Annotated in this window: 54 protein-coding genes and 1 tRNA gene (1 of these 55 running past the window's edge); 19 read left to right on the forward strand and 36 right to left on the reverse strand. The window is 68.9% G+C overall.

What is annotated here, in order from left to right; translation table 11 throughout:
* The 4 genes in view from purF to ACLBWX_RS07625 are tightly spaced (at most 37 nt apart) and all read left to right on the forward strand, a layout consistent with a single transcriptional unit that may run on beyond the window.
* A protein-coding gene (gene purF / locus ACLBWX_RS07610; RefSeq protein WP_447676465.1) for an amidophosphoribosyltransferase crosses the window boundary here: on the forward strand, positions 1-70 show its final stretch. Its footprint begins 1,421 nt before the window's first position; 70 of the gene's 1,491 nt are visible here — the last part of the coding sequence; the start codon falls outside the window, past its left edge; it ends in the stop codon at positions 68-70.
* Between the two features lie 7 nt (positions 71-77).
* Entirely contained in the window at positions 78-827 is a 750-nt protein-coding gene (locus tag ACLBWX_RS07615; protein ID WP_447676466.1) for an SDR family NAD(P)-dependent oxidoreductase, read from the forward strand.
* Between the two features lie 33 nt (positions 828-860).
* On the forward strand, positions 861-1,280 hold the full coding sequence (locus tag ACLBWX_RS07620; protein ID WP_447676467.1) for a dihydrofolate reductase: 420 nt from the start codon (positions 861-863) through the stop codon (positions 1,278-1,280).
* 37 nt (positions 1,281-1,317) lie between these two features.
* Positions 1,318-2,445 (forward strand): carboxylate-amine ligase, encoded by a 1,128-nt coding sequence (locus ACLBWX_RS07625; RefSeq protein WP_447676468.1) that lies wholly within the window; start codon positions 1,318-1,320, stop codon positions 2,443-2,445.
* Positions 2,446-2,455: 10 nt separating this feature from the next.
* Here the strand turns inward: ACLBWX_RS07625 and der are convergent, their stop codons facing one another.
* The 3 genes from der to ACLBWX_RS07640 all read right to left on the reverse strand — a co-directional run bounded on the left by der (position 2,456) and on the right by ACLBWX_RS07640 (position 5,338).
* The gene (der, locus tag ACLBWX_RS07630; RefSeq protein WP_447676469.1) at positions 2,456-3,811 is read right to left on the reverse strand and encodes a ribosome biogenesis GTPase Der; all 1,356 of its coding nucleotides are present in this window, start codon (positions 3,809-3,811) and stop codon (positions 2,456-2,458) included.
* Positions 3,812-3,857: 46 nt separating this feature from the next.
* Positions 3,858-4,571 carry a tetratricopeptide repeat protein gene (locus ACLBWX_RS07635; protein ID WP_447676470.1) on the reverse strand — a complete coding sequence of 238 codons (714 nt, stop codon included), beginning with the start codon at positions 4,569-4,571 and terminating at the stop codon, positions 3,858-3,860.
* Positions 4,572-4,729: 158 nt separating this feature from the next.
* Positions 4,730-5,338, reverse strand: coding sequence for an NnrU family protein (locus tag ACLBWX_RS07640; protein ID WP_447676471.1), 609 nt, complete (start codon positions 5,336-5,338; stop codon positions 4,730-4,732).
* A 128-nt stretch (positions 5,339-5,466) separates the two neighbouring features.
* Here ACLBWX_RS07640 and ACLBWX_RS07645 point away from each other — a divergent pair, with 128 nt between their 5' ends.
* Positions 5,467-6,651 carry a hypothetical protein gene (locus tag ACLBWX_RS07645; RefSeq protein ID WP_447676472.1) on the forward strand — a complete coding sequence of 395 codons (1,185 nt, stop codon included), beginning with the start codon at positions 5,467-5,469 and terminating at the stop codon, positions 6,649-6,651.
* On the opposite strand, the gene ACLBWX_RS07650 is transcribed toward ACLBWX_RS07645, so the two are convergent.
* A complete protein-coding gene (locus tag ACLBWX_RS07650; protein ID WP_447676473.1) occupies positions 6,635-7,546 on the reverse strand; it encodes a LysR family transcriptional regulator in 912 nt (303 codons plus the stop codon). The genes ACLBWX_RS07645 and ACLBWX_RS07650 overlap by 17 nt on opposite strands.
* A gap of 99 nt (positions 7,547-7,645) precedes the next feature.
* Between ACLBWX_RS07650 and ACLBWX_RS07655 the strand changes: the two genes are divergently transcribed.
* Positions 7,646-8,644, forward strand: a complete 999-nt coding sequence (locus ACLBWX_RS07655; protein ID WP_447676474.1) for an aldo/keto reductase — start codon at positions 7,646-7,648, stop codon at positions 8,642-8,644.
* 9 nt (positions 8,645-8,653) lie between these two features.
* On the opposite strand, the gene ACLBWX_RS07660 is transcribed toward ACLBWX_RS07655, so the two are convergent.
* Positions 8,654-11,230 (reverse strand): ABC transporter permease, encoded by a 2,577-nt coding sequence (locus ACLBWX_RS07660; RefSeq protein ID WP_447676475.1) that lies wholly within the window; start codon positions 11,228-11,230, stop codon positions 8,654-8,656.
* A 4-nt stretch (positions 11,231-11,234) separates the two neighbouring features.
* The gene (locus tag ACLBWX_RS07665) at positions 11,235-11,948 is read right to left on the reverse strand and encodes an ABC transporter ATP-binding protein (RefSeq protein WP_447676476.1); all 714 of its coding nucleotides are present in this window, start codon (positions 11,946-11,948) and stop codon (positions 11,235-11,237) included.
* Between the two features lie 161 nt (positions 11,949-12,109).
* On the opposite strand from ACLBWX_RS07665, the gene ACLBWX_RS07670 reads away from it, so the two are divergent.
* Positions 12,110-12,739 carry an arylesterase gene (locus ACLBWX_RS07670; RefSeq protein ID WP_447676477.1) on the forward strand — a complete coding sequence of 210 codons (630 nt, stop codon included), beginning with the start codon at positions 12,110-12,112 and terminating at the stop codon, positions 12,737-12,739.
* A gap of 4 nt (positions 12,740-12,743) precedes the next feature.
* Complete coding sequence (gene thpR / locus ACLBWX_RS07675) at positions 12,744-13,283, forward strand: RNA 2',3'-cyclic phosphodiesterase (RefSeq protein WP_447676478.1); 540 nt, start codon at positions 12,744-12,746, stop codon at positions 13,281-13,283.
* A gap of 21 nt (positions 13,284-13,304) precedes the next feature.
* On the opposite strand, the gene coaA is transcribed toward thpR, so the two are convergent.
* From coaA to petA, 11 genes are all read right to left on the reverse strand, one after another.
* The gene (coaA, locus tag ACLBWX_RS07680) at positions 13,305-14,282 is read right to left on the reverse strand and encodes a type I pantothenate kinase (RefSeq protein ID WP_447676541.1); all 978 of its coding nucleotides are present in this window, start codon (positions 14,280-14,282) and stop codon (positions 13,305-13,307) included.
* A gap of 71 nt (positions 14,283-14,353) precedes the next feature.
* The gene (locus ACLBWX_RS07685) at positions 14,354-14,677 is read right to left on the reverse strand and encodes a phosphoribosyl-ATP diphosphatase (RefSeq protein WP_447676479.1); all 324 of its coding nucleotides are present in this window, start codon (positions 14,675-14,677) and stop codon (positions 14,354-14,356) included.
* A 92-nt stretch (positions 14,678-14,769) separates the two neighbouring features.
* Entirely contained in the window at positions 14,770-15,546 is a 777-nt protein-coding gene (gene hisF, locus ACLBWX_RS07690) for an imidazole glycerol phosphate synthase subunit HisF (RefSeq protein ID WP_447676480.1), read from the reverse strand.
* Between the two features lie 17 nt (positions 15,547-15,563).
* Positions 15,564-16,322, reverse strand: a complete 759-nt coding sequence (hisA, locus tag ACLBWX_RS07695; protein WP_447676481.1) for a 1-(5-phosphoribosyl)-5-[(5-phosphoribosylamino)methylideneamino]imidazole-4-carboxamide isomerase — start codon at positions 16,320-16,322, stop codon at positions 15,564-15,566.
* A gap of 48 nt (positions 16,323-16,370) precedes the next feature.
* Positions 16,371-17,033, reverse strand: a complete 663-nt coding sequence (gene hisH / locus ACLBWX_RS07700) for an imidazole glycerol phosphate synthase subunit HisH (RefSeq protein WP_447676482.1) — start codon at positions 17,031-17,033, stop codon at positions 16,371-16,373.
* Positions 17,030-17,515 carry a DUF2628 domain-containing protein gene (locus tag ACLBWX_RS07705; protein WP_447676542.1) on the reverse strand — a complete coding sequence of 162 codons (486 nt, stop codon included), beginning with the start codon at positions 17,513-17,515 and terminating at the stop codon, positions 17,030-17,032. Before ACLBWX_RS07705 ends, hisH begins: the two co-directional genes overlap by 4 nt.
* Positions 17,516-17,552: 37 nt before the next feature.
* On the reverse strand, positions 17,553-18,155 hold the full coding sequence (hisB, locus tag ACLBWX_RS07710) for an imidazoleglycerol-phosphate dehydratase HisB (protein WP_447676483.1): 603 nt from the start codon (positions 18,153-18,155) through the stop codon (positions 17,553-17,555).
* Positions 18,156-18,252: 97 nt separating this feature from the next.
* Positions 18,253-19,128 carry an S-methyl-5'-thioadenosine phosphorylase gene (locus ACLBWX_RS07715; protein ID WP_447676484.1) on the reverse strand — a complete coding sequence of 292 codons (876 nt, stop codon included), beginning with the start codon at positions 19,126-19,128 and terminating at the stop codon, positions 18,253-18,255.
* 101 nt (positions 19,129-19,229) lie between these two features.
* Positions 19,230-20,120 carry a cytochrome c1 gene (locus ACLBWX_RS07720; protein ID WP_447676485.1) on the reverse strand — a complete coding sequence of 297 codons (891 nt, stop codon included), beginning with the start codon at positions 20,118-20,120 and terminating at the stop codon, positions 19,230-19,232.
* Positions 20,121-20,142: 22 nt separating this feature from the next.
* Positions 20,143-21,429 (reverse strand): cytochrome b, encoded by a 1,287-nt coding sequence (locus tag ACLBWX_RS07725; protein WP_447676486.1) that lies wholly within the window; start codon positions 21,427-21,429, stop codon positions 20,143-20,145.
* 33 nt (positions 21,430-21,462) lie between these two features.
* On the reverse strand, positions 21,463-22,038 hold the full coding sequence (gene petA / locus ACLBWX_RS07730) for a ubiquinol-cytochrome c reductase iron-sulfur subunit (protein ID WP_447676487.1): 576 nt from the start codon (positions 22,036-22,038) through the stop codon (positions 21,463-21,465).
* Positions 22,039-22,589: 551 nt separating this feature from the next.
* On the opposite strand from petA, the gene ACLBWX_RS07735 reads away from it, so the two are divergent.
* Together ACLBWX_RS07735 and ACLBWX_RS07740 are read left to right on the forward strand one after the other, a co-directional pair.
* Positions 22,590-23,279 carry a TerC family protein gene (locus tag ACLBWX_RS07735; protein ID WP_447676488.1) on the forward strand — a complete coding sequence of 230 codons (690 nt, stop codon included), beginning with the start codon at positions 22,590-22,592 and terminating at the stop codon, positions 23,277-23,279.
* Positions 23,276-26,131, forward strand: a complete 2,856-nt coding sequence (locus ACLBWX_RS07740; protein ID WP_447676489.1) for an ATP-binding protein — start codon at positions 23,276-23,278, stop codon at positions 26,129-26,131. The genes ACLBWX_RS07735 and ACLBWX_RS07740 overlap by 4 nt, the downstream gene beginning before the upstream one ends.
* Before the next feature lie 42 nt (positions 26,132-26,173).
* Here ACLBWX_RS07740 and ACLBWX_RS07745 read toward each other — a convergent pair whose 3' ends face one another.
* From ACLBWX_RS07745 to ACLBWX_RS07775, 7 genes are all read right to left on the reverse strand, one after another.
* Positions 26,174-27,103, reverse strand: coding sequence for an amino acid ABC transporter substrate-binding protein (locus ACLBWX_RS07745; protein ID WP_056467427.1), 930 nt, complete (start codon positions 27,101-27,103; stop codon positions 26,174-26,176).
* A 309-nt stretch (positions 27,104-27,412) separates the two neighbouring features.
* A complete protein-coding gene (locus ACLBWX_RS07750) occupies positions 27,413-29,056 on the reverse strand; it encodes a porin (protein ID WP_447676490.1) in 1,644 nt (547 codons plus the stop codon).
* Positions 29,057-29,652: 596 nt separating this feature from the next.
* A complete protein-coding gene (locus tag ACLBWX_RS07755; protein WP_447676491.1) occupies positions 29,653-30,555 on the reverse strand; it encodes an amino acid ABC transporter substrate-binding protein in 903 nt (300 codons plus the stop codon).
* Between the two features lie 65 nt (positions 30,556-30,620).
* Entirely contained in the window at positions 30,621-31,898 is a 1,278-nt protein-coding gene (locus tag ACLBWX_RS07760; protein WP_447676492.1) for a dicarboxylate/amino acid:cation symporter, read from the reverse strand.
* 225 nt (positions 31,899-32,123) lie between these two features.
* Positions 32,124-32,741: a bifunctional 4-hydroxy-2-oxoglutarate aldolase/2-dehydro-3-deoxy-phosphogluconate aldolase gene (gene eda / locus ACLBWX_RS07765; RefSeq protein ID WP_447676493.1), complete on the reverse strand. Its 618-nt coding sequence runs from the start codon at positions 32,739-32,741 to the stop codon at positions 32,124-32,126.
* Between the two features lie 32 nt (positions 32,742-32,773).
* Positions 32,774-34,597: a phosphogluconate dehydratase gene (gene edd / locus ACLBWX_RS07770; RefSeq protein ID WP_447676494.1), complete on the reverse strand. Its 1,824-nt coding sequence runs from the start codon at positions 34,595-34,597 to the stop codon at positions 32,774-32,776.
* A gap of 201 nt (positions 34,598-34,798) precedes the next feature.
* A complete protein-coding gene (locus ACLBWX_RS07775; protein ID WP_447676495.1) occupies positions 34,799-36,277 on the reverse strand; it encodes a SulP family inorganic anion transporter in 1,479 nt (492 codons plus the stop codon).
* A gap of 332 nt (positions 36,278-36,609) precedes the next feature.
* Here ACLBWX_RS07775 and ACLBWX_RS07780 point away from each other — a divergent pair, with 332 nt between their 5' ends.
* Positions 36,610-37,860 (forward strand): GGDEF domain-containing protein, encoded by a 1,251-nt coding sequence (locus ACLBWX_RS07780; RefSeq protein WP_447676496.1) that lies wholly within the window; start codon positions 36,610-36,612, stop codon positions 37,858-37,860.
* A 45-nt stretch (positions 37,861-37,905) separates the two neighbouring features.
* On the opposite strand, the gene ACLBWX_RS07785 is transcribed toward ACLBWX_RS07780, so the two are convergent.
* On the reverse strand, positions 37,906-38,538 hold the full coding sequence (locus tag ACLBWX_RS07785; RefSeq protein WP_447676497.1) for a L,D-transpeptidase: 633 nt from the start codon (positions 38,536-38,538) through the stop codon (positions 37,906-37,908).
* 97 nt (positions 38,539-38,635) lie between these two features.
* Entirely contained in the window at positions 38,636-39,073 is a 438-nt protein-coding gene (locus ACLBWX_RS07790) for a globin family protein (protein WP_447676498.1), read from the reverse strand.
* Between the two features lie 291 nt (positions 39,074-39,364).
* Between ACLBWX_RS07790 and ACLBWX_RS07795 the strand changes: the two genes are divergently transcribed.
* Complete coding sequence (locus tag ACLBWX_RS07795) at positions 39,365-39,775, forward strand: hypothetical protein (RefSeq protein WP_447676499.1); 411 nt, start codon at positions 39,365-39,367, stop codon at positions 39,773-39,775.
* A gap of 188 nt (positions 39,776-39,963) precedes the next feature.
* Positions 39,964-40,833 (forward strand): DUF4336 domain-containing protein, encoded by an 870-nt coding sequence (locus ACLBWX_RS07800; protein ID WP_447676500.1) that lies wholly within the window; start codon positions 39,964-39,966, stop codon positions 40,831-40,833.
* Positions 40,834-40,865: 32 nt separating this feature from the next.
* On the opposite strand, the gene ACLBWX_RS07805 is transcribed toward ACLBWX_RS07800, so the two are convergent.
* From ACLBWX_RS07805 to ACLBWX_RS07815, 3 genes are all read right to left on the reverse strand, one after another.
* Positions 40,866-40,952 (reverse strand) — tRNA-Leu (locus ACLBWX_RS07805).
* A gap of 37 nt (positions 40,953-40,989) precedes the next feature.
* Positions 40,990-42,174, reverse strand: a complete 1,185-nt coding sequence (locus ACLBWX_RS07810) for an FAD-dependent oxidoreductase (RefSeq protein ID WP_447676501.1) — start codon at positions 42,172-42,174, stop codon at positions 40,990-40,992.
* Positions 42,175-42,191: 17 nt separating this feature from the next.
* Complete coding sequence (locus tag ACLBWX_RS07815) at positions 42,192-42,446, reverse strand: zinc-finger domain-containing protein (RefSeq protein WP_447676502.1); 255 nt, start codon at positions 42,444-42,446, stop codon at positions 42,192-42,194.
* A gap of 196 nt (positions 42,447-42,642) precedes the next feature.
* Between ACLBWX_RS07815 and map the strand changes: the two genes are divergently transcribed.
* From map to ACLBWX_RS07845, 6 genes are all read left to right on the forward strand, one after another.
* The gene (gene map / locus ACLBWX_RS07820) at positions 42,643-43,473 is read left to right on the forward strand and encodes a type I methionyl aminopeptidase (protein WP_447676503.1); all 831 of its coding nucleotides are present in this window, start codon (positions 42,643-42,645) and stop codon (positions 43,471-43,473) included.
* Positions 43,474-43,483: 10 nt separating this feature from the next.
* The gene (gene radC / locus ACLBWX_RS07825; RefSeq protein ID WP_447676504.1) at positions 43,484-44,212 is read left to right on the forward strand and encodes a RadC family protein; all 729 of its coding nucleotides are present in this window, start codon (positions 43,484-43,486) and stop codon (positions 44,210-44,212) included.
* A gap of 102 nt (positions 44,213-44,314) precedes the next feature.
* Complete coding sequence (locus ACLBWX_RS07830; protein WP_447676505.1) at positions 44,315-45,754, forward strand: circularly permuted type 2 ATP-grasp protein; 1,440 nt, start codon at positions 44,315-44,317, stop codon at positions 45,752-45,754.
* A gap of 128 nt (positions 45,755-45,882) precedes the next feature.
* Positions 45,883-46,827: an alpha-E domain-containing protein gene (locus ACLBWX_RS07835; protein WP_056467374.1), complete on the forward strand. Its 945-nt coding sequence runs from the start codon at positions 45,883-45,885 to the stop codon at positions 46,825-46,827.
* 37 nt (positions 46,828-46,864) lie between these two features.
* Positions 46,865-47,692, forward strand: a complete 828-nt coding sequence (locus tag ACLBWX_RS07840) for a transglutaminase family protein (RefSeq protein WP_447676506.1) — start codon at positions 46,865-46,867, stop codon at positions 47,690-47,692.
* 31 nt (positions 47,693-47,723) lie between these two features.
* Positions 47,724-48,476 (forward strand): peptidase, encoded by a 753-nt coding sequence (locus ACLBWX_RS07845; protein ID WP_447676507.1) that lies wholly within the window; start codon positions 47,724-47,726, stop codon positions 48,474-48,476.
* Here ACLBWX_RS07845 and ACLBWX_RS07850 read toward each other — a convergent pair whose 3' ends face one another.
* The 7 genes from ACLBWX_RS07850 to rpoD all read right to left on the reverse strand — a co-directional run bounded on the left by ACLBWX_RS07850 (position 48,477) and on the right by rpoD (position 56,323).
* The gene (locus tag ACLBWX_RS07850) at positions 48,477-49,550 is read right to left on the reverse strand and encodes an NAD(P)H-dependent flavin oxidoreductase (protein WP_447676508.1); all 1,074 of its coding nucleotides are present in this window, start codon (positions 49,548-49,550) and stop codon (positions 48,477-48,479) included. It abuts the gene before it with no gap.
* A gap of 18 nt (positions 49,551-49,568) precedes the next feature.
* Complete coding sequence (locus tag ACLBWX_RS07855; RefSeq protein WP_447676509.1) at positions 49,569-50,225, reverse strand: thiamine phosphate synthase; 657 nt, start codon at positions 50,223-50,225, stop codon at positions 49,569-49,571.
* Between the two features lie 25 nt (positions 50,226-50,250).
* Positions 50,251-51,036, reverse strand: a complete 786-nt coding sequence (gene thiG / locus ACLBWX_RS07860; protein ID WP_447676510.1) for a thiazole synthase — start codon at positions 51,034-51,036, stop codon at positions 50,251-50,253.
* A gap of 52 nt (positions 51,037-51,088) precedes the next feature.
* A complete protein-coding gene (gene thiS, locus ACLBWX_RS07865; protein WP_447676511.1) occupies positions 51,089-51,301 on the reverse strand; it encodes a sulfur carrier protein ThiS in 213 nt (70 codons plus the stop codon).
* Complete coding sequence (thiO, locus tag ACLBWX_RS07870; RefSeq protein ID WP_447676512.1) at positions 51,298-52,503, reverse strand: glycine oxidase ThiO; 1,206 nt, start codon at positions 52,501-52,503, stop codon at positions 51,298-51,300. Before thiO ends, thiS begins: the two co-directional genes overlap by 4 nt.
* Positions 52,504-52,769: 266 nt before the next feature.
* Positions 52,770-54,017 carry an adenylate/guanylate cyclase domain-containing protein gene (locus ACLBWX_RS07875; protein WP_447676513.1) on the reverse strand — a complete coding sequence of 416 codons (1,248 nt, stop codon included), beginning with the start codon at positions 54,015-54,017 and terminating at the stop codon, positions 52,770-52,772.
* Between the two features lie 311 nt (positions 54,018-54,328).
* Entirely contained in the window at positions 54,329-56,323 is a 1,995-nt protein-coding gene (rpoD, locus tag ACLBWX_RS07880) for an RNA polymerase sigma factor RpoD (protein ID WP_447676514.1), read from the reverse strand.
* Between the last annotated feature and the right edge of the window lie 61 nt (positions 56,324-56,384).

A 56,384-nucleotide genomic window follows, 5' to 3' on the forward strand; every position in this document is an offset into this window, starting at 1 on the left:
TCCGACCGGCCTGACCGACCTCGCCATCGCCGGTCCGCGCCGCCTCGCCATGCTCGCCGAAGCCGATTGAGCGCAGGATGAGCAGCCCCACCCAGCCCCTCGCCGGCCGCCTCGCCGTCGTCACCGGCGCCTCGCGCGGCATCGGGCGCGCCGCCGCCCTCGCCCTGGCGGAGGCCGGCGCCCACATCGTCGCCGTCGCCCGGACGCAAGGGGGACTGGAGGAGCTCGACGACGCCATCCGGCGCGTCGGCGGGAGCGCCACCCTCGTGCCCCTCGACCTGACGGACTACGACGCCATCGACCGCCTCGGGGCCGGCATCCACGAGCGCTGGCAGCGCCTCGACATCCTGGTCGGCAATGCCGGCATCCTCGGCAACCTCACGCCGATCGGGCACGTGACCCCGAAGACCTGGGCGCAGGTGATGGACATCAACGTGACGGCGAATTACCGCCTGATCCGCTCGCTCGATCCGCTGCTGCGGAAGTCCGATGCGGGCCGGGCCATCTTCGTCACCTCGGGCGCGGCGCAGAAATGCCGGGCCTATTGGGGACCCTATTCCGTCTCGAAGGCCGCCCTCGACGCGCTGGTCCGCACCTATGCGGCGGAGACGGCCACGACCCCCGTGCGGGCCATACTGCTCAATCCCGGCCCCCTGCGGACCGCGATGCGCAAGGCGGCGATGCCGGGCGAGGACGAGACGACCCTGAAGACCCCGGACGACCTCGCGCCGCACTTCGTGCGCCTCGCCAGCCCGGGCTTCGACGAATCCGGCAAGATCTACGACTTTCCGAGCGACTGCATCCTGACGCCGCAGATGGCGTGCTGACGCCGTCCCTCCTCCCCGTTCCCCGAGACGCCCATGATCGACGTTCGCTGCATCTGCGCCATCGGCCTCCGCGGACAGCTCGGCCTCGACGGGCACCTGCCCTGGGAGGGCAACACCGACCCGCTCTTCGTCGAGGACGTGACGCGGTTCTTCGCCGTCACCATGGGCCACGTCCTGATCGCCGGGCCGAAGACGATCGCCTCGGTGCCGGACTTCGCGTTCAAGGACCGCACCATCGACGTCATCCGCAGCCACGAGGACCCGGAGGCCGTGCTCGCGCGCTATCCCGGACGGCGCATCTTCGTCGGCGGCGGCATCGCGGTCTGGGACGTCTACGCGCCGTACATCCAGCACTGGGACATCACCCGGCTGCCCTATGACGGCGAGGCCGACCGCTGGTTCGACCCGGCCTGGCTCGTCGGCGGCCCCGCGCGGGCACAAACGGGCGCCTGACGGGTTGAGGGGAGCGACCCATTCCACAAGGCTCCCGATGACCTCCGCACCCTACCGTTTCGGCATCGAGGAAGAGTACTTCCTGGCGGATGCCGAGACGCGCGGCACCCCGCGCCGCTCGGTGAAGCCGTTCCACGTCCAGGCCGGCGAGGAGCTCCCCGAGATCGGGCGCGAATTGCTGCAGTGTCAGGTCGAGGTCTGCACGCCGCCCTCCACGGAGTTCGCGCAGGCCCGCGACGTCCTCGCCCGCCAGCGCTCGGCCCTGGCCAAGCTCGGGCGCGAGCACGGCCTCCTGGTGTTCGCCGCCGGCACCCATCCGGTGGCGGATTGGGCGCGCCAGCTGCCCACCAAGGGCGACCGCTACCGCGGCATCCTGCGCGATGTCGGCCTCGCCGGGCGCCGCAGCCTGATCTGCGGCATGCATGTCCACGTGGAGGTGCCCGACCCCGACGCCCGCGTCGACCTGATGAACCGGCTCCTGCCCTACCAGCCGCTGCTGCTCGCCCTCTCGGCCTCGTCGCCGTTCTGGCAGGGCAAGCCGACGGGGCTCAACGCCTATCGCCTCAGCGCCTTCGGCGAGTTGCCCCGCACCGGCCTGCCCGACCTCTTCGCCGACGCCGCCGCCTACGAGCGCTACGTCCGCATCATGACCCGGGCGGGCTCGATCCAGGATGCGAGCTTCCTGTGGTGGTCCCTGCGCCCCTCGATCAAGTTCCCGACCCTGGAGCTCCGCATCGCCGATTCCTGCACCCGGCTGGAGGACGCCCTCACCATCGCAGCCCTCTACCGCTGCCTCGTCCGCCTCGTGGTGCGCCGGCCGGACCTCGACGCCGGGCTCGACGGCGTCTCGCGGGCGCTCGCACAGGAGAACCTGTGGCGCGCCCAGCGCAGCGGGATCGAGGCGGAGCTGATCGACGAGGCGAGCGAGGAAGCCCTGCCCTTCGCGCAGGCCCTCGAAAACCTCCTGGCGCTCATCGCCGAGGACGCCGCGGCCCTCGGCTGCGAACCGGAAGTCGCGCAGGCCCGTCGCATCGTGGAGCGCGGCACCAGTGCCGCGTGCCAGATCGCGACCTTCGAGGCGACGCGCAACGGCGACACCTCGAACCGTCAGGCCCTCGACGCGGTGGTGGACTGGCTGGCGGAGACGACGGGCGGAGCCGCCTGACCCCCGGGCCTCAGCCCCTGTTCTCCCGGTCGAACGGGTTCTTCGAGGTCCGCAGCGAGAGCCGGATCGGCGTCCCCGGCAGCGTGAACGACTCGCGCAGGCCGTTGACGAGATAGCGGGTGTAGGATTTCGGCAGGCCGTCGAGCTGGTTGCCGAACAGGGCGAAGTGCGGCGGGCGGCTCTTCACCTGGGTGGCGTAGCGGATCTTGATGCGCCGGCCCGAGACCGCCGGCGGCGGATTGCGCTGCAGCGCCTCGCTGAGCCAGTCGTTGATGCGCGAGGTCGAGACGCGGGTGCTCCAGGTCTCCTCGGCGCTGGTGACCGCCTGCATCAGCTTGTCGATGCCCTCGCCGGCGAGGCCGGAGAGCGGCACCACCGCGACGCCGCGGACCTGGGGCAGCAGGCGGGTGCAATCCTCGCGCAGCTTCTTCAGGAGGCCGTTCTGGTCGGCCACGAGGTCCCACTTGTTCAGGCCGATGACGAGGGCGCGGCCCTCGCTCTCGATCAGGTCGACGATGGTCAGGTCCTGCTTCTCGAACGGGATCGTGGCGTCGAGGAGCACCACCACCACCTCGGCGAAGCGCACGGCGCGCAGGCCGTCCGAGACGGCGAGTTTCTCGAGCTTGTCGTCGATCCGGGCCTTGCGGCGCATGCCCGCCGTGTCGTGGAGCTTGATGCGCCGGCCCCGCCACTCCCAGTCGAGGGAGATCGAATCGCGGGTGATGCCGGCTTCGGGACCGACGAGGAGGCGGTCCTCGCCGAGCATCCGGTTGATCAGGGTCGACTTGCCGGCATTGGGCCGTCCGACGATGGCGACCTTCAGGGAGCGGTTCTCCGGATCGTCGTCGTACTCTTCGTCCTCGTCGTGCTTGGGCAGGTTCTCGATCAGCGCGTCATGGAGTTCGCCGATGCCCTCGCCGTGCTCGGCCGAGAACGGGATCGGGTCGCCGAGGCCCAGGGAGAACGCCTCGTAGGCGCCCGACAGGCCGGCGCCCCCTTCCGCCTTGTTGGCGATGAGGATCACCGGGCAGCCGGCGCGACGCACCATCTCGGCGAAGGGCTGGTCGGCCGGGAGCACGCCGGCGCGGGCGTCGATCACGAACAGCACCACGTCGGCCTCGAGGATCGCGGCCTCGGTCTGCGCGCGCATGCGGCCCAGCAGGGAGCCGGGATCGGCTTCCTCGAGGCCGGCGGTGTCGATGATGCGGAAGACGAGACCACCGAAATTGACGTCGCCCTCGCGCCGGTCGCGGGTCACGCCCGGACGGTCGTCCACCAGGGCAAGCTTCTTGCCCACGAGGCGGTTGAACAGGGTCGACTTGCCGACGTTCGGCCGTCCGACGATCGCGACGGTCGGCATATCCATGGTGTGCTCGTTTCAGTCAGACGTCCGGGAGAAGCGGGTCGAGGGCTCAGCGCGTGACGGGTGGGGGAGCGGCCGGCGCGGCGGGCGCCGCGGCGGTCACGGCGACGGGTCCGCCGGCCACCAGGGCCGCGTAGACCTCGATGCGCTGGCGCAGGTTCTGCGGCGTCTGCAGGTCGGCGTTGATCTGGTCGAACCAGCGGCCGGCGCCGTCGTAGTCGCCCCGCTTCAGGGCGACGAGGCCGAGCATCTCGCGGGCCGTGTGGCGGAAGGGGCCGTTCGGGGCGGCGAGACCCTGCAGCGTCGCCAGGGCGGCGTCGGGCTCCGTGCCGTCGAGGCGCAGCAGCGCCGAGCGCAGGCGGGCGAGGTCGCGCAGGCCGGTGCTCACCTTGGTGTCGTTGGCGAGCGCGTCGTACTCGGCGGCGCCCGCCTTCGGATCCCGCTTGGCGGTCTCGGTGGCGGAGCGGAAGCGTGCCAGCAGGGCGTAGCCCGACGGCGCATCGCTCTCGATCGCCTCGAAGGCCTTGTCGGCGTCCGCCGACTTGCCCTCGCGGGCGAGGCGGTTGGCGATCTCGAAGCGCTCGGAGGCGGCCTCGGCGCGCACCCGCTGGTCGTGCTGCCAGTAGCGCCAGCCACCCACGGCGGCCACCACGAGGATCGCGAGCGCGATGATCACGCCGCTGTAGCGGCGCCAGATCTCGGCGACCTGATCGCGGCGATAGTCCTCGTTGACCTCGCGGATGAACTCGTTGTTTTCGGCCATGTCGTCTCACGCCGATCGGGAACCGAGCGGCCGTTGCGTGAAGGTGAAGGCCTGCGCCTATCACAGGCGCGGGCCGTTGGCGACCGGCTTCGACGCGGCGCGACCCGCTTCGACGCGGCGCGATCGGTTTAGACGCGGCGCGACCGGTTCGGACCGCCTCAGGCCTGGCCCGGCCAGGCGGCGACGCCGATCAGCAGCGGATGCAGGTAGCGCGCGAACGCGAACCAGACCGCGAGGCCGATCACCACGGCCAGGGCGTCGTTGCGCCAGCCGGCGAGGGCCGCCGCGGGACCGGCATGCTGCGCCGCCACGGCGCCGGGGGCCAGCGCGCGCCGCTTCGCGCTGATCCGCGCGATGACGGCCCAGGCGAGGAAGCTCCCGAACAGCAGGATCGAGCCGAGATCGCCGTTGGCCAGCAGGTGCGCCGTCGCCCAGATCTTCACGGCCAGCAGCATCGGGTGCTTGGCGCGCGCCCGGATGTGCCCGGGCAGATAGGCGGAGGCCAGGGCGACGAAGGCCAGGGCGGTCAGGAGCAGGGCCAGGTGGCGGGTCCAGACCGGCGGGTCCCACACGGCGATGTAGCCGGACTGGCGATAGAGGTGGAAGCCGTAGCCGATGAGGACGAGGCCGAGGAGCGAGGTCAGGGTGTAGGCGAGCTTGTAGCGGCCCTCGCCGACCTCGCCGATCACCCGCGCCCGCCGCGCCCGCGCCATGGAGAAGGCGTGCGTGCCGAGGAAGAGCACGAGCCCGAGGATGAGGATCAGCATGGAAGGCCTTAGCGGGGAGGTCGACGGGTTTTCGGGCGGATGTGGATAAGGCCGGGAGCGGACGCGCGCGCACAATCCAACTGTAACGGTTCAAAACGCAATCTGCGGCCGATGTCCAGGCACCCCCGATGACGCGCCCCCTCCCCCTCGCGGCCCGGCTCCTGCTCGGTCTCGTCTGCCTCGCCGGCCCGGCGCGGGCCGCTGCGGATTCGCCGCTCTCCGCCCTGACCCTGGTCGGCCCCCCGGTGGTGATGTTCAAGGCCGGGCGCGACGCCTGCGACGGCGTCGACGTGCCCGACGCCTCGGCCCGCGCCTTCCGCGAGGCCTCCGGCGCGGTTGCCCTCTTCGGCATGCATTACCGCAACCGCGCCTTTCGCGGCCCCCGCCTCGACGCCCTGAAACTGGATTGTGCCGTGGTGCTCGAATCCGGCGGCAAGGCCGACCCGGCCGCCTACGACGACGCCTCCTGGATCACCGCCACCTGGACCGAGGACGGCCGTGCCGTCGCGGCCCTCGTCCATCACGAGTACCGCGCCAACGAGCACCCGGGCCGCTGCCGGGCGAAGGACTACATGGCGTGCTGGTACAACACCGTGGTGGCGGCCGCCTCGACCGATGGCGGACGCAGCTTCACCCGCGCGGCGCCGCCGGTGGTCGTCGCCGGCGCGCCCTTCCGCCAGGAGGTCGGACAGGACAGTCACCGCGGGTTCTTCAACCCGTCGAACATCGTTTCGGACGGGACCTGGCGCTACTTCCTCGCCTCCACCACGGGCTGGGACCGTCCGGGCAGCGACCAGTCCGGCGGCGTCTGCCTGTTTCGCGCGCGCGATCCGGCCGATCCGGCGAGCTGGCGGGCCTGGTCCGGCACCGGCTACACGGCGGCGTTTCCCGATCCCTACGCCAAGCCGATTCCGGGCGCGGCGACCTGCGCGCCCGTGGCGCCGTTTCCGACCCCGGTGGGCGCCGTGGTGCGTCACCGGGGCAGCGGCGCCTGGATCGCGGTCTTCATGGCCAAGGCCGGGACCGGCTTTCCGCAATCCGGGTTCTACTGGACGACGTCCCGCGACCTCCTGGCCTGGGACACGCCGCGTCTGCTCCTGGCCGGCGCCACCCTGTACGACGATCCCTGCCAGGCGCCCGGCGGACTCATCGCCTATCCGTCGCTGCTCGATCCCGAGGCCCAGGGGCGCAACTTCGACGATACCGGCGACTCGGCCTTCCTCACCTACGTGACGCTGCGCACCGAGGGCTGCACCATCACCTCCGACCGCGATCTCCTGCGCCGGAATCTGGCGATCAAGGTGTGGCCATAGGCTCGGTCCGGGGCCGCCGCAGAAGGTCGATGAAGGCCTGCAGCGGCGGCGGGATCTGGCGCCGGCCGGCATAGTACAGGAACAGGCCGGGGAAGGTCGGGCACCAATCCGCCATCAGCCGCACCAGCCGCCCGGACGCGAGGTGACCGCCGACGCCGTCCTCGAACACCAGACCGAGGCCGAGGCCCGCGAGCGCCGCCTCCACGATCATCTCCTGATCGTTGACGATGAGCGGACCGTCGACGGAAACCGTTACGTCCCGCCCGTCCTTGCCGAGTTCCCAGCGATAGATCGCGCCGCCCGGAAAACGTTGCCGGATGCAGAGGTGACCGGCGAGATCGGCCGGACTTTCGGGCGCCGGCCGGCCGGCCAGGTAGGCGGGGGCGCCCACCAGCGCGAAGCGCTGCGGCCCTCCGAGCGGCACCGCGATCATGTCGCCGGCCAGATGCTCGCCGAAGCGGATTCCGGCATCGAATCCCCCGGCGACCACGTCGGTCAGGGCATCGTCCGCCACGACCTCGACGCGGACCCCCGGATGCCGGGCGAGGTAGCGCGCCACCAGCGGCATCAGGACGAACCGGCAGGCGGTGCGCGGCGCGTTGATCCGCAGGGCGCCGCCCAGCGTCTCGCGGAAGGCGCCCGCCGCGCCGACCGCCTCGGCGATCTCGGCCAGGGCCGGCCCGATTCGGGCGAGCAGGGCCGCCCCCGCCTCGGTCGGAGCGACGCTCCGGGTGGTGCGATGGAGCAGCCGCACCCCCATCCGGGTCTCCAGGCCCCGCAGGGCGTGGCTCAGCGCGGAGGTGGAGACGCCGAGATCAAGGGCGGCCCGCCGGAAGCTTCCGTGCCGGGCGATGGCCGCGAACACGGCGAGGTCGGCCAGATCGGCACGCTGCATTGATGAGTCTCGCTCAACGGTTCGTCCAGGATCATTGAGCTTATCGCCGTTCGGCCGGCATGGCACATGGCTGAAGCGAACCGCGATCCAGGAGCCCCCATGCAGCGACGCCCTCTCGGCCAGACCGGCCTCACCGTGTCCGTCCCAGGCCTCGGCTGCATGGGGATGTCGGAATTCTACGGCCCCTCCGACGAGACCGAATCCCTCGACGCCCTCGCCGCGGCCCTCGACCTCGGCTACGATTTCCTCGACACCGCCGATACCTACGGCCTCGGCCACAACGAGGCCCTGCTCGGCCGCTTCCTGAAGGGCCGCCGCGACCGGGTCGTGCTGGCCACGAAATTCGGCATCGTCCGCCCATCGGGGAGCCCGGACGACAGCGCGAAGCGGCGGATCGACAACACGCCGGCCTATCTCACCGCGGCCTGCGAGGCGTCGCTGACCCGGCTCGGCGTCGAGACCATCGATCTCTACTACTGCCACCGCCGCAATCCGGAGACCCCGCTGGCCGAGACGATCGGCGCGATGGCGCGCCTGATCGAGCAGGGCAAGGTGCGGGGAATCGGCCTGTCCGAAGTCTCGCCCGAAACCCTGCGGGCCGCGCACGCGATCCATCCGATCGCGGCGGTCCAGAGCGAGTACTCCCTGTGGAGCCGGGCGCCAGAGGCCGGAATGCTGCAGACCTGCCGCGACCTCGACGTCACCTTCGTGGCATACGCGCCGCTCGGGCGCGGCTTCCTCACCGGAGGGCTCGATCCGGCGCAGCTCGCCGCGGACGATTTTCGCCGGGGCAATCCGCGCTTTCAGGCCGATGCCCTGGCCCGGAACCAGAGCCTGCTCGACGGGCTCGCGGCCATCGCGGCCCGGCGGGGCGCCAGTCCGGCCCAGATCGCCCTGGCCTGGCTCGTCGACAAGGCGCCGGAGGTGGTGCCGATCCCGGGTACGCGGCGGGTCGCCCGCCTCGCGGAGAACGCGGCGGCCATGGACCTCGCCCTGGCGGCGGCCGAGATCGCGGAACTGGATGGGCTGTTCGGCCCCGGCGCCGTCGCCGGCGCGCGCTACGCCGATGCGGGAAGGGCCGGCATTGAGGTGCTGTGACCATCAGTTTCAGAACTGGCGCAGATACGGTGCCGGTTTCTGGCCGAGGATGCGCCAGGTTCCGGCGAGACCGAGGATGATCGCGAAGGCGACCGCGAGGGCCGCCGCCAGAATGGCGCCCGACAGGTCGAGGGTGAATTCGAGCTTCATCACCTGGGTGACGATGACCCAGCCCGCCAGGGTGCCTGCAGCGAGGCCGAAGATCGCGGTGGCGAGGCCGAGGGTCCCGTATTCGAGGGTGTAGGCCGCGAGCAGCCGACCCCGCGTCGCCCCCAACGTCTTGAGCACCACCGCATCGTAGAGCCTGGCGCGGTGGCCGGCGGCCAGGGCGCCGGCCAGCACGAACAGGCTCGCCACCACGGCGATGCCGCTGGCGCCGCGGATGGCCAGGACCAGCTTGGCGACGATATCGCTCACCGCTTCGAGCGCTTCCTTGACCCGCACGCTGGTGACCGATGGGTAGGTCCGCGCCACGTCGCGCAGGATCGCGGCCTCGGCCTTGGCGTCGGGGCCGTTCGGCAGGGTGAGGGTCGCGAGATCGGAATGCGGTGCGCCCCGGAACGTGCCGGGCGAGAACACCATGACGAAGTTGATCCCCAGCGAGCGCCACTCGACCTTGCGCAGGTTGGCGATCCGGGCCTTCAGCGTCCGTCCCAGAACATTGACCGTGACCGTGCTGCCGACCGAGAGGTTGAGCTTGCCGGCGAACTCCGCGTCGAAGGAGACGAGCGGCGTGCGAGCCTCTTCGGCATTCCACCACGATCCCGAGACCAACGACGAGCCTTCCGGCAGATCGTCGGCGTAGGTGATGCCCCGGTCCCCGTCGAGCACCCAGGCAGCATCGTCGGGCGCCTTGATCTCGCCGGCCGGAACATCGTCGAGGGCAGTGATCCGCCCGCGCATCATCGGAACGCGCTCGATCTTCGCCCCGGGCGACAAGCCCCCGAGGAAGGCGTGGAAGGCATCCGCGTCACTCGACGGGATGTCGAGGAAGAACAGATTGGGCGCCTTGGCGGGCAGGGAATTCGTCAGCGTTCGCCGGACATTGGCGTCGATGAGGCTCAGGGTGACCAGGAGGGTCACGCCAAGCCCGAGGGAAAGCACGATGGCGGGGGTGAGCGCCCCCGGGCGGTGCAGGTTCGCCAGGGCCATGCGGGGGGCCGCCAGGCGCGGGCGCGGCAGGCGCCGTGCCACCCCCATCAATCCGATGGCGACGAGGCGCAGGAGTCCGAAGGCGAGACCGGCGGCGATGATGAAGATGAGTGCCAGACGTCGGTCGAAGGCGGTGGTCAGCGCCAGTCCGACGAGTCCCGCCAGGGCCGCAGCCAGGATCAGCCGATAGCGCAGGCGGGTACGAGCGGAACCCGGATCGACCACGTCCCGGAAGAGGCCCGAGACGGGAATGTCGTGGGCGCGACCCAGGGGCAGGATGGCGAAGGCGAGCGCCGTCAGGAAGCCGTAGGCCGCCGCGAGGCTGAGTTCGCCGGGCGCGATCGTCGGGTTGAGCGGTAGCGGCAGGGCGTCGTGGAACAGCGCGTCGAGGCCGAAGGGGAGCAGCGCCCCCACCACGAGACCGATCACGATGCCGAGGCCCGCGATCAGGAGAACCTGGGTGAGGTAGAGGACGACGACCTGTCCCCCCGGCGCACCGACGCTCTTCAAGGTGGCGATGGAGCCCCGCTTGCGCTCGACGAAGGCCGCGACGGCATTGGCGACCCCAACCCCGCCGACGATCAGCGCCGTCAGACCGACCAGGGTGAGGAACTGCGTGAAACGCTCGATGCTCTTGGCAAAGCGCGGATCGGCATTGGTGCGGGCCCGCATTTCCCAGCCAGCGTCCGGCACGGCCTTGGCGATGGCGGCCGCGCGCGTCTCGAGGGCGGCGTCCGCGGTGCCCGGGAGTTGGAGCCGGTAGCTCCAGCGGTTCAGGCTGCCCGGACGGATCAGGCCCGAGGCGGCCAGGGCCTCGTGCGTGATCAGCACCCGTGGGCCGAAGCCGATGCCGTTGGCGATGCGGTCCGGCTCCGACACGAGGGTGGCGCGCAGGACGAAGGGCCGCCCCGCGATCGTGATGCGGTCACCGACCTTCAGGTCGAGCCGGGTCAGTAGAGCTGGGTCGGCGATCGCACCCGCAGCACCGTCGCGCTCGACCAGGAGATCGGCGAGCGGCAGGGCGGGGTCGGTGACGAGTTCGCCGGCGGTGGGATAATCGACGCCCACCGCCTTCAGCTCGACGAGGGCCGCCCCGGTCTCGCCGGCTACGGCCATGGCCCGCAGGGTCGTCACCACTGAGACGCGGCCCTGCGCGTCGAGCGCGGCGCGCTCCTCGGGCGTCGCTTCCCGGTTGATCAGGCTGTAGGTGAGATCGCCGCCGAGGATGCGCGAACCCTCCCGGCCGAGGCCTTCGGTGAGCGAGCGCGAGATCGAGGCGACGCCGGCGATCGCCGCGACGCCGAGGGCGATGCAGGCGAGAAATACGGTGAAGCCCGCCAGCCCGCCGCGCAACTCGCGGAAGGCGAGGCGCAGGGTCAGCGGGATCCGGCTGCGCGGGGAACGGGCGCTCGGCTTGGGCAGGGTCCCATGCATCGGATCAGGCCTCGACCGGCACCGGCGCTTCGACCCGGCCGGAGCGGAGGCGAACGGTGCGATCGCAGAGGCGCGCAAGGCCGGGATCGTGGGTCACGAGGACGAGAGTCGCGCCGCGGTCGCGCTTCAGTGCGAAGAGCAGATCGACGATCTGCCGCCCGGTCGCCTCGTCGAGATTGCCGGTCGGCTCGTCAGCCACGAGAATCGCTGGGTCGGGCGCGATGGCGCGGGCAATGGCGACGCGCTGCTGCTCGCCCCCCGAAAGCTGCGCCGGATAATGGTGCAGCCGGTGGCCGAGTCCGACCGCCTCCAGCTCCGCCTGTGCCCGCCGATGGGCATCGGGCTGGTCGGCGAGCTCGAGAGGTAGCGCCACGTTCTCCAGGGCCGTCATCGTCGGCACGAGGTGAAAGGCCTGGAACACGATGCCGATGCGGCGTCCGCGAAAGCGTGCCAGGGCATCCTCGTCGAGGCTTCCGAGATCGGTCCCTTCCACGACGATGCGACCCGAGTGGGGCCGCTCCAGGCCGGCCATGACCATCAGCAGGGTCGACTTGCCGGAGCCCGAGGGACCCACCAGACCCACCGCCTCGCCCGCTGCGACGTCGAGGGAGATACCCCGCAACACGTGGACGCGGGCCGCGCCGCGGCCGAGGCTCAGGTCGATATCGGACAGGGCGATGGTCTGCGCCGTCGGCACGATGGGGTTGTCGGACTTCAACGGGCAACCGATCTGTGAACAGCGGGCATCATGATGGATGCGGGCAACATGAATGCAAGGGTCGGGGTCTTGATCGAATGGGTCTGTGTGGAGTCTCACGCCTCGCCGATATGGTCCGCCGGCAAGCGGCGCGCCATGACGCTTTCAGCCTCGTAGCTTCGATGACGCTCTTTGCCGCACTCGGCCTCGGCATCCTGCCCCTGCGCGCTGCGCCCGATGCGCCGCCCGTGACGCTGGTGGCCTTTGGCGACAGCCTGACCGCCGGATATCGCCTGCCCGCGAATGCTGCCTTTCCGGTGGTACTGGAGCGCGCCCTCAAGGCGCGCGGACGTGCGGTCACGGTGGCGAATGCAGGCGTTTCGGGCGACACCACCACGGGCGGTCTCGACCGCCTCGAATGGTCGATCCCGGATGGGACCGACGGCGTCATCCTCGAACTCGGCGCCAACGACATGCTGCGCGGCACCGATCCTGCCGTGACCCGCAAGGCCCTCGACGCGATGATCGCGCGGTTGAAGGCACGCGGCATCCCGGTCCTCCTCGCCGGAATGAAAGCCTCGCCCAACCTCGGGCCGGACTACGTGGCACGGTTCGACGCGATCTATCCCGATCTCGCCAAAAGCCATGGTCTCATCCTCTACCCGTTCTTCCTCGACGGCATCATCGGCGACCGGCAGGCCCACTTGGACGACGGCCTGCATCCGAATGCGAAAGGGGTCGAGACGATCGTGGCCGCGATGTTGCCGACCGTCGAGACCTTCCTCGACCGCCTCGAGCCGAAGGCCCGCTGAATCCGTGCCGCGCCTGTTCACCGGACTTGAGATTCCTCCCGATATCGGCCGGGCGCTGGCGCTGAAGCGCGGAGCCCTGCCCGGAAGCCGCTGGATCAAGCCCTCCGACTACCACATCACCCTGCGCTTCCTCGGAGACGTCGAGGTCGAGGTCGCCGAGGCGCTGCACGAGAGGCTGATCGAGGCGCGATCCAGGGCGCCCTTCGCCGTGACGCTCGACGGCCTGGCAAGCTTCGGCGGCGAGAGGCCGCGTGCGATCCTCGCGACGGTGACGCCCAACCCTGAGCTTCTCGATCTTCAGGCCGAGCAGGAGCGCTTGGCCCGTCGAGTCGGGGCGGAGGCGGAGCGACGCAAGTTCACGCCCCACGTCACCCTCGCCCGCCTGCGCCGCGAGGCCGGCGCGGAGGATGTCGCTGCCTATCTGGGCGAACGCGGCCTGTTCACGCCTCTCATCTTTACGGCCGAGCGCGTGGCGCTGTTTTCGGCGCGGGAATCGAAGGGTGGCGGCCCCTATGTGGTCGAGGCGGCCTACCCGCTGAGCTAGCGATCTGAACCGTTGGCATCCTCAGAGCCGGCGCAGCGCCACCGACTCGATGCGGTGACTGGCCCCCTTGGCGAGGATCAGGCTGGCTCGCTGCCGGGTCGGCAGGATGTTGTCCCGCAGGTTCGGCAGGTTGATGGTCGTCCACAGCGTGTCGGCGATCTCGATCGCCTCGGCCTCCGTCACCTCGGCGTACTTGCGAAAGTATGACAGCGGATCGCGAAAGGCGGTCTGCCGCAGGCGCAGGAAGCGGTTGACGTACCAGCGGTGCAGGTCGTCCTCGTGTCCGTCGAGATAGATCGAGAAGTCGAAGAAGTCGGAGACGAACGGGATCGCGGTGCCGTCGCGCGGCAGGCGTGCCGGCTGCAGGACGTTTAGTCCCTCGACGATGAGGATATCGGGAGACTCGATGATCCGTTCCTCACCCTGCATGACGTCGTAGACGAGGTGGGAGTAGAGGGGGGCCGCGACCCGCTTCTTGCCAGCCTTGATGTCAGTGAGGAAACGCAGCAGCGCGGCGGTGTCGTAGCTCTCGGGAAAGCCTTTCCGCTCCATCGCGCCCATCCGCTTCAGCTCGGCGTTGGGCAGCAGGAACCCGTCGGTGGTGATCAGGTCGACCTTCGGGGTGTTCGGCCAGCGGGCCAGCAAGGCGGCGAGCACGCGGGCGGAGGTCGACTTGCCCACGGCCACAGAACCAGCGAGGCCGATGATGTAGGGGACCTTGGTCTCGTGTTCGGCCAGCAGAAAGCGCTGGGTCGCCTTGAACAACCCTTGCGTCGCCGCAACGTAGAGCGAGAGCAGGCGCGAGAGCGGCAAATAGATCGCCTCCACCTCCTCGACCGAGATCGGATCATTCAAGGACTGCAGGCGCGACACCTCCTCCGCCGCCAAGGTGAGAGGCGTATCGGCGCGCAGCTGCGCCCATTCCTCGCGGGTGAAAAGACGGTAGGGCGACAGCCGTTCGGAGCCCTGGCCGGTGACCGGGTCCTGGCCCTCGACCATTGGCCGCTCGGCCCGGCCGACCGCCAGGGAGGGCACGACCAAGGGCGACACGGAGAAGGGTGGCTCAGCGTTCACGCAGGGCCCCGGGAGGCCTTCTCGGCGATCCCGCTCTGCGCCGTGCGCTGCTCGAGCTCGGCCATCACCTCCTCCAGAGGAATGCCGCCGCCCCGCAGCACGACCATGAGGTGGTACAGCACATCCGCCGCTTCGGCGACGAGGCCCGAGCGGTCGCCCTGGACGGCTGCGATCGCCGCCTCGACCGCTTCCTCACCGAGCTTCTTTGCAGGCTTGGACGGGCCGCCGGCCAGGAGTTTCGCGGTGTAGGAGGTCTCGGGCGTGGCTGTCGCGCGATCCGCGACGAGGGCTTCGAGGTCGCTGAGAGTGAACTGGGTCATACAATCCTGGTCCCGGCTAACCGGGCCTATCGTGCCATGCAACCGAGCGTGCGGCACGATTGATCATGACGCAAGGGGTGCGGAAGTCGGCCTCAGAGATCGAGGCGCATGGAAAGGCCGGCCGCAGCCATGTGGGCCTTGGCCTCGGAGACGGTGTGCTGCCCGAAATGGAAGATCGAGGCCGCCAGGACCGCGCTGGCTCCCCCCTCGCGGACGCCTGCCACCAGGTCGTCCAGGCCGCCGACGCCGCCCGAGGCGATGACCGGGACGGAGACGGCATCGGAGATGGCCCGCGTCAGGCCGATGTCGTAGCCGGACCGCATCCCGTCGCGATCCATCGAGGTCACCAGCAATTCTCCGGCGCCACGGGCGGTGACGATGCGGGCGAAGTCGATGGCGTCGATCCCTGTGGGCTTGCGCCCGCCATGGGTGAAGATCTGCCATTCCGGCGGCTCGCCGGGACCGGAGGTGCGCTTGGCGTCGATCGCCACCACGATGCACTGGCTCCCGAACTTCTCCGCCCCACGGGCGACGAAATCGGGATCGTTCACGGCCGCCGTATTGATCGAGACCTTGTCGGCCCCGGCCAGCAGCAGGGTGCGGATGTCCGCGACGGTGCGGATGCCGCCGCCGACGGTGAGCGGCATGAAGCAGGCCTCGGCCGTGCGGCTGACGACGTCGACGAGCGTGCCGCGATCCTCGTGGCTCGCCGTGATGTCGAGGAAGCAGAGTTCGTCGGCGCCGGCCGCGTCGTAGGCCTTGGCCGCCTCGACCGGATCTCCGGCGTCGCGAAGTTCGAGGAACTGCACGCCCTTGACGACACGGCCGTCCTTCACGTCCAGGCAGGGAATGATGCGGGTCTTGAGCACGGGAAGCCTCGGACGCGTCAGGTCGCCGGCGCGGCGTCGGCCGCACCGGTCGCGCGACGGATGGCGGCCAGGGCCTCGCGCGGGTCGATCCGGCCGTCATAGAGGGCCCGACCCGTGATGGCACCGGCGAGGAGCGCACAATCCGGCTCCAGGATGCGGTGGACGTCCTCGATCGAGGCGAGCCCGCCGGAGGCGATCACCGGGATCGTCACGGCACGGGCGAGTCCCAGGGTCATCTCGATGTTGAGGCCCTTGAGGATGCCGTCTCGCGCGATGTCGGTGTAGATGATCGCCGCGACCCCGGCATCCTCGAACCGGCGGCCAAGCTCCTCGGCCGTCATGCTGGACGTGGTGGCCCAGCCCTCGACCGCGACGCGACCGTCCTTGGCGTCGATGCCGACGGCGATCTTTCCGGGATAGAGGCGGGCGGCCTCGCGCACGAAGGCCGGATCGCGCACGGCGGCGGTGCCGATGATGACGCGGCTGACGCCCTTGGCCAGCCACGCTTCCAGGGTCCGCATCTCGCGGATGCCGCCGCCGAGCTGTACCGGCAGCTTGGTCCGCGCCAGGATCGCGTCGACGGCCCCCGCGTTCATCGGCGCGCCCGCGAAGGCTCCGTCGAGATCGACCACGTGCAGCCAGGAGAAGCCCTGCTCCTCGAAGACCGCGGCCTGGGCCGCCGGATCGTCGCTGAACACGATGGCCTGCGCCATGTCGCCCTGCACGAGGCGGACGCAGCGCCCTTCCTTGAGATCGATGGCCGGAAACAGGATCACGCGTCGGTTCGCTTTCGGGTGTGACGGTTCAAAGATGGGATCTGCGCCTCAGGGGCGCCAGCGCAGGAAGTTGGCGAGCAGCGCGAGGCCGAGGCGCTGGCTCTTCTCCGGATGGAACTGGGTGCCGGCGACGTTGTCGCGCGCCACCATCGCGGTGACCGGGCCGCCGTAATCGCTGTGGGCGACGCGGTCCTCCATCCGCTCCGGCGACAGCGCGTAGCTGTGCACGAAATAGGCGTGCAAGCCGCTCCCGCCGGTCGGAATGTCGGACAGGAGCGCATGCGGCCGGTCGACCTCCAGGGTGTTCCAGCCCATGTGGGGCACCTTGAGACCCGGGTCCGCCGGCTGTATCGGGCCGACATCACCGGGGATCCAGCCGAGGCCGGCGGTCGTGTCGTGCTCCAGGCCACGCGTCGCCAGGAGTTGCATGCCCACGCAGATTCCGAGGAAGGGACGCCCACGCGCGTGTGCGGCGTGGGTCATCGCCTCGACCATTCCGGGCACGGCATCCAGCCCGCGGCGGCAATCGGCATAGGCACCGACCCCCGGCAGCACCACACGGTCGGCCGTGGCAACCGCCTCGGCCTCGCTCGTCAGGACGATGCGGGTTTCGTCGAGGCCGGCCTCCCGTGCCGCCCGCTCGAACGCCTTGGCGGCGGAGTGGAGGTTGCCCGAGCCGTAATCGATGATCGCGACCGTCTCAGCGCTCACCGCCGCCCCTCGCTGAACGGGAACATGCCGATGGCGAGGTCGCTCGGCGGCACCGTTACGGCGACCTGAGACACAGGCCCGGTCCGCCCCAAAGGCGCGCCGGCGAGCCAGCGGGCAGCGGCCTTCATCTCGGCCTCCTCGGCGTTGGCGGCGGTGATCGCGTCGCGCACGGGGCGTCCCGCTCGCGCATAGGTCCAGCGCCGCAGAGACGAGGCTTCCAGGCCGATCAGGATCGAGATCAGCAGCGTGACCACGAATCCGGCGATGGGTGTGAGCCCGAAAAACCGTACCCCGAAAGCGACGAGGACGAGGAGCGCCAGCACGCCGAGACCGGCCAGCCAGAGGCGGTGAAAGAAGAACCACAGGGGACCGAAGGCGAAGGCCGGCCAGGAGAAGCCGTCCGGCACCAGGTGTGCCCGCTCGAGACCGTGGGCCTCGCCGGCGAGAGCGCCCCGCGCGGGGTGCAACGTATAGGTGCGCATCACGTCTCGCATCCTCCCTGCCGACCCGCGGTGCGGATCAGAGCGACCCCTTCGTCGACGGAACGCGGCCGCCCTCGCGCGGATCGATCGCGACAGCCTGCCGCAAGGCGCGGGCCAAGCCCTTGAAGCAGCTCTCGGCGATATGGTGGGCATTGTCGCCGTAGAGCGTCTCGACATGCAGCGTGATGCCGGCATTCATCGCGAAGGCCTGGAACCATTCGCGAACGAGTTCGGTGTCGAAATGTCCGATCTTCTCGACCCGGAACTGGGTGCGGAACACGAGAAACGGCCGACCCGAGATGTCGATGGCGACCCGGGTCAGGGTCTCGTCCATCGGCAGGTGGATGTCGGCGTAGCGACCGATGCCGCGCTTGTCGGACAGAGCCTGGGCGAAGGCCTGTCCGAGGGCGATGCCGGTATCCTCGACCGTATGGTGATGATCGACATGGAGATCGCCGGTCACGGCCACGTCGAGGTCGAACAGCGCGTGACGCGCGAACAGCTCGAGCATGTGGTCGAAGAAGCCGACGCCCGTCGACACCTGTGCACGCCCCGTCCCGTCGAGATCGATGGCGACCTGCAGGTCGGTCTCCGCCGTCTTACGGCTGATGCGGGCGGCGCGCTTGGCCTCGTGTGTCAAGGTTCGGATCCAGTTCGGGGACGAACCCGCCTTCTAGAGGGAAGACGGGGTCGCGGAAAGGGAGCACAGCGCCGAATTCACCGGCGCCGCGGCCGGCTCAACGGTTCAGGACTCGGCCAGCCACCGCGTCGAGCATGGCCAGCAGGGCCGGATCGCGCTGTGCCGGAGCGGTCATGATCGCGCCCTCGAGCGCGCGCTCGGTCCCGACCGGGCACGGTTCGCGCTCCGCCGGAAAATCGCGGGCCAGGCGGGCGACGAGGCGTGCCGCCTTGTCGGCATTGGCTCGGGCCACCGCCACCACGGCGGCGACGTCGACGGCGTCGTGGGTCGGGTGCCAGCAGTCGAAATCGGTCACCATGGCGATCGTCGCGTAGGTGATCTCTGCTTCCCGGGCGAGCTTGGCCTCCGGCATGTTCGTCATGCCGATCACGTCGTAGCCCAGCGCCTTGTAGGTGGTGGACTCGGCGTAGGTGGAAAATTGCGGCCCTTCCATGCAGACGTAGGTCCCGTCGCGATGAACCGCGATGTCCTCCGCCAGCGCCGCCGCGGCGATGCGCGCCTGCAGCGCCGGGCCGACCGGGTGCGCCAGGGAGACGTGGGCGACGCAGCCGTCGCCGAAGAACGAACCAGCACGGCCATGGGTCCGGTCGACGAACTGGTCGACGAGGACGAACAGGCCTGGATGCAGCTCGGCCTTGAACGAGCCGCAGGCCGAGAGCGAGACGAGGTCAGTGACGCCGGCCCGTTTCAGGACGTCGATGTTCGCCCGATAATTGATGCCCGACGGCGCGTAGCGGTGACCGCGGCCGTGACGAGCCAGGAACACCACCTTGGTCTCGCCGATGCGGCCGATGCGCAGAGCGTCAGACGGCTCGCCCCATGGGGAGGCGATCCGCTCCTCGCGGATATCCTCCAGTCCGGGAAGGTCATAGACCCCGGACCCGCCCATCACGCCGAGCACCGCTGCCGTCATCCTGGTCTCCATAAGATTTGCGCCGGTCGCCCCTCCTTGGGGCGCCGGCGCGGATCGTGTCAACGAAGGGCGGGCGGTCCGGACGGACCACGGAAACCCGGTCAGTAGGTCTTGTGCAGCTCGGGCTGGAGGCCATGAACCTCGCCACCGACTTTCGCCCAGATCTTCTTCTTCACGTAGTAGAGCAGACCCGACAGTACGAGCAGGAAGAGGATCACTCGCAGGCCGAGCGCCTTGCGCGCCATCATGTGGGGCTCGGCCGCCCAAGCCATGAACGCCGCGACGTCGTGGGAATACTGCTCCACCGTCTCGGGCACGACAGGCTCGCCCTTGTCGTTCTTGGCGTAGGTCACCTGGCCATCGCTGATCGGCTTCGGCATCGCGATCAGGTGCCCGGCATAGTACTTGTTGTAGTAGGTGCCTGCCGGGATCTCCTTGCCTTCCGGCGGATCCTCGTAGCCGTTCAGCAGCGCGTGGATGTAATCCACGCCCTGCTCGGAGAATCCGATGAACGGCATCGCGTCCAACACGAACCAGGGAAAGCCACGCTCGTAGGTGCGGGCCTTGGCGAGAACCGAGAAGTCCGGCGGGGCCTTGCCGCCGTTGGCGGCAGCGGCCGCCTTCTCGTTCGGGAAGGGCGATGGGAAGGCATCGGCGGCACGGGCGGGACGCTCGACGTCTTCGCCCGCATCGTTCTGCTCCTTCACCTTGTACTGGGCGGCGAGTTCCTTGACCTGCCCGGTGGAGAAGCCAGGGCCACCCTCCTCGGACAGGTTGCGGAAACGCACCAGGCTCATGCCGTGGCAGCTCGAGCAGACCTCCTTGTAGACCTGGAAGCCGCGCTGGAGCTGGGCTTGGTCGAAGCGGCCGAATGTGCCGGCGAAGCTCCACGTCTCGCGGGGCGGATGAGGGGTTCCCTCATCCGCGGACGCGACTGTGACGCTCAAGACGGCCGCGAGCAGGGACGCGGCGAGGACGCGGGTCGTTTTCATGGTTCTCAAAAGTCCCCTGCCCTCAACCCTTGGATGACGGTGCGGCGGCGGCACCCATCGGCATGCCGGACCCGCCCACCTGCTTGCCGGGACCCGTCACGGTCTCGAGGATCGAGCCGGGAAGCGCCTTCGGCGTTTCGAAAAGGCCAACGAGCGGCATGACGAGAAGGAAGTGAAGGAAGTAGTAAGCCGTGCAGATCCGGGCCGCGATGACGTAGCCGCCTTCTGGCGGCTTGGCGCCGAGCCAGCCGAGCAGGATGGTCACCACCACGAACAGCCAGAAGAACTGACGGTAGATCGGCCGGTAGTTGCACGAGCGGACCCGCGAGGTATCGAGCCATGGCGCCAGCGCCAGGATCAGCACCGCGCTGAACATCAGGATGACGCCGCCGAGCTTGTCCGGCACCGCCCGCAGGATCGCGTAGAAGGGCAGGAAGTACCATTCCGGCACGATATGGGCCGGTGTCACGGCCGGGTTGGCCGGCACGTAGTTGTCGGCGTGGCCGAGATAGTTCGGCTGATAGAAGATCCAGTAGGCGAAGAAGGCGAAGAACAGGACCGTGGCGAACACGTCCTTGACGGTTGCATAGGGCGTGAAAGCGACAGCGTCCTTGCCCGACTTGATCGGGATTCCGGCCGGGTTGTTCTGGCCGGTGACGTGCAGCGCCCAGACGTGCAGGACGACGACGCCGGTGATCATGAACGGCAGCAGGTAGTGAAGCGAGAAGAAGCGGTTCAGCGTCGGGCTCCCGACGGAGTAGCCGCCCCAGAGCAGGCTCTGGATGGTCTCGCCCACGACCGGGATCGCGCCCAGGATGCTGGTGATGACGGTGGCGCCCCAGAAGCTCATCTGGCCCCACGGGAGCGTGTACCCGAGGAAGGCCGTCGCCATCATCAGAAGGTAGATGATCACGCCGAGGATGTAGAGCACCTCGCGGGGCGCCTTGTACGAGCCGTAGTACAGTGCCCGGAAGATGTGCACGTAGACGGCGACGAAGAACATCGAAGCGCCATTGGCGTGCATGTAGCGCAGCAGCCAACCGTAGTTCACGTCGCGCATGATGTGCTCGACGGAATTGAAGGCGTTGGCGGCGGACGGGTCGTAATGCATCGCCAGCCAGACGCCGGTGACGATCTGCGACACCAGCATCGCGATCAGGATCGCGCCGAAAGTCCAGAAGTAGTTCAGGTTCCGCGGCACCGGGAAGGAGACGAAGGAGGAATGCACCAGCCCGATCAGGGGCAGGCGCGATTCGAACCACTTCGCCAAGGCGCTCTTGGGAACGTAGGTATTGCCGTGTCCGCTCATGGGGCGACCCGCTCCAAATCCTGTTTCAGGGTGTCAGGCGACGGCCTTGCCGCCCTCTTCACCGATCCGGATCTTGGAATCCGATTCGAAGACATAGGGCGGGACAGGCAGATTCGTCGGGGCGGGACCCCGGCGCACCCGGCCGGACGTGTCGTAGAGAGAGCCGTGGCAGGGGCAGGACCAGCCCTCGTATTGTCCCTGGTGGCCGATCGGCACGCAGCCGAGATGGGTGCAGTTACCGTAGACGACGAGCCACTTGGCGTGACCCTGCTTCACGCGGGCCGAGTCGGGCTGCGGATCGATGAGATCGGACAGCTTCACCTCGGAAGCCTCCTTGATCTCCTTCTCCGAGCGGCTTCGCACGAAGATCAGTTTGCCGCGCCAGAACACGTTGACGATCTGACCTTCCTGGATCGGAGTCAGGTCGACTTCCAGGGGAGCACCGGCCGCGATGGTCTCGGCATCGGGCGCCATCGAGGCGACGAAGGGCCACGCGAGGGCACCGGCCCCCACGGCCAGACCGGCGCCCGTCGCGAGGAACATGAAGTCGCGCCGCGTGCCGTCCGGCGCGCCGTGGGAGCTCTCGGGATCGGCTGCCGTGTTCGCCAAGTGTCAAACTCCAAGCATGATTGCGCCGGGTGACCCTGATCTCGACCGTGCGGCAAGGGCCAAGCGAGACCTTAGAGGCTTTCAAAGGAATGTCAGCCCGGCGGGACGGAAGCACCATCCTACATGATTGTGCAATGCGACCCGGCGTCACCCGAAGTCAAGGCGCGAAACAATTCAGAACGCGCGGTTTTTATCCGTGGCACGACCCTGTCCAGGGTGTGGCGCGCGAAGACCACAGGAGCCGTGAAGCTCTCGGTCTCGGTGCGATGCCATGCACGTATCGAGGACAGCGCGGCACGGGCTGGGAGGCTCCATAGCCTCGGTTGCCTGCATCAAACCTTGGGCGTCTGTCGCCTGGCTGGAGCAAGCGCGAAACGGTGCCCGACCCGGTCGCGGATCGAACGAACTATCCCTCGCTGGGCATGCTCGTAGAGGTTGCATCGCAGCGCGACGGCATCCGCTCTTTGCCGCCTGTGCGAGGGTGCGCGGATGCGCTACCCGAAGCGGGATCATCTGGCGGTTCCGTCAGGCCGACAATGCCGAAAGATCCGATGGACATCAGCGATCCGCAGTTCCTCCTGGCCGTGCTGCAGATCGTGTGGATCGATCTGCTGCTCTCGGGCGACAATGCGGTGGTCATCGCGCTCGCCTGTCGGTCCTTGCCCGAGCATCGCCGGCGCATTGGCATCCTCCTCGGCGCCGGCACGGCGGTGCTCCTGCGCATCGCTTTTGCATTGGTGGTGTCGTCCCTGCTCGCGATTCCCCTGTTGCGGATCGTCGGCGGCCTTCTCCTGCTGATCATCGCGGTGAAGCTCGCGGTCGGCGAAGACGAGGCCGATCCCACCGTAGCGGAGAGCACGACGCTCTGGCGGGCGGTCCGGACCATCGCGATCGCCGACGCCGTGATGAGCCTCGACAACGTCGTCGCCGTTTCGGCGGCCGCCAAGGGGCATACCGCCCTGTTCGTGTTCGGCCTCCTCCTCTCGATCCCCCTGATCATCATGGGGGCCTCGCTGATCACGGCGCTCCTCGTCCGGTTTCCGCTGATCCTCTGGGCCGGAGCGGCCGTGCTCGGCTGGATCGCCGGGGAAATGATCGCCACCGATCCGCTGGTCGCCGGTGCGACGGCGACCGTCCGCCACGCGACCGAGATCGGGGGCGCCGCCGCCGCACTGCTCGTGGTCGGCGTTGCCCGAGTTCTCTCGCAGCGGCGGACCGCGCGGGCAGGAGGCGCCGCGTGAGCGGATGCCTGCCTTGGCTCGGCTCCTTCGCACGGAGGAGGCGTGCGCTCCTGCGCCGCGGGCGAGCCTGGACCGGAGAGCTGGATCGCTCCGAGCCCGATGCCCTGCGCGCGGCGTTCGAGGCCTCACCCGATCGACAATTCGTCTTCGCGCGCCTGCCGGATGGCGGGTTTCGCCTCGCGGCTTGGAACGCGGCAGCGGCCCACGCCGTCGGACGCGGCGGCGAGGCGATCGGCTGCGAGCTCGCGGCGCTCCTGCCGACAGAGCAGGCCGCGCCGCTGCGCGCCGGCCTGGAGCGGGCGATCGCCACGGGCAGAGTCCTGCGGATTCGCGACCAGACCACCCTTCCGGATACAGGCATCGCGACGGAGGCCATTTACGTTCCCCTCCACGAGCCGGATTCGCGCCCGATCCGACACGTCCACGTGAGCCTCCGCGACATCCACCCCCCGAATCTCGCCGATGCCGAGGCGCGGGAGGCCAATCGACTTCTGATCATGGCCGAACAGGTGGCCCATGTGGGCCACTGGCACCTGCACATCCCCTCCCGCCTCCTGAGGTGGTCCGACGAGGTCTACCGGATCCACGGCCTCGACCCGCGGACCTTCGAGCCGACGATCCAGGACAGCATCGCCGCCTGTCATCCGGACGATCGCCTCGCCGTGCTGCGGCGAATCGCAGGCGCGATCCGCCGCGGCGCGGATTTCGACCTGTCCCTGCGCCTCGTGCGTCCCTCAGGCGAGGTCCGGGAGGTACAGGTACGCAGCGTCTACCAGCGCGAACCCGGGCATTCCGGGCGTTTTGCGCTCCGCGGGTCCATTTTCGGCGTGTTCGCCGACGTCACAGAGTTGAAATCCGCCGAGCGTGCCCTCGCCGAGAAATCCGCTCTCCTGGAAGCGACCCTGGAGAGCATGGACCAGGGGCTTCTGATGATCGACGGCCGGGGGCGCATCCCGGTCATCAACAGGCGTGCCATCGAGATTCTGGCGGTCTCGCCGGAGTTGATCGCGCGCGCGCCGGACTACAGGGCCCTGCGCCGGCTTCTGCGCGAGACCGGAACCTGGGGTACCGCGATCGAGGCGCCGAGCCTCTGGCGCCTGGACGAGGACCGGCGCACCACCGAGGTGCGGTCCGAGCGCAGCCGGTCCGATGGCCGGGTGATCGAGACGCGATCGGTGCCGATGCTGATGGGCGACGGCCACGTTCAGACCCTGACGGACGTGACGGAGCGGCGGCGAGCCGACGAGCGTCTGCGGGAGAGCGAGGCGCGCTATCGCCTGCTGGCCGATCACACCTCCGACCTCATCGTCCTCGACGACGCCAGCGGGCGCCACCTCTACATCTCGCCCGCGGTTACGAGCATGCTCGGCTACGGCGTCGAGGAGGCCAATCGCATCGGCCTGCGTACCCTCGTGCACCGCGAGGACATCGCCAGCCTCTCGGCCACCCTGCACGCCCTCGGGCCCGAGCGGCCGGCGGGATCGGTCATCTACCGGATGCGCCATCGCTCCGAGCGGGACATCTGGGTCGAGGCTGCCTTCCGCCGCATCGAAGACCGGGGGGAGGTCCAGATCATCCAGGCACTTCGCGACGTCTCCCAGCGCCAGAAGCAGGAGACCGATCTCCAGAGCGCGCGCGCCGCCGCCGAAGCCGCCGTGCTGGCGAAGGCCGAGTTCCTGGCCAATATGAGCCACGAACTGCGCACGCCGCTTGCGGGCATCCTGGGCGTCCACGACCTCCTGCGGAGCGATGCCAGCCTCGGCCGGGACCAGACGCGCCTCGTCGGCCTCGCCCAGGAAGCCGGCCGATCCCTGTTGACGATCGTCAACGACATCCTCGACTTTTCGAAGATCGAGGCGGGCCGCCTCGTGATCGAATCGCTACCGTTCAGCCTGAACGAGCTGATCGAGGGGTGCCGGGAGCTCAGCGTCGAGATCGCGCAGGGACGCGACGTCCACGTCGCCACCGATATCGGCCCGGACGTCCCAGACTGGGTTCTCGGCGACCCAACCCGGCTCCGGCAGGTCATCCTGAACCTCGCTACCAACGCGATCAAGTTCACGCCCCGCGGCTCCGTCATTCTGCGGATACGCTGGACCCCGGCAGCGGAGGCGTTGCCGCGGCGGCCGTCGACCCTGCGGATCGAGCTCGTGGATACGGGGATCGGCATCGCACCCGAGGTGCTGCCGCAGCTGTTCGAACGCTTCGCGCAGGCCGACGGCTCGACCTCCCGACGCTATGGCGGGACCGGCCTCGGGCTGACGATCTGCAAGCGCCTGGTTCATCTGATGGGGGGCGAGATCGGCGCGGAAAGCCGGGTCGGCGCGGGCTCCGTGTTCTGGTTCGTGGTGCCGCTGCGTCTGGCGGCAGCGCAGAACGAGGCCGACCTCCCAAGGCCTGCGCTCCTCAACCGCCCCTCCCCCGTGCGTTGGCGCGTCCTCCTGGCAGAGGACAACCCCATCAATCAGGAGATCATCGGCACGGTGCTGCGCCAGAAGGGGCACGCGGTCACCGTGGTGGACGACGGCGAACGGGCCGTGACGGCGGCCTTCGCACAGGAACGCCCGGAGTTGATCCTGATGGACGTGCAGATGCCGGGACAGGACGGGCTCGCGGCGACGCAGGCGATCCGTGCCCGGGAGCGGCAGGAGAATTGCTCGCCGACACCGGTCATCGCCCTGACCGCCAATGCGATGCCCGAGGAGATGGAACGATGCCGCGCCGCCGGCATGGATGCGCACGTTCCCAAACCGATCGAGTGGCCGGTGCTGTTCGCCACCATGGAACGCCTCGCCGCGCGGGGCGGACCGGACCCGGGCGTTCCCCGGACAGCGGAACGCCCCGCTCCGTGAGGAGCGAGGCGTCCAGACGACGGGAGCCGCTGCGGTCGACTCTCAGTAGGCGGCGGGGTCCGCGCTGTCGCTCGGCGACGCGAAGGCCTTCACCATGGCCTCGCTCATCGGGAGGTTCAGGTTGATGCCCCGCGGCGGAATCGGCTTGGTGAACCACTTATCGTAGAGCGCCTTGCCCTCGGCGCTCTTGTAGAGCTTGGCGGTGGCTTCGTCCGCGACGGCCTTGAACGGGGCATCGTCCTTGCGCAGCATGATGCCGTACGGCTCAGGCTTCGACAGCGCCTCGCTGGAGATCGCGTAGGCGCCGGGCTCCTTCGAGCTGGCGGCCAGCGAGGCCAGGAGCACGTCGTCCATGACGAAGGCCACGGCGCGGCCGGTCTCGACCATCAGGAAGGCCTCGGCATGGTCCTTGGCCGGAAGGATTGTCAGGCCGAGGTTGCGCGCAGTGTTGGCCTCGTTGATCTGGCGGATGTTGGTGGTGCCCGAGGTCGAGACCACGGTCTTGCCCTTCAGATCCTCGATCTTGTCGAGCTTGGCCGACTTCTTGGCGACGTAGCGCGTCGCGGTCAGGAAGTGGGTGTTGGTGAAGGTGGCCTGCTTCTGGCGATCGGCATTGTTCGTGGTCGAGCCGCACTCGAGATCGATGGTGCCATTGGCGATCAGCGGGATGCGGGTCGCCGAGGTGACCGGATTCAGCTTCACCTCGAGGTTCGGGAGCTTGAGGTTGGTCTTCACGGCCTCGGCGATCTTCTGGCAGATTTCCAGGGCGTAGCCGACGGGCTTCTGGTCACCGTCCAAGTAGGAGAACGGAACCGACGCATCCCGGTAGCCGATGGTGATCGTATTGGTTTCCTTGATCTTCTTCAGGGTTCCGGTGAGCTCTTGCGCCTGGGCGCTCCCTGCCGCGAGCACTGACAGCGCGACGCTGACAGCAACGGCGGACAGGGTGGATCTCTGGTGACACGAACGCATCTGCGGGCTGACTCCGGGAGGTCGATCACGGTACGGCGATCGACGGGACTGACCTGGGCAACGTAGCAGCGGTGCGGACCGCCGCAATCGTTGATTTCGCGCTGTCCAAGCTGGCAACGCGTCTCCCCCTGGCAAACCCCGTGCCGCTCGCCCACGCTGCGTAGTTTCCGTCCCAGCCCGGGGTTTAGCGGGAGGGGTGCCCACGCAAAAAGGCCCGACTTTTCAGCCGGGCCAGTTCGCAGGTCTCGAAGGGTCGGATCATTGAGGATCCGGGCTCGCAGGGAGCCCGGATCGCGCCGTTCCGTCGGCTTAGAAGTCGCGCTGGACGCGGCCGCGGATCTGGAAGGTGTCGTCAGACGTGACGGTACGGATAGCACCGCTGGCGATCGTCGCAGCGTTAACTGGACCAACCGAACGGGTCTGATCAACCACACGTCCGTTCTGCGCACCAACCTTGTAGTAGAAGCCCTCAAGACCGATATCCAGATCCTTCACTGGGGACCAGATGATGCTAGCACCCGCCATGACCTGGTAGGTATCACGCAGCACTGAGCTGACGTTAAAGGCCGCAAATCCAGCAGAGCCGGCAACAGGCGAGCCAGTGAAGCGGGACGTGTTGTTCTGAAGCACGCTCTGGAACACAGCAGCGTTGGCCTCACGAGCTCCACGTGCAAAGGAAAGCTCGCCGTAGCTTGCGAACAGGGCCGAGCGCCACTCAGGCGACCAGTAGTGAAGGAACGAGCCCACGACCGTGAAGCTGGTGTTGAGCTGAACCTTGCCCGTGAGGGGGTTCAGCGTGGCGTCGTTCTGGTAGGGGTCGAATGCAGCCGAGCTGATCGTGCTGACAGCCGTAGCGTAGGTGCCGTTGTACGAGGTGTAGCCAGTGTACAGGGACGCGCCTTCGCCGTAAGCGCCCTGCAGGTACAGGGTGTCGCCTGGGGCGATAAAGGGCATGTTGACCTTTACGCCGCCCTGAATGGCCCAACCGTACTCACTCGCAGGACGCTGGGTAACCGCACCAAGGCCTGCAAATGCAGCGGCCGCAGCCTGGTTGGCAGTACCCGTCGTAGCAAGGGCGTTTCCGGTGTTCACTTCTTTCACAGCAGCAGAAAGCTGCGCAGAACCCCAAGCCGCATCGTACCGCAGCACGCCGACGAAGTCGGGCATCCGGTTGCGCTGCTGAACGTCGATATCCTGGAAAGTCGCTGCACCAGCGGCATTGAAGCCGGCGAAGACCGGATAGGGAGCGCCGTTAGCCGAGACAGCGCCGCTCGCCAAAATCGTGTTACGACGGAAGGACGGATCTTCCATCGAAATCGTAGCCGAGAGGCCGCTGTCGCCGAGCTTGCTCGTGTAGGCAATTAGGTTGGTGGACTGCAGGTCCGAGTTCAAGCTGGCGCCGGCAAGCTCGAAGTCGTGAGCGTAGAAGTCGAAGAACGAGGAGGCGCGACCAGCGGTGAGGCCCGCGAACTGGATGAACGCCTTGTCGGTGTTCACGAACTGCTGGACGCGGCCGATCTGATCCTGGCCGGTGGCAGCGAAGGCGTTGCCGATACGCTCCTGGGTGCCGGAGCGGAAACCGCCGACAGCGCCGGTGCGCGAGGCGAACTGGAGACGCACGAACGCGCGCAGGGTGCCGTAGGCGGTCTGGGTGCGGGCATCGACGTTGATGCGGGCGAGACCGATATAGCCAGTGGTGTCGCCCTGGCTTCCGCCGACGGTCACACCACGGCTTCGCGTGGGCTGGTAGCCGACGTCGAGGCGGGCGCGGCCCGAGAGACGGATGCAGGTGTCGGTGCCCGGGATATAGAAGAAGCCGGCGCCATAGGCAGAGCATACGCGGACGTATTCGATCGGAACAGCCTTCTTGACCGGGAGGTCGGCTGCCTGTGCTCCGGCGACCGCGGCAAACCCTGCCGCGGAGGCGAGAAGCGAGCTCTTCAAGAGCTTCATTGATATCTCCAAAAGCTTCGAGACCCGAGGGAAGGCTTACTACGCCCAGGATCTCTATGGATCCCGGTGTCGCGTGGCCCTTTGTTCTTGAATGACCGAGCGTTGACCGCTGGAAATTGTCTTGCTGCCCTGGCGTTGCCCCCAGTGCACGATCACTCTGTGCGAGCGGGTTCCCGGCGGCAACTCGGAATCGTGATCGGCGTGGCGGTTCCGGGGCGCTGTTGCGGCGTTGCAACGTTCGGCAGGTGGCTAAGTGACTGTTCCGAGGGCAGGTTTTCCAGGCCGACGTGGCGTCGGGCAGCCGGGCCGAAGAGCCCCGATGTCGCGGCAAGTCTCAGGAAATACGGAATAATCCGTGATCTATGACACATCGCAGCCGCGTATGAGGCCGTTGATCTCGACCGGCGCTGGTCATGATTGCGGCAGGCCGAGGCGCATCGGCGCCCAAAGGGCTAGGCAGGAGCGCAGGGGATCACCGAGCCCGGTCCGCGTTTCGCCACTGCCTGTCCAAGACACCGAATCGACTAATCCTGTCCTCGGCGGATTAGGATCGATCCCGCGAGCCGGTCCCGTTCATCGTCCGTCCGACGCCATCGTCAATCCTGGAGGCCGATCACCTGAAAATTGGTGTGAAGCTCGTCCGACATCGGCACGTTGAGGCGGATGCCGGTGGGCAGGCGCTTGAGGAACCAGCGCTCGTAGATCCAGCGCAGTTCACGGGATTCGGCGAGGCGCTGGAAGGTCGCAGTCACGAGGCCGGCGAACTGCGGGTCGTCCTTGCGGAACATCAACCCGTAGGGCTCGAACGACAGCTTGTCGGGGAGCACGGTGTAGGCCGAGCCATCGGGGCCGGCAGCGGCGATCAGGCCGTAGAGCAGGACGTCGTCCAGCCCGAGCGCGTCGGCGCGCCCATCCCGGACCATGGCGAACGATTCGGCGTGGTCATGGCCGGTGACGATGGTGGCGGGAATGCCCAGACGAGCGAAGAGGGCACGCAGGACGCCCTCGTTGGTAGTCCCGGCGGTGACCGCCACCGTCCGGCCGGCCAGATCGCGGAACGAACCGACCGGAGCGCCGCGCTTCACCAGCAACTTCGTAGCGCTGAAGTAGGTCACGGGCGAGAAGCCCACCAGCTTTCGCCGCTCCGCATTGGCCGTGGTCGATCCGCATTCGAGGTCGATCCGGCCGGACGTGACGGCCTCGATCCGGGTCTCCGAGGTGACGGGCTCGTACCGGACCTTCAGGTCGTTGCGTCCGAGTTCCTTGCCGATGTCGTCGACGACCTCCAGGCAGAGGTCGAGGGCGTAGCCGACCGGCTGGCCGGCGGGATCCCTGAACGAGAACGGCAGGGAACTCTCGCGATAGCCGAGGCGGATGGTGCCTGTCTCGCTGATGGTCTTCAGCGTACCGGCCAGCACGTCGATCGCCCTGGCCGAGCCCGCGCCGGCCACGAGGCCGATTCCCGCCAGTATCCCGATGATGACGCGACGTGCTGGCATGAGCGACCTCGACACGAACATGAACCCGGGCAGCGGCCGGAGCCGCCGCGCGACGCGCGCGATCGCTACTCCGCCGGCTCCGGCAGGGGGCTGACGTCGCGGTCCAGGCGCTGGTCGGACAGCGTCAGCTGACCCTCCCACTTCGCCACGGCCACGGTGGCCACGCTGTTGCCGAGAACGTTGGTGGCCGAGCGTCCCATGTCGAGGAACTGATCGATGCCGATGATGAGGAGCAAGCCCGCTTCCGGGATGTGAAAGGTGGTCAGCGTCGCCGAAATCACCACCAGGGAGGCGCGCGGCACGCCCGCCATCCCCTTCGACGTCACCATGAGAAGCAGGAGCATCGTCAGCTGCTGACCGAGGGTCAGGGGGATGTTGTAGGCCTGGGCGATGAACATCACCGCGAAGGTGCAGTACATCATCGACCCGTCGAGATTGAACGAGTAGCCCATCGGCAGCACGAACGAAGTGATCTTGTTCGGCACCCCGAAGCGCTCGAGGTTCGTCAGGGTCTTCGGATAGGCCGCCTCGCTCGATGCGGTGGAGAAGGCCAGCAGGAACGGCTCCTTGATGAGATCGAGGAGGCGCTTCATCGCGGATCCGACCAGCAGGAATCCGACGAAGGCGAGCAGGCACCAGAGCAGGGCCAGGCTGAAGTAGAATTCCAGCATGAACTTGCCGTAGGTGACGAGTACGCCGATGCCCTGGGTGGTGATGGTGGCCGCGATGGCCGCGAACACAGCGACCGGGGCGAAGCCCATGACGTAGCCGGTGATCTTGAGCATCACGTCAGCGAGACCCTCGATACCCTGCGCGAGCAGCTTGCCCTTCTCGCCGAGCGCGGCCAGGGCCACGCCGAAGAAGATCGAGAACACCACGATCTGCAGGATCTCGTTGTTGGCCATCGCCTCGACCGGGCTCTTCGGCACCAGGTGGGTCACGAACTCCTTCAGGGACAGCGAAGCGGCCTTGAGGTTCGTGGTGGCCCCGGCATCGGGCAGCGGCAGGTTCAGGTTGTCGCCGGGCCGGAGGATGTTGACCATGACGAGCCCGAGGAGCAGCGAGCAGAGCGAAGCGCCGACGAACCAGAGCATGGCCTTGCCGCCGACGCGGCCGACAGAAGCGGTGTCGCCCATGTGGGCGATGCCGACGACGAGGGTCGAGAAGACCAACGGAGCGATGATCATCTTGATCAAACGCAGGAAGACGTCGCTGATCAGTGCGATGTATCCGGAGATCTCCTTCGAGGTCTGCGGATCCGGCCAAGTGATGTTGCAAAGATAGCCGACGGCAATCCCAAGCAGCATGCCAACGAAGATGTACGTGGTGAGCCTGGACTGCATCGCTTCCCCCACCGCCGCACCCGAAGGCGCTCCGCGCCACGAACCAGGAGCCTGGTTCCTTCGGACCGGTACTGCACGAGGCATGCCAGGCTTGGGATCACGATACCGGCCAGGGATTAAGTCTCTGACCGGAACGTGCCCTCCAGGCGCTCGCCAGGGGAGGCTAGCCTTTTTCCGACCACAATCAAGCGCGGCCTTCGAGGGCGTTGCGCCGCGCGAGGCTCCTCAGGCCGACCGCAGGCGAGTGGCGGCCTCGGCCGACCGCCGGATCAGTTCAGGCTCGGGCGCGCCCGGCGGGACGACCCAGCTGCCGCCGACGCAGAGGACCGGCTTCAGGGCGAGCCAGTCCGGCGCCGTCGCCTCCGAGATCCCGCCGGTCGGACAGAATCGAACCTGGCCGAAGGGGCCGGCGAGCGCCTTCAAGGCCTTGATGCCGCCTGCGGCCTCGGCGGGAAAGAACTTGAAGCGATCGAGGCCATGGTCGAGGCCGCGCATGATGTCGGCCGCATTCGCGACACCCGGCAGGTAGGGCACCCCGCGTGCGAGGGCGGCGCGGGTCAGGGGATCGGTCAGGCCGGGGCTCACGATGAAGCGCGCGCCCGCCTCCAGGGCGGCATCGAGGTCGCGCGCGTTCAGCACCGTACCGGCGCCGACCACGGCCCCGTCGACCCGGGACATCGCGCGGATGACGTCCAGGGCCGCCGGCGTGCGCAGGGTGACCTCCAGGGCAGTGAGCCCGCCCGCCACCAGGGCGCGGGCGATCGGCTCGGCTTGCGCGACGTCCTCCACCACCAGAACCGGGATGACGGGAACGGAGCGCATCAGGGCGTCGATGGTGGTCATGGGCAGCGTCCTTGGCAACGGAGGCGGTAGGATCAGAGGCCGGCGGCGGCGAGCATGGCGGAGGCGCCCTGCTCGGCCCCGTCGGCGCCGTGGCGCATGAAGGCGAAGAGCTCGCGTCCCGTGCCGAAGGCCGGCGGTGGCGCGATGGCCTGCTCCCTGGCTTCCCACTCGGCCGCATCGACCAGGGCTTCCAGGGAACCGTCCTCCGCGCTGAGGCGCACCACGTCGCCGTCGCGGATCCTGGCCAGGGGACCACCGCCGAGGGCTTCGGGGCTGAGGTGGATCGCCGCCGGCACCTTGCCGGAAGCGCCCGACATCCGCCCGTCGGTGACCAGGGCGACGCGGAAGCCGCGGTCCTGCAGCACGCCGAGCTGCGGGGTGAGCTTGTGCAATTCGGGCATGCCGTTGGCCCGCGGCCCCTGGAAGCGCACCACGACTACGACGTCGCGTTCCAGTTCGCCGGCCTTGAAGGCCGCCATGACGTCGTCCTGGTCGTCGAAGACGCGGGCCGGCGCCTGGATCGTCCAGCGTCCCGGATCGACGGCGCTGGTCTTGAAGGTGGCCCGGCCGAGATTGCCCTTCACCAACCGCATGCCGCCATCGGGTTGGAAGGCGTTGGCGGGGCTGCGCAGGATGGTCTCGTCGTGCGAGCGCTCGGGCGCATCCTCGAAGACGAGTTCGTCGTCGATGAGCTTCGGGTCGCGGGCATGGTCGCGCAGGCGCGTGCCGGCCACCGTGAGGATGTCGTCGTGCAGCAGACCGGCATCGATCAGGCTGGCGATGACGTAGGACATCCCGCCGGCCGCATGGAAGTGGTTCACGTCGCCCGAGCCGTTCGGGTAGACCTTGGCGACCTGCGGCACCACCGCCGAGAGCCGGTCGAAATCCGCCCAGTCCAGGACGATGCCGGCGGCCCGCGCGATGGCGGGCAGGTGGATGGCGTGGTTGGTCGAGCCACCCGTCGCCAGCAGGCCGACCACCGCGTTCACGATCGCCTTCTCGTCGATGCAGCGGCCGAGGGGCCGGTAATCGTTGCCGCTGGCGCCGATCTCGGAGAGGCGGTGGACCGCCGCGCGCGTGACGGCCTGGCGCAACTTGGTGCCCGGATTGATGAAGGAGGCGCCGGGCATGTGCACGCCCATCACATCCATCATCATCTGGTTCGAGTTGGCGGTGCCGTAGAACGTGCAGGTGCCGGCCCCGTGATACGAGGCCGATTCGCTCTCCAGCAGCTCGTCGCGGCCGACCTTGCCCTCGGCATAGAGCTGGCGGATGCGCTGCTTCTCCTTGTTGGCGAGCCCCGAGGGCATCGGCCCCGCCGGGATCAGGATCATCGGCAGGTGGCCGAAGCGCAGCGCGCCGATGAGCAGGCCCGGCACGATCTTGTCGCAGATGCCGAGCAAAGCCGCGCCGTCGAACATGCCGTGGCTGAGCGCCACCGCGGTGGAGAGCGCGATGGTGTCGCGTGAGAACAGCGACAGCTCCATGCCGCGCTGGCCCTGGGTGACGCCATCGCACATGGCCGGCACGCCTCCGGCCACCTGCGCGGTGGCGCCGACTTCCCGCGCGAACAGCTTCATCTGCTCGGGGTAGCGGCCATAGGGCTGATGCGCCGAGAGCATGTCGTTGTAGGCGGTGACGATGGCCAGGTTCATCGCCCGGCCGGACCTGATGACGGCCTTGTCCTCGCCCGAGGCCGCGAAGCCGTGGGCGAGGTTGCCGCAATTGAGCATCGGGCGGTGGACGCCCGAGTCCCGTTCCCGCGCGATCAGGTCGAGATAGGCCTTCCGGGTCGGTCCGGAGCGTTCGATCACGCGCGCCGTGACGGCGGCGATTTCCGGGTGAAGCGCGCTCATGGCCAGTCTCTCCTCGCATCCGGGCGAAACCCGCCCCCAGCCTGCGCCGGGTGCGGCGGATCCTGCCAGCATCAACCTACCGCGCCAGCGCGACAGCGACGCGATGGCGTGGACTGATCTCGATCCCGGCCCCGCGCCGTCAATGGCGTCCGGGCGCCGTGCTGGCCCACCTCCGCTGCAGATCGCGGGCCAGCCTACGCCTCAGTGACCGCCGGCCGCCAGGGCCGCACCGGGCTTGTGATGGGTACCGAGGCGTTCCACCATCGTGGCGGTGGCATCGTTCATGCCGACGATCTCTACTTCGATGCCGTGGCGGCGAAACTTCAGGACCACCCGGTCCAGGGCGTTGACGGCGGTGACGTCCCAGAAATGCGCCGCCGTGAGGTCGACGACGATCCCCGTCAGGCCGGCCTCGCGAAAGTCGAAAGCGCCGTGAAAGGCCTCCGCCGTGGCGAAGAAGATCTGCCCGGTGATGCGGTAGGTCCGCACCGTGCCGCTCCGCTCCGAGGCCACCGAGACGTAGCGCGTGACCTTGTGGGCAAAGAACAGGCCGCTGAGCACCACGCCGAACAGCACGCCCTTGGCGAGATCGTGGGTCGCCACCACCACGGCGACGGTCCCGACCATGACGAGGCTCGAGCTCTTCGGATGCGTCACGAGGGTCTTGAGCGATCCCCATTGGAAGGTGTTGATCGAGACCATGATCATCACCGCCACCAGCGCCGCCATGGGGATCTGCGCCACGTATGGTCCGAGAACCACGATCAGGAAGAGCAGGAATCCTCCGGCCCAGAGCGTCGAGAGCCGGCCGCGACCACCGGAGGAGACATTGATCACCGACTGGCCGATCATGGCGCAGCCCGCCATCCCGCCGAACAGGCCGGCGCCGATATTGGCGAGGCCTTGACCGGCGCATTCCCGGTTCTTGTCCGAGCCGGTATCGGTCATCTCGTCGAGGATCGCCGCGGTCATCAGGCTCTCAAGCAGGCCGACCATGGTCAGCGTCAGCGCGTAGGGCAGGATGATCCGGAGGGTCTCCCAGGTGAGCGGCACCTGCGGCAGGGCGAAGACCGGGAGTTCGGTGGGAAGAGCTCCCATGTCGCCGACCTTGTGGATCGGCAGCCCCATGACCATCGAGACGCCGGTCAGGAGCAGGATGGTGACGAGCGGCGAAGGCACCGCCTTGGTGAGATAGGGAAGCCCGTAGATCAGCCCGAGGCCGACGGCCGTCATGAGGTAGACGGTACTCCCCTGCCCGATCAGTTCGGGCATCTGCGCCAGGAAGATCAGGATCGCCAGCGCGTTGACGAAGCCGGTGACCACGGAGCGTGAGACGAAGCGCATCAGGTTGCCGAGCCGCAGGGCGCCGGCCGCGATCTGCAGGAGCCCGGTCAGGATCGTCGCGGCGAAGAGATGGCCGAGGCCATGTTCCTTCACGAGGCTCACCATCACCAGGGCCATCGCCCCCGTGGCGGCGGAGATCATCGCCGGCCGACCACCCGCGAAGGCGGTGATCACCGCGATGCAGAACGAGGCGTAGAGGCCGACCTTCGGATCGACGCCTGCGATGAGCGAGAAGGCGATGGCCTCCGGAATCAGGGCCAGGGCGACCACGGTGCCGGCCAGGATCTCGCGCGTGATATCGGGAGCCCACTGGCTCCGCAGGTTCGTCAGGGACATGGGTCACAGACATCCAATCGTCCCCGCGCGGCTCCGGCAGCGGGGAATCGAGCGGGGATCCCGGCACCTGTGCGGGCCGGACATGACGGATTCTCGAGGAAAAGACAGGCGTCGGGGAGAGCGGCGGCTACGGCGGCGTGGGCCGGGCGTACAATCTGGCTCGATCCTTCAACATGGATCGGGTCTTAGCAGGATTGCGCGACGATGCAATGCGAGGCACCGGCACCGGCACCGGCAAGATCGGCCTCGCCGCCCCGAGAGACACGGCAATCGTTTACGCGCCTGCAAGCAGGACTGGCATAAAGTCCCAGGGTCGTCGGTGAACCGAGCCCATGCCAGAATCCTGTCCCAGCCTGATCGAGGCGGCCCGCCAGAGGCCCTGGTATCGCCTGCGGCTGCCGGCTGACCTCGAATCCCAGTTCGCGGCGACGACCCGCCGGTCCCGGGCCACCTACCTCCAGTCGTGGCTCCTGGTCTTCATCATTTTCAACGTCATCTCCTTGAAGATGGACTTCGATCTGTTCGGCCCCGATCATTTCGCGGTTCCGGCCTTCCTCACCCTGGGCGTGTTCCTGCCGGCCGGCCTGCTGGCGATCCTGGCGCTGCACGGCGTCACCAGCGCCCGGCGGCAGGCCGGGATCGTGGCGGGCGTCGCGCTGCTCGACATGGCCATCGTCCTGAACAGCGCCCGGATCGCACCCGCCGCTCACGCGGATACCTATCTCATTCTCGCGGTGATCGTACCGCTGGTGGTCGGCATGATCGCGCCCCTCTCGTTCCGGCATAGCCTCGTCCTCTGCGGCAGTGCCTTCGCCCTCTATGCGACCTATGTCGTCGGCTTCGTTCTGCCGCGCAGCGAAGCGACCGGCCTCCCACTGCTGATCGCCGGCCTCACCCTCGTGCCGATCAAGCTCGCCTATTCGCGCGAATGGACCTGCAAGGAGGCCTTCCTGCTCACTCTCGAGAAGTCGGCCCGCGACGTGGATCTCGCCGACGCCAACGCGCGCCTGACGATCCTGTCCGAGACCGACAGTCTCACCGGACTGCGCAACAGACGCAGCGCCAACGCGCGGCTGCTGACCGGATGGGCCGAGGCCTGCCACGAGGGCGGATGGGTCATGCTCGCCCTCGTCGACATCGACGCCTTCAAGCGCCTGAACGATACGGCCGGCCATCCGGCGGGCGACCGCTGCCTGAGGCAAGTCGCACAGGCCCTCGAGGCGGAAGCGGCCCTCCACGGCGCTCAGCTGGCGCGTTACGGCGGGGAAGAGTTCATTCTCTTCCTGTCCGGAGTGGATCCGGTGCGGGCGACCGCGATCGGGGAGAGCCTGCGGCGGGCCATCGAGCGCCTTGCCCATCCGCATCCAGGATTGCCGGATGGCGCCTGCATCACGGTGAGCATCGGCGTCGCGGCGGCGCATGGCAGCCTCGGCGCCCTCGGCGTCGGCGCCGCCGACCTTTTGAAGGCGGCCGACGACGCCCTGTACGGCGCCAAGCGCGGCGGCCGAAATCGTGTCGAGTCCGTACGCCTCTCGCCGGCATCGGCCAATTCCGATGCGGGTCGGGCCAGTGCCCTCGGCTGACGAAAGCGTCGCCGCGGGCGGTGCGCGCCGCAGCTGCGGATCGGGTCAGTCGAGACCGTCGCCGACGAACTCGGCGGCGCCGTAGCCGGCCGGGTCGCGCACATCGTAGAGAGGGGCCCGAGGCTGAACCGGCCGCGTGACGGCGACCGGCCGGTAGGCGCGACCGTAGGGCTCGCGCCCCATCTGCATCCCGGCCGACATCACGCCTTCGTCCTCGCGACGGCGACGTGGGGACGCCATGACCGTGCTGCCGTCGATGACGACGCGCGTCTTGCCCATACCCTGCGCCTTGACCAGACCGAACAGCGTCGCGGCATTCTTGGGTGCGAGACGAACGCAGCCATGCGAGGCCGCGCTGCCGAGACGCCGGGTGTGGTTCGTGCCGTGGATGGCGTGGCCCTGCCCCGTGAAGAAGATCGCATTCGGCATCGGCGCATCGTCGAATTCGCGCGAGAAATGCGTCCGCTCCATCCGGAACGGGCGGTGGCTCCCGCTCGGCGTGTCATAGCCATCGACGCCCGTCGAGACCGGCCAGTCGTAGCGCGTCCGTCCGTCGACCGCGACGGTCATGCGCTGTGCGTCCTTGTCGACGGCGATCACGATCTCCGCCCAAGCGGGGCCGGCGAGGATCGTCGCCAGGGCAACTCCGGAGAGGACGAACGTCAGACGGAAGCGCATCGTAGACCTTTGGTAGGACAGACGAAATTCGAACGCCTACGCTTGCCGCGCGCATTGGTTCCAACCGAGCGGATGGCTGGACTGCGCAGAGCCTGCGTCAGGCCCCCGGAGCGGCGTCGGGGCGCCGGACCTCCGCGGCAGCCGCCTTCATCACGCTCGCGACCAGGCCGTACGTTTCCACCCAGGCTTCGCGGACCTCGGGCGTGAAGTCCGGGCCGAGCCCCTGCTCCAGGGTCCAGAGCAGGGCGGCGCCCACCGGCTCGTAATGGGCGGCCTGGGTGCCGAAGGAGACGTGCTGGCGGCCCAGGGTCTGCAGGGCCGGAACCACCATGTCGGGTTTGTGAAGGTTGGTCACCGCGAGCCCGAGCATCGCCATCAGCTTCTTCTTCTGCTCGCGCATATCCTCGGGAAACATCGACCGGACCTCGGGGGCGATCTCGAACAAGCGGCCGTAGAACAGGTCGGCGGCCGTATCGGCGATCGGCCGCACCTTGGCGAAGCTGTCCTGGACGAGGGTGACTTGATCCGGGGTCATGATGCGGAACTCCGTGTGGGAGGAGCGGGCGCGCCGAAGCACTCCGCCGTTGTTGCGCCGGCCGATGCATCTCTCAAGCAAAAACGGCCGCGTCCAGTCGGAAGCCGCGACCGCAGGTGCTTGCGTCCGAAGCTGTACCGACGTCGCGAAGCTGAACGGATGCTGCCAGCAAGCTTCAGCATGGGTGCAGCGACGCCCTGCCAATCTGGTCCTCGACAGCCGGAACACCACCGACTGGGCCACCGAGACCGGGCACGATGCCGGCCTTCTCGACGAAACAGGGGATGGGCGATGACGAGATTGGCAGCTCTGACGGCCGCTGCGCTGGTGGCTCTGGGCACGTTCGGAGCGCCCGAGGCGCAGGCCCGCGGCAATGGCGGCGCGATCGCGGCCGGCGTCATCGGCGGCCTGGCGGCGGGAGCCCTCCTGGGCGCCGCCGTCTCCGAGGCGCACGCCGCCCCTGGCTACGAATACGGCTACGGTCGGCCCGCACCGGCCTATGAATACGAGGACGACGCACCGGTGGTACGCTATCGGCCCGCGCCCGTCATGCGCGGCTACGCCTACGACGAGGCTCCCTCCTACCGCAGCCCACGCGTCGTCCGGGCCTACGAGGACGATTTCGGCCACGACGGCTATCGTCGGGCCGGGTACGGCTACCGGAGGGATTGCGACCGGCCGCATTGGCGCGCCGGCTGGTAACGGGCCCGCTGCGCGAGGCCGCACGGGACACCCGACGGCCTCGCCGCATGTCGGTAGAGCGGGCCGTCGCGACCGTCATGACCGGGCCGCGGCGCCTCGGTTCGCGAATGTCGACGCCAAACTTGGGACCCCTCGGTTTCGCGACGGCGTTCTCCGGTCAGATGGTGGCAGATCCGGAGTCCGGACCCTTGGCGCATGACCTCAGCTATCCGCCCCTGAATATCCCCAAGCCGGTTGCCGACGGTGTCTGGATCGTCGACGCCGCCCCCATCCACGCGGGTGGCATCCCGCTGCCCCTCCGGATGACGGTTCTCCGACTCGCCGGCGGCGAGTTGCTCCTGCATTCGCCGGTGGCCTACCGCCCCGAACTGCAGCGCAGCCTCGAACGGCTGGGCCGCATCGGCCACCTCGTGGCCCCGAGCATGGGCCACTGGATGTTCCTGAAGGACTGGCAGGCGGCCTGCCCGAACGCGATCACCTGGGCGGTACCGGGACTCGAGGACCGCGGACAGGTCCGTCGCTCGGGCGTGGAGATCGATGCCGAACTGACCGATACGCCACCCCGCGCCTGGGCGAACGAGATCGACCAAGTTCTGATCGCCGGCCCGGTCTTCAAGGAGGTCTGCTTCTATCACCGGCCGAGCCGGACACTCCTGCTGACGGACCTCGTCATCAATCTGGAAGGCGACCTCCTGCCGGTCTTCGCGCGGCCCCTCGCGCGCCTGCTCGGGATCGTCGCCCCGGACGGGAAGGCGCCGCTCTACCTCCGGCTCCTCCTGCGCATGAACCATCGGGACACGCTCGAGGCGGCCCGGCGCCTTGTGGCCTTCGAACCGGACCGGGTCATCTTCGCCCATGGTCAATGGTTCGATCGCGACGCCACGAGCGAGCTGCGACGCGCGCTCGCCTGGATCCTCGCAGGACACTCCGTGGAGGGTCGGCGCGGACGGTCGGACGGAGCGGTCGGTCTGCAGCGCCCGAACTCGACGACGCTCGCTGGGCTGGCCCTCGTCGGCGTGCTCGGGCTTCTGGCCTACATCACCCGGCCACGGCGCTGAGGATCGCCACCCGGACGCGACCGTCGCGGGAATGGTGCGGACGGCGGGACTCGAACCCGCACAGCCTTTCAGCCGCAAGATTTTAAGTCTCGTGCGTCTACCGGTTTCGCCACGTCCGCATGCCGGGACCAGCGGTAGCGGGGCGGCCGTCGCAGATCAAGGCGTCCAGCCGTAGAGCCATGCGTAGCGGCGGTTCATGCCGTCGGGGCCGAGCCGGCGCATCACCGCGTTGCGGATCGCGCCGACGAACGGACCGGCGTGATAGGTCCGGCCGTTGGCGCGAGCGGCCCGGCGGACTTGGCGGACCCGCTTCGTCCGAAGGGCGGCGTAGCGGGCCAACGCCACGCCGGGCTCCGCGCCCGCGTCGGTCAGGACCTGGGCGAGAATCGCCGCGTCCTCGATCGCCAGGGCGGCGCCCTGGGCGAGGAACGGAAGGATGGGATGGGCGGCGTCGCCGATCAGCGCGAGCCGGCCGCGGGCCATGGGACGGGCCGCGCCGCGGTCCTCCAGTGACCAGACCAGCCAGGAATCCGGCACTGCCAGGAGTGCGGCGAGGGGCGCGGCGGCATCGCGGAAGCGGGCGCGCAGCACGGCCGGCTCGCCGAGTTGGCCCCAGCCCTGGCTGCCCGTGCGCTCCGGGATCACCGCCACCACGTTGACGTGCCGACCGCCCCGGATCGGGTAATGCACCACGTGCCGTGCCGGTCCGAGCCAGAGGCCGGTGGCCTCCCCGTCGAGCTCCGGCGGCAGCGCCTCGCGCGGCACGATGGCCCGCCACGCGGCAGCGCGGCCGGAGCGCAGGTCCTGCCCGTCGAGGTGGCCCCGCAGGCGCGAGCGGACGCCGTCGGCCCCGACGACGAGATCGGCTGAGAAGAGTTCGGTCCGCGTCCCGGCCCCGCTCTCCAGGGTCAGGTCGATGCCGTCCGGCCGCTCGGCCAGGGCGGTGACGTCGCGCCCGACGAGCAGCCTGATGCCGGGCCGCCCGCGCACCGCGTCGAGGAGCAGGGTCTGCAGGTCGGCGCGGTGGATGACGTAGTAGGGCGCACCGAAACGCTCACGCAGGCCGGCGCCGAGGGCGACGCCGCCGATGACCGCGCCGCTCCTCAGGGCGCGCACCACCACGGCCGACGGCTCGCTGGCCGCGCGCCGCAGCGCCGCGCCGAGCCCGAGACCGATCAGCACCCGGCTGGCATTGGGCGAGAGCTGGATCCCGGCCCCGACCTCGCTGAATCCGGTGCGGCGCTCGATCAGCGTGACGGAATGGCCGGCGGCGTCGAGGGCGAGCGCCGCCGTCAGGCCGCCGATGCCCGCGCCGACGACGGCGATGTTCAGGGCCGGCACGGAGCCGCCGCGCCGGGTCAGGCGGCGGCCGAGGTCCGGTCGTCCCAGACGCAGATCGCCGGGTCGGCGTTGCCGGCGGCCAGGGTCGGCCGGTAGCGGAACAGCGTCGAGCAGTACTGACAGATGGTCTCGTCGTCCGCCCCCATGTCGAGGAAGATGTGCGGATGATCGAACGGGGGCTTGGCCCCGATGCACATGAACTCCTTCGAACCGACGTGGATCACCGCCACGCCGGGCTCGTTGTGGAAATGCGGGACCGCTTTGTCAGCCATCGCCTCGTCCTGCCTGCCGGCCCGCCGAAGACTCGTCGTCGTGCGGGCATCCGTGTTGTCGGGGTCTGCCGGGAACCGTCTCTAGCCGCTCCCCCGGCGCAAGCCTAGTGCGGTGCGTGCCCGAGGGTTGGCCTCACGCGCGCGTCACCGTACATAAGGTGGGAGCCCGCTCCGGTGCCCTTCGCGAAACGCCCCCATGACCCAGAACGAACAGGCCGTGTCCGAGAGCGGACGCCGCGCGCCCCAGCCGCCGATTCACGGACCGGACGGGTTCGAGGGCATGCGCAGGGCCGGCCGACTGACGGCGGAAGCCCTCGACGTCCTGATGGAGGCGACCGCCCCGGGCGTCACCACCGAACATCTCGACAAGCTCGCCTACACCTTCGCGATGGATCACGGCGCCTACCCGGCCTCGCTGCTCTACCGCGGCTATCCCAAGTCGATCTGCACCTCGATCAACCACGTGGTCTGCCACGGCATCCCGAACGACAAGCCCCTGCGCGAGGGCGACATCGTCAACCTCGACATCTGTCTGATCGTGGACGGCTGGCATGGCGACTCGAGTCGGATGGCCTATGTCGGCGACGTTCCGCGCAAGGCGCAGCGCCTGTGCGAGATCACCCACGAGTGCCTGATGCGCGGCATCGCCGCGATCAGGCCGGGGGGCTCGACCACGGATATCGGGCGGGCGATCCAGGCATACGCCGAGGCGGAGCGCTGCTCGGTGGTCCGCGACTTCTGCGGGCACGGCCTCGGGCGCACCTACCACGATGCGCCCACCATCCTGCACTACGTCGAGCCGAGCTACGACGTGAAGTTCCAGCCCGGGCAGTTCTTCACCGTGGAGCCGATGATCAATCTCGGCCGTCCCGCCGTGAAGGTCCTGTCCGACGGCTGGACCGCGGTGACCCGCGACCGCTCGCTCTCGGCGCAGTTCGAGCACACCGTCGCGGTGACGGAGACGGGGGCGGAGATCTTCACCCTGTCGCCGAAGGGCCTGCACCAGCCTGCGCCCACCGCCGGCTGATCCGGCTCCCGTGACCGCCCGGCCGCCATCCGCTCCCGACCATCCGGATGAGGCGCCGAAGGAGGCGGAACCGCACTATCTCGGCCACCGCGACCGCCTGCGCGCCCGCTTCGCCCAGGGCGGAGCCGACGCCCTGCCGGATTACGAGCTGCTCGAACTCGCCCTGTTCCGAGCGATCCCGCGCCGCGACGTCAAGCCCCTCGCCAAGGCGCTGATCCGGCGCTTCGGCAGCTTTGCCGAGGTGGTGAGCGCCGAACCCGCGCGACTTGCTGAAATCGAAGGCATCGGTCCCGGGGTCATCGCCGACTTGAAGCTCATCGAAGCGGCAGGGCACCGGCTGGCGCGCGGCGCCATAGCCGCGCGGCCCCTTCTCTCCTCGTGGAGCGCCGTCCTCGAATATTGCCGCGCCACCATGGCCTTCGCCGCGCGCGAACAGTTCCGCGTGCTGTTCCTCGATCGCCGCAACCACCTCATCGCCGACGAGGTCCAGGGACGCGGCACCGTCGATCACACGCCGGTCTATCCCCGCGAGGTGGCGCGCCGGGCACTCGAGCTCTCGGCCACCGCCATCATCCTCGCCCACAACCATCCCTCCGGCGATCCGACGCCCTCGGCGGCGGACATCCGGATGACGCGCGAGATCGTGGGCGTGCTGGACCCCCTCGGCATCGTCATCCACGATCACATCATCCTGGGTCGCGAGGGACATGCGAGCTTCAAGGGCTTGAAGTTGATCTGAACGTGCTACCGTACACGCAAGGGCGGTGCGCGCAGGCGTCGATCTCCGGTCGCTGGCGCGCCTCTTGCCTAGACAAGAACGGTGTTCAAGGGGGAGACGCGAATGGCGCTCGCTGCATTCGACGAGATGACCGGGCTGCCCGACGGGGCGCTGAGCAACCCCGCCGTGCGCGAAGCCTACGACAGCCTCAAGCACTGGCTCGACACCACGCCGCCCGAGCATTTCAACACCCGCCGCAGCCAGGCCGAGATGCTGTTCCGGCGCATCGGCATCACCTTCGCGGTGTACGGGGCGAACGAAGCCACCGAGCGGCTGATCCCGTTCGACATCATCCCCCGCGTCATCACCAAGCCGGAATGGGGCTTTCTCGAGCGCGGCCTGAAGCAGCGCGTCACAGCCATCAACGCCTTCCTGAAGGACATCTACGGCGCCCAGGAATGCATCAAGGCGGGCATCATCCCGGCCGACCTGGTCTATCGCAACCCGCATTACCGGATGGAGATGCGCGCCTTCCGGGTGCCGCACGACCTCTACGTCCACATCGCCGGCATCGACATCGTGCGCACGGGCGAGAACGACTTCTTCGTGCTGGAGGACAATGCCCGCACCCCGTCCGGCGTCTCCTACATGCTGGAGAACCGCGAAGTCATGCTGCGGCTCTTCCCCGAGCTGTTCTCCCGTCACCGCGTGGCTCCCGTCGAGAACTATCCGGACGCCCTGCTGGCGACCCTGCGCAGCCTCGCACCCTCCACCGCCACCAGAGACCCCACCGTCGCCCTGCTCACGCCCGGCCGCTACAACTCGGCCTTCTATGAGCACTCGTTCCTGGCCGACAAGCTCGGCGTCGACCTCGTCGAGGCGTCCGACCTCTTCACCAAGGACGACGTCGTCTACATGCGCACGACCGAGGGCCCGCGCCGGGTCGACGTGCTGTACCGCCGCCTCGACGACGACTTCCTCGATCCGCTGGTCTTCCGCCCCGATTCGGTGCTCGGCGTTCCCGGCATCATGAACGCCTACGAGCGCGGGACCGTGACCTTGGCCAACGCGGTCGGCACCGGCATCGCCGACGACAAGGCGGTCTACAGCTACATGCCGGAGATCGTGAAGTTCTTCACCGGCGAGGAGCCGATCCTGCACAACGTGCCGACCTATCGCTGCCGCGAAAAGGAAGCCTTCGCCTACGTGATGGACAATCTCGGCGACCTCGTCGTGAAGGAGGTCAACGGCTCGGGCGGCTACGGCATGCTGGTGGGTCCGCATGCGACCAAGCGGGAGATCGAGGAGTTCGGGCGCAAGCTCAAGCACGCCCCGGACGGCTTCATCGCCCAGCCCACCCTGGCGCTCTCCACCTGCCCGACCTTCGTCGCCTCCGGCGTCGCACCCCGGCACGTCGACCTGCGACCCTTCGTTCTGTGCGGGTCCGACGAGATTCGGATCGTTCCCGGCGGCCTCACCCGGGTCGCCTTGAAGGAAGGGTCCCTGGTCGTCAATTCGAGCCAGGGCGGCGGGACCAAGGACACCTGGGTCCTCGACGCCTGAGATCGCGCCGGGCATCCGGCCCGGCCTTTCGCACCGGATGCCTTTCCAAGCCCGTGCCGCCTCCGGCATAGTCCTTTCAGCCCTGCGGCCTGCGTTTCCGACGCTGGTCGACGTCCCGATGGAACCCCATGCTGTCCCGGACCGCCGACAACCTGTACTGGCTCTCGCGCTACGCCGAGCGGGCGGAGTTCGTCGCCCGCATCCTCGATGCCGCCCTGCGGCTCGCCGCCCTGCCGTCGAGCTACGGCGGTGGCGAGACCAACGAGTGGGCCTCCGCCCTGGCCTCGGCGGGCGATCCGGAGGTGTTCAAGCCCCTCTACGACAGCGTCACGGAAGCCACCGTCTGCGACTTCCTCGCCTTCAGCCCCCACAATCCATCCTCGATTCGCTCCTGCATCGAGACCGCCCGCGAGAACGCCCGTAGCGTGCGCACGGCACTCACCACCGAGATGTGGGACGCCATCAACGGCGCGTGGCTCGAGCTGCGCAACTACGAGGGACGCGACCTCAACCGCGACGAGTTCACCCGCTTCCTCGACTGGGTGAAGGGGGTCTCCCTCGCCTTCGACGGCTCGGCCTACCGGACGATGCTCCGCAACGACGCCTACTGGTTCACCCGCCTGGGCACCGCCATCGAGCGGGCGGACAACACCGCGCGCATCCTCGACGTGAAGTACCGCATCCTGTTGCCGGCCTCGGAGAAGATCGGCGGCAGCCTCGACTACTTCCAGTGGACCACAATCCTGCGCGAGGTGTCGGCCTTCAACGCCTATCACTGGGTCTACCGCGAGAGCGTGAAGCCCCTGCTCGTGGCCGACCTGCTCATCCTGAACCGGCAGATGCCGCGTTCCTTCACCAACTGCTACGGGATGCTGGTGGAGCACCTCGACCTCATCGCCGACGCCTATGGGCGGCGCGGCGCGAGCCAGCGCCTGGCGAGCAACACCCTGGCGCGCCTGGAAGGCGAGAACATCAACCGCATCTTCTCCTCCGGCCTGCACGAGTTCGTGACGGAGTTCATCGTCGAGAACAATCGTCTCGGCGCAGCGGTCATCGAGCAATATCTGGTATAGGGCCGGCCCCGGCCCGACGCCGCGCAAAGGTCGCCGCATGCGAATCCGCGTCTTCCACGAGACCAACTACACCTACGAGCATCCCGCGCGCGGGCTGATCCAGGTCCTACGTCTGCGTCCGCGCGACCATGACGGGCAGTATGTCCGGCGCTGGCGCATCGAGCCCTCGGTCGACGGCCGCGTGAGCGAGCGCGAGGACGGCTTCGGCAACGTGGTGCACTGGTTCACGGCCGACGAGCCGGCCGAGGCACTGTCGATCCGCGTCACCGGCGAGGTCGACACCCTGGAGATGCACGGCATCGTGCGCGGCACCATCGAGCGCCTGCCCGACGTGTTCTACCTGCGGGACTCGGACCTCGCCCTGGCCAACGACGCCATCCAGGCCTTCGCGCAGGAGGTCGCCGCGGCCGGCGACCCCGCTCCCCTGCCCTGCCTGCACCGGCTCCTGGCCGCCGTGCACGAGCGGGTCGCCTTCGTCCCCGGTCCGGCCAGCGCGAGCACCAACGCGGCCCAGGCGTTCGCTCAGGAGAAGGGCGTCTGCCAGGACGTCACCCATCTCTTCATCGCGGCAGCGCGCCATCTCGAGATTCCCACGCGCTACGTGTCCGGCTACTACCACCACACCGACCGCGACGCGGACCAGGGCTCGGGCCATGCCTGGGCGGAAGCCCTGGTACCGGGGCTCGGCTGGATCGGCTTCGACGCTGCCCACGGCATCGCCACCACGGAAGCGCATATCCGCGTGGCCGCCGCCCTCGACTATCTCGGGGCGGCACCGATCCGCGGCAGCCGCATGGGCGGCGGGACAGAAACACTCGACGTGACGCTCCGCGTCGAGCAGGCACAGGCTTCCGTCCAGTCCTGATCGCGGACGGACGTGCGAGAAAGACCACACCATGACCTACTGCGTCGGTGTCCTCGTCGAGGAGGGGTTGGTGATGATCGCCGACACCCGGACCAATGCCGGGCTGGACGACATCTCGACCTATCGCAAGCTCCACCACTTCAACGTCCCGGGCGAGCGCGTGATGATGCTGGCCTCCGCCGGCAACCTGTCGATCACCCAGTCGGTGCTCAGCCTGCTGGCCGAGGGCGTCGAGGGCGATGCCGGCGAGCCGAAGATGAAGCTCGTCGAGGCGCCGACGATGTTCCAGGCGGCCCAGCTCGTCGGCCGCGCCATCCGCCGCGTCCGTGAGATCGAGAAAGCCGGTTTCGAGGCGGCCAATCTGCGCTTCTCGGTCTCGCTGCTGTTCGGCGGCCAGATCGGCGCCGATCCGATGAAGCTCTACCTGATCTACTCGGCAGGCAACTTCATCGAGTGCAGCGGCGACGCGCCCTTCCTTCAGATCGGCGAGCACAAGTACGGCAAGCCGATCCTCGACCGGGCGGTGAAGTACGAGACCGACCTGTACGACGCTCTGAAGGTCGGCCTCGTCTCGATGGATTCGACCATGCGCTCGAACCTCGGCGTCGGCCTGCCCATCGACATCGCGGTCGCCCGCCGCAACGCCCTCGACCTCGAAGTGAACCACCGGATCGAGGCCGGCGAGAACTACTTCCACGACCTGCGCGAGCGCTGGTCGGCGGCCCTGCGCGCCGCCCACCGGGCGATCCCCCGGCCGCCCTATGGGCCGGCGACGGCGAAGTGATCAGCTCCTCGGGCCACCCAGGAGCCTGAGCGCGCCGTCCGCGAGTTCGATGGTCAGGCGATCCGCATCCGTCTCACGCGCGAGCGGCGCTCCCTGCCCGGCCCAGAGGGGCGAGAAGTCGCCCGAACCGCGCCGCTCGGCTTCGATCCGAAGGGGATGGAGGCCGATGGCAGCGGTGGGGAAGACCGGTGTATCGGCCCGCAACGGCCCGAGTTCGCGGATGACGCGATTCACGAGGCCCCGCGCCGGCTTACCGGTCAGCACGTTGGTGATGGTCGTGTCCTCGTCTCGCGCCCGGCGCAGGGCCTCTCGGTGAGGCGGCGAGAGGCCGGCTTCCGTGCAGCGGAGGTAGGCGGTCCCCAGCTGGACGGCCGAAGCGCCGAGCATGAAGGCGGCGGCGATTCCGCGCGCATCGGCGATGCCCCCGGCCGCGATCACGGGCACGTCCACCGCGTCGACCACCTGGGGCACCAGCGCCATCGTGCCGACCTGCGTCGCGGGATCGTCGCCGAGGAACAGGCCGCGATGCCCGCCGGCCTCGGCCCCTTGCGCGATGATGGCGTCGACCCCGCGCTCGGCAAGCCAGCGCGCCTCCCGCACGGTGGTGGCGGAGGACAGAATGATGCAGCCGAGGGCTCGCACGGAGTCGAGCAGCGCCGCCTCCGGCAGTCCAAAATGAAAGCTCACCACCGCCGGCCGGACCTCTGCGACCGCCGCGAGCATCGCCGCGTCGAAGGGCGTCCGCTGTGCCATGGCGATCGGGGCCGCCGGGTCGAGGCCAAGCTCCGCGTAGTAAGGCGCGAGTCTGCTGCGCCAGGCGGCATCGCGCGCCGCATCCGGCGTCTCCGGAACGTGGCAGAAGAAGTTGAGGTTGAAGGGCGCGTCGGTCCGGGCACGGATCGCGGCGGCCTCGCGGCGCACGGCATCCGGATTCATCGCCGCGCAGGCCAGGGAGCCGAGGCCGCCCGCCGCGCTCACGCTGGCGGCGAGCGCCGGCTTGGGTCCGATCATCGGTGCCTGGATGATCGGGTGCCGCACCGGCACGCGTTCGAGGAAACGGTTCTGGCCCCACATGTGCCGGCTCCCTGTCCATCACCGCACGTCGGATCCCGCAGCGAGGCGGGCGAGATAGGCGCGCGCCCCGGCCGTCGGATCCGGGGGGCGCATCAACGCGCCCATCACCGCGACGCCGGCGGCACCGGCGGAACGGCAGGCCTCCACGCGATCGACGGTGATGCCCCCGAGGGCGATCACCGGCATGCCGAACCCGGACGCGATCCGGATCGCGTCCGTCCCGAGGGCCGGACCGTAGCCCGGCTTGCTCGGGGTCGGAAAGATGGGACTGAGGGTGGCGTAGTCGGCACCCGCACGGGCCGCCATCGCCACCTCGTCCGGCGCATGCGCCGAGATTCCGATCCAACCGTCCGGCAGGCGCCGACGGGCCTCGGCGAGGTCGGCCGCGCTCGTCCCGCCGGGCAGATGGACGCCGTCGGCCCCGAGTTCTGCGGCGAGCGCCGCATCGGCGCCGATCGTCAGCGCGCCGCCCTCGGCCTTCACCAGGCGAACGACGTCGCGGGCCAGCGCGCGCCGCGCTTCCGACGTGAGGTCGCGCTCCCGAAACCAGATCCAGCGGGCGCCCGCCCGGAGGAGGCGTTCGAGGGTGACGCGGAGGTGGCGGGCGGCGACGTCCGGCACCTCGGTCACGGACCTGTCCGTCACCACCAGCAGCCGCGACGGCAATCCCCTCATCCCAGCGTACCGGCCTTGTCCGGGGTCACGAGCCCACGAGCCCGAGTTGCGGGCTCGACGGCTCGGCCCGGCCCCGCTTCGGGATGCGGCCGGCGAGGTAGGCATCACGGCCGGCCTGGACGGCGGCGCGCATGGCGCGGGCCATCCGCACGGGATCGTCGGCCTTGGCGACCGCGGTGTTGAGGAGGCAGCCGGCGGCGCCGAGCTCCATGGCGATCACCGCGTCGGAGGCGGTGCCGATGCCGGCATCGACGATCACCGGCACGGGCGAGCGCCGGCAGATCAGCTCGAGATTGGCTGGGTTGGCCACGCCCATGCCGGAGCCGATCAGCGAGCCCATGGGCATCACGGCGGCGCAACCGAGATCGGCGAGGCGCTGGCAGACCACGGGATCGTCGTTGCAATAGGGCAGCACGGTGAAGCCGTCGTCGACGAGGTGGCGGCAGGCCTCCAGCAGTTCGGCCACGTCGGGATAGAGCGTCTCGCGGTCGCCGATGACCTCGACCTTGATCCAGTTCGTGTCGAGGGCCTCGCGGGCGAGTTCGGCCGTCATGATCGCGTCGCGGGCGGTCTCGCAGCCGGCGGTGTTGGGCAGGAACCGGTGCTCCTTCAGCCGGCGCAGGGTGTCCGACCCGTGCCCCTGGAGCGAGACGCGGCGGATCGAGGCCGTGACGACCTCGGCCCCGGAGGCCGCCACCGCATCGAAGAGGATGCTCTGTGTCGGGTAGCCGGCGGTGCCGATGAACAGGCGCGAGCCCAGGCTCACGCCTCCGATCACCAGCGCATCGGTGTCGTTCGCGATCTCGGTCATCCCTGGCCTCCCAGCCATCCCATCCACCTGGCCAAATGTCTCATCCAATCATCTATCCGCCCTGCATGGCGCGGACGATCTCGACACGGTCGCCGTCGCCGAGGGCGGTGGCGGCCCAGTCGCGGCGGCGGACCACGGCGCCGTTGAGCGCGATGGCGATGCCCTGCGGGCTGTCGATGCCGGTCTCCTCGGCCTCTTCCCGGAACAGCGCATCGAGGTCGGCTGCGGCGCTTTCGCGGGCCTCGCCGTTGACGGTGAACTTCATGCGAAGGCCCTCTGCGGTGCCGACGCGAAGCGGGCGCGGCCGAAACGACGCGCGTAATCCGGCAGCGCCCCTTCGGCGACCAGCGCGGCCACGGCGTCGGCGGTGGCCGGGGCCAGCAGGTAGCCGTTGCGATGATGCCCCGTGGCCACGACGAGGCCCGGCGCCAGGGCGTCGATGATCGGCGCATCGTCGTCCGACGTCGGCCGGAAGCCACTCCAGACCGCCTCCACCGCCATCTCCTCGATGCCGGGCAGGACGCGGCGGGCGCCCTCCAGCAAGGCGTAGAGTCCGCCGGCCGTGACACCGGGCACAAAGCCGCAATCCTCCACGGTCGCACCGACGACGAGATGCCCGTCGGACTTCGGCGCCATGTGCACCTGCTCGGTCCACACCATATGGGCCAGGGTGCCGGTGCGGGCGGTGGTCCGAAGGGCGAGGGACTGTCCGCGCAAGGGGCGGACCGGCAGGGCGAGATGGTCTGGCAGGAGGCCCGCCTCCCCGCTCCAGGCGCCGGAGGCCAGTACGACGGTGTCGGCCCGGGTCGGCCCCTGGCCCGTGCGCACGCCGGTGACCCGGCCGGCGGTCCAGTCGAGGGCCTCCACCGCGCAGCCCTCGACGATGGCGACGCCGGCGGCGAGGCAGGCGCGCACGAGGGCGGCCATCACCCGGCTCGGATCGACCTGATGGTCGTGCGGGCAGAACAGGCCGGCGGTGACCGCCGGACGAAGGCGCGGCTCGCGGGCCCGGACTTCGGGTCCGCTCAGCCAGCGCGCGTCGAGGCCGGAGCGCTTCTGGAGATCGTGGCGGAAGCGCAGGCGATCGACCTCGTCGCGGCCGATGGCGAGCACCAGGGTGCCCTCCTCCCGGTAGTCGATGTCGAGGCCGGCCGCCTGCTCGAGCGCATCGCGAAAACCCGGCCAGCGCGACAGGCTCTCCAGCGCCAGGGGCAGCAGCGGGTCCGAGCCGGGTTCGTGCTCGGCGGCGGGAGCCAGCATGCCGGTGGCGGCGAGGCTCGCCCCGGCGCCGACGGTGTCGCGCTCCAGGACGGTCACGGAGCGCCTGCCCTGCGCCAGGCGCCAAGCGGCCGACAGGCCAATCAGGCCGGCGCCGACCACGACCACGTCGCTGCGCACCGGGACGGCGGCCGCCGGCGGCGCGGCTCCATGCGTCCGTCGCAGGTTGAGGAAGGAATTCGGGGTCACGTCCAACGCAATCTCCGCAACAGCGTCGAGATTGGTGGGGCTGCAGCTTCGAGCGGTGAAGCGTGCCGGGCTCGTGGCGAAACCCGCGGTCCAATCCCTACGCCGGTATGAACCGGGTCAGGTTCGAAGGATTTCCGCGCCGCCATCCGCGAACGGACGACCATCGGTTTCTCAGCCCCTTGCCGGGGATCTCCCTGGAACGCCCTTGATGTGGGCCGTCCGCGGGCCGGGGTCAATCCCCACAGGCGCTTGCGCCCGCATGCGATTCACGAGGCCGGTGGACGCACGGGACGATAGACGCCCATCGGTTCGGCGAAGCCGTCGAGGGCGTGTTCGCCGAGAGGGTCCGGCATGTCCCAGAGGAAGTCGACGAAGGGCTTCGTCATCAGGATCGGCTCGCCGAGCGTCCGGTTCAGGCGGGCGACGCGGCTGGCGAGGTTCACGTCGCGCCCGATCACGGTGAAGTCGAGGCGCGCGCCCGAGCCCACATTGCCGTAGGCGGCCTCGCCGTGGTGCAGGGCGATGCCGGCCGCGACCGGATTGGCGAACCGGCCGAGCGAATTGGCCTCGGCCAAAGCCGTCATGGCACTCTGGGAGGCCGTGAGCGCCCCTTTCGCAGCGCCGCCGAGGTCGTCCCCAGACTCGCGAAAGATCGCCAGCAAGCCGTCGCCGAGATATTTCAGAACCTCGCCGCCCTCGCGCTCGATGGCGGGCACCAGACAGTCGAAGAAGATGTTCAGGAGATCGACCGCCTCCTCCGGTGTCATGTCGGCGGAGATGCGGGTGTAGTCGCGCATGTCCGCGAACAGGATCGCCGAGCGGATGCGCTGGACGTGGCCGCGCCGGATCGACCCGCCGAGGATCGCCTTGTGCGGCTCGTCCCCGACATAGATCCGCAGGACGTGATCCAGTTGCTTATTGACGCTGCGCATCTCCATCACGGCGGCCAGCGTCGGCATGATGAAGCGCAGGATCGCCACGTCCTCGTCGCGAAAACCGAGCTCGGACCGGGTGGCGAACGAGATGCCGTTGCGGGTCCCGTTGGTGAAGAATAGCGGCGCGACGATGTAGTACCGGTAGCCCTCCGCCTTCAGGTCGGGGATCACCGCGAAGGCATCGTCGGGCGTTTCGGCGAGGTCGAGGATCAGCCAGGCGCCGGTCTCGTGGACGCGGAAGAACGGGCTTTCGCGGTAGGCCTTGTCGGAGGCTTCCCCGTGCGGGAACAGGCGGACGGAGGAGCCCGCCTCACGGGTCCAGAACCGGCCGACGCCGGAATACTCGGAGTGCAGGGCATCGATGGCGGTGGTGGCGCGATCGACCGGCACATCGAGCCGGATCAGACGCTCGGCGAGGCCGGAGAGCAGTTCCTCGGCCTTCGGCATCCGGGCGCCCTCGCTCAGCAACCAGTCGCGCAGGGCCACGCACGCCTGAAGCGCGCCGAACGGGACATCGGCCGCCTCGGAGCCATCGGCTTCGGCGGTGGGAGACGGCTGGGGCGGGCCTCGATCGAGCATATGGCCAAGGTGGGTTGGGAAGCGGCGTCCGGCAACGGCGACCGTTCGGGTTTTGTGAGTATCGTGCGGGCGTGACCCCTTCAACCGCGCAGACCAGAAGTCGAACGCCGACGCCATCGGGCGACCGGCATTTTGCCTGTCGCGTCGACGACTAGTCTTCGGTGAGATACCCGCCCCGACGCAGCACCGGATGCTGTCTCGTTCCTGCGTCGGAGGCGTGGAACATCGTCGAAACGAAAGAGCCGGCCCCGAGAGGAGCCGGCTCTTTCGGAAGATCGGCGCACCGGGCTGAACCGGCGCGATCGAATACCTCAATTGTCGAGGAAGCTCCGGAGCTTGCGCGACCGGCTCGGGTGCTTGAGCTTGCGCAGCGCCTTCGCCTCGATCTGACGGATGCGCTCGCGGGTCACCGAGAACTGCTGGCCGACCTCCTCGAGGGTGTGGTCGGTGTTCATGCCGATGCCGAAGCGCATGCGCAGCACCCGCTCCTCGCGGGGTGTGAGCGAGGCGAGCACGCGCGTGGTCGTCTCACGCAGGTTGGACTGGATCGCCGCGTCGATGGGCAGGACGACGTTCTTGTCCTCGATGAAGTCGCCGAGGTGGCTGTCCTCCTCGTCGCCGATGGGCGTCTCGAGGGAGATCGGCTCCTTGGCGATCTTGAGGACCTTGCGCACCTTCTCCAGCGGCATCGCCAGCTTCTCGGCCAGTTCCTCCGGGGTCGGCTCGCGGCCGATCTCGTGAAGCATCTGGCGCGAAGTCCGGACGATCTTGTTGATCGTCTCGATCATGTGCACCGGAATGCGGATGGTGCGGGCCTGATCGGCGATCGAGCGGGTGATCGCCTGACGGATCCACCAAGTGGCGTAGGTCGAGAACTTGTAGCCGCGACGATACTCGAACTTATCGACCGCCTTCATCAGGCCGATATTGCCCTCCTGGATCAGGTCCAGGAACTGCAGGCCGCGATTGGTGTACTTCTTGGCGATCGAGATCACGAGGCGGAGGTTGGCCTCGATCATCTCCTTCTTGGCCTGGCGGGCTTCGCGCTCGCCCTTCTGGACCATGTTGACGATCTTGCGGTACTCGCCGATCTCCAGGCCCGTCTCGGAAGCGAGGGTCAGGATCTGCTCGCGCAGGCGGGCGACCTCGTTCGAGCCCTTCTCGACGAGGTTCTTCCAGCCGCGGCCGCCGAGGCTGCCGACGCGCTCCATCCAGTTCGGATCGAGTTCCCAGCCCTGGTAGTGGCGCAGGAACTCGTCGCGGGCGACGCCGTGGCTCTCGGCGTAGCGCATCAGGCGGCCCTCGTGGGAGATGAGGCGCTTGTTGATGTCGTAGAGCTGCTCGACCAGGGCCTCGATGCGGTTGGCGTTCAGCGAGAGCGACTTCACGTCGGTGACGACGGCGTCCTTCAACTCGTCCTGCTTGCGCTCCTGCGCATCTGTGCGGGTGCCGCCCGAGGCCTTGAGCTCGGCATGCTCGATCTGCAGCTTGCGCAGCTTGCGGTAATTGTTGGCGATGTTGTCGAACGTCTCGAGGACGCGCGGCTTGATCTCCGTCTCCATGGCCGCCAGGGAGACGTTGTTCTCCATGTCGTCCTCGTCGTCGCCCTCGGGCGGCGCCGGCGTATCCCCCTCGGACTCCTCGCTCTCCTCGGCGCCGTCGGCGATCTGCATCGCGTTCTTGGCGTCGGGGCCTGCATAGGTCGCTTCGAGGTCGATGATCTCGCGCAGGAGCACCCGGCCGTCGACGAGCTCGTCGCGCCAGATGATGATGGCCTGGAAGGTCAGCGGGCTCTCGCAGAGCCCCGCGATCATCGCTTCGCGACCGGCCTCGATGCGCTTGGCGATGGCGATCTCGCCCTCGCGGGACAGGAGCTCCACCGAGCCCATCTCGCGCAGGTACATCCGCACGGGATCATCCGTGCGGTCGGTCGGCTCCTTGGCGGTGGTCTCGCGCACGGCAAGGGGTTTGGCGGGCGCGATCTCGGCGACCTCGGTCCCCTCCGCGCCTTCCTCGTCCTCGTCGTCGCCCTTGGTCTTGGCCTCGGTCGTCTCCTCGGTCTCCTCGGCCTCGACGACGTTGATGCCCATCTCCGAGAGCTGCGACAGCACGTCCTCGATCTGGTCGGGGTCGGACTGGCCGTCGGGCAGAACCTCGTTGATCTCCTCGTAGGTGATGTAGCCGCGCTTCTTGGCGAGCTTCACCATCCGCTTGACGGAGGCATCCGTCAGATCGAGGAGCGGCCCGTCGGTCTGTGCCTCGGGGGCAGCATCCGTCTCGTCCCGTTCCGTTGCCTTCGTCGCCATGGTCCGCCTATGGTTGTCGTGTCAGTGTCACGCGGGAGCGTGTCGCTCACTCCGCGTCGTC

The sequence above is a fragment of the Methylobacterium sp. M6A4_1b genome, assembly GCF_053345175.1.

Bases quoted from the DNA above. Each gene is read 5' to 3' on its own strand.
- ACLBWX_RS07615 (WP_447676466.1), top strand. From the start codon at position 78: ATGAGCAGCCCCACCCAGCCCCTCGCCGGCCGCCTCGCCGTCGTCACC.
- ACLBWX_RS07620 (WP_447676467.1), top strand. From the start codon at position 861: ATGATCGACGTTCGCTGCATCTGCGCCATCGGCCTCCGCGGACAGCTC.
- ACLBWX_RS07625 (WP_447676468.1), top strand. From the start codon at position 1,318: ATGACCTCCGCACCCTACCGTTTCGGCATCGAGGAAGAGTACTTCCTG.
- der (WP_447676469.1), bottom strand. From the start codon at position 3,811: ATGGATATGCCGACCGTCGCGATCGTCGGACGGCCGAACGTCGGCAAG.
- ACLBWX_RS07635 (WP_447676470.1), bottom strand. From the start codon at position 4,571: ATGGCCGAAAACAACGAGTTCATCCGCGAGGTCAACGAGGACTATCGC.
- ACLBWX_RS07640 (WP_447676471.1), bottom strand. From the start codon at position 5,338: ATGCTGATCCTCATCCTCGGGCTCGTGCTCTTCCTCGGCACGCACGCC.
- ACLBWX_RS07645 (WP_447676472.1), top strand. From the start codon at position 5,467: ATGACGCGCCCCCTCCCCCTCGCGGCCCGGCTCCTGCTCGGTCTCGTC.
- ACLBWX_RS07650 (WP_447676473.1), bottom strand. From the start codon at position 7,546: ATGCAGCGTGCCGATCTGGCCGACCTCGCCGTGTTCGCGGCCATCGCC.
- ACLBWX_RS07655 (WP_447676474.1), top strand. From the start codon at position 7,646: ATGCAGCGACGCCCTCTCGGCCAGACCGGCCTCACCGTGTCCGTCCCA.
- ACLBWX_RS07660 (WP_447676475.1), bottom strand. From the start codon at position 11,230: ATGCATGGGACCCTGCCCAAGCCGAGCGCCCGTTCCCCGCGCAGCCGG.
- ACLBWX_RS07670 (WP_447676477.1), top strand. From the start codon at position 12,110: ATGACGCTCTTTGCCGCACTCGGCCTCGGCATCCTGCCCCTGCGCGCT.
- coaA (WP_447676541.1), bottom strand. From the start codon at position 14,282: ATGGTCGAGGGCCAGGACCCGGTCACCGGCCAGGGCTCCGAACGGCTG.
- ACLBWX_RS07685 (WP_447676479.1), bottom strand. From the start codon at position 14,677: ATGACCCAGTTCACTCTCAGCGACCTCGAAGCCCTCGTCGCGGATCGC.
- ACLBWX_RS07705 (WP_447676542.1), bottom strand. From the start codon at position 17,515: ATGCGCACCTATACGTTGCACCCCGCGCGGGGCGCTCTCGCCGGCGAG.
- ACLBWX_RS07715 (WP_447676484.1), bottom strand. From the start codon at position 19,128: ATGACGGCAGCGGTGCTCGGCGTGATGGGCGGGTCCGGGGTCTATGAC.
- ACLBWX_RS07720 (WP_447676485.1), bottom strand. From the start codon at position 20,120: ATGAAAACGACCCGCGTCCTCGCCGCGTCCCTGCTCGCGGCCGTCTTG.
- ACLBWX_RS07725 (WP_447676486.1), bottom strand. From the start codon at position 21,429: ATGAGCGGACACGGCAATACCTACGTTCCCAAGAGCGCCTTGGCGAAG.
- ACLBWX_RS07735 (WP_447676488.1), top strand. From the start codon at position 22,590: ATGGACATCAGCGATCCGCAGTTCCTCCTGGCCGTGCTGCAGATCGTG.
- ACLBWX_RS07745 (WP_056467427.1), bottom strand. From the start codon at position 27,103: ATGCGTTCGTGTCACCAGAGATCCACCCTGTCCGCCGTTGCTGTCAGC.
- ACLBWX_RS07750 (WP_447676490.1), bottom strand. From the start codon at position 29,056: ATGAAGCTCTTGAAGAGCTCGCTTCTCGCCTCCGCGGCAGGGTTTGCC.
- ACLBWX_RS07755 (WP_447676491.1), bottom strand. From the start codon at position 30,555: ATGCCAGCACGTCGCGTCATCATCGGGATACTGGCGGGAATCGGCCTC.
- ACLBWX_RS07760 (WP_447676492.1), bottom strand. From the start codon at position 31,898: ATGCAGTCCAGGCTCACCACGTACATCTTCGTTGGCATGCTGCTTGGG.
- eda (WP_447676493.1), bottom strand. From the start codon at position 32,741: ATGACCACCATCGACGCCCTGATGCGCTCCGTTCCCGTCATCCCGGTT.
- edd (WP_447676494.1), bottom strand. From the start codon at position 34,597: ATGAGCGCGCTTCACCCGGAAATCGCCGCCGTCACGGCGCGCGTGATC.
- ACLBWX_RS07775 (WP_447676495.1), bottom strand. From the start codon at position 36,277: ATGTCCCTGACGAACCTGCGGAGCCAGTGGGCTCCCGATATCACGCGC.
- ACLBWX_RS07780 (WP_447676496.1), top strand. From the start codon at position 36,610: ATGCCAGAATCCTGTCCCAGCCTGATCGAGGCGGCCCGCCAGAGGCCC.
- ACLBWX_RS07785 (WP_447676497.1), bottom strand. From the start codon at position 38,538: ATGCGCTTCCGTCTGACGTTCGTCCTCTCCGGAGTTGCCCTGGCGACG.
- ACLBWX_RS07790 (WP_447676498.1), bottom strand. From the start codon at position 39,073: ATGACCCCGGATCAAGTCACCCTCGTCCAGGACAGCTTCGCCAAGGTG.
- ACLBWX_RS07795 (WP_447676499.1), top strand. From the start codon at position 39,365: ATGACGAGATTGGCAGCTCTGACGGCCGCTGCGCTGGTGGCTCTGGGC.
- ACLBWX_RS07815 (WP_447676502.1), bottom strand. From the start codon at position 42,446: ATGGCTGACAAAGCGGTCCCGCATTTCCACAACGAGCCCGGCGTGGCG.
- map (WP_447676503.1), top strand. From the start codon at position 42,643: ATGACCCAGAACGAACAGGCCGTGTCCGAGAGCGGACGCCGCGCGCCC.
- ACLBWX_RS07830 (WP_447676505.1), top strand. From the start codon at position 44,315: ATGGCGCTCGCTGCATTCGACGAGATGACCGGGCTGCCCGACGGGGCG.
- ACLBWX_RS07835 (WP_056467374.1), top strand. From the start codon at position 45,883: ATGCTGTCCCGGACCGCCGACAACCTGTACTGGCTCTCGCGCTACGCC.
- ACLBWX_RS07840 (WP_447676506.1), top strand. From the start codon at position 46,865: ATGCGAATCCGCGTCTTCCACGAGACCAACTACACCTACGAGCATCCC.
- ACLBWX_RS07845 (WP_447676507.1), top strand. From the start codon at position 47,724: ATGACCTACTGCGTCGGTGTCCTCGTCGAGGAGGGGTTGGTGATGATC.
- ACLBWX_RS07850 (WP_447676508.1), bottom strand. From the start codon at position 49,550: ATGTGGGGCCAGAACCGTTTCCTCGAACGCGTGCCGGTGCGGCACCCG.
- ACLBWX_RS07855 (WP_447676509.1), bottom strand. From the start codon at position 50,225: ATGAGGGGATTGCCGTCGCGGCTGCTGGTGGTGACGGACAGGTCCGTG.
- thiG (WP_447676510.1), bottom strand. From the start codon at position 51,036: ATGACCGAGATCGCGAACGACACCGATGCGCTGGTGATCGGAGGCGTG.
- thiS (WP_447676511.1), bottom strand. From the start codon at position 51,301: ATGAAGTTCACCGTCAACGGCGAGGCCCGCGAAAGCGCCGCAGCCGAC.
- ACLBWX_RS07875 (WP_447676513.1), bottom strand. From the start codon at position 54,017: ATGCTCGATCGAGGCCCGCCCCAGCCGTCTCCCACCGCCGAAGCCGAT.
- rpoD (WP_447676514.1), bottom strand. From the start codon at position 56,323: ATGGCGACGAAGGCAACGGAACGGGACGAGACGGATGCTGCCCCCGAG.